We start from the raw sequence: 57,671 nt of genomic DNA, 5'->3' as shown, positions 1-57,671 counted from the left end.
TCGTCGACGACACCGTCCGCAAGGACGCCCTGGCCATGACCGGCCACGCCCGGAGCGCGGGGATCGACGTCATCGACACCACGCCGTCGGTCGCCCGGCAGATGCTGGCGGCGGGCATGTTCGCCGACGGCGACCGGCACCGGGTGAGCGTGCTCGCGCTCGGCGGCGAGGAGGTCGGGGACGACCTGTGGGACGAGCTGCGCGCCGTCCCGGGCCTGTCGCTCTACAACCTCTACGGCCCGGCCGAGTGCACCATCGACGCGATGCTCCACCACGACGACGGCGTCGTGCGGACCGCGATCGGCACCCCGGCCGACAACGCCCGGGTGTACGTGCTGGACGGTTTTCTGCGGCCGGTTCCGGCCGGGGTGGTGGGGGAGTTGTACATCGCCGGTGACGGGGTGGCGCGCGGGTATCTGGGGCGTCCGGGGTTGACGGGTGAGCGGTTCGTGGCCGATGTGTTCGGCCCGCCCGGGGCGCGGATGTATCGGACCGGGGATCTGGGTCGGCGTCGTGCCGATGGGTTGCTGGAGTACAGCGGGCGTTCGGACTTCCAGGTGAAGGTGCGTGGGCATCGGATCGAGCTGGGGGAGATCGAGGCGGTGCTGGCGGCGGACGCGTCGGTGGGTCAGGCGGTGGTGACGGTCGCCTCGGGTGCCGGTGGCGCGCAGTCCATCGTGGCCTACGTCTGCTCCACCCCCGGGGGCGTGGTCGACGGTGAGGCGTTGCGTGAGCGGGTGGGGCGGGTGTTGCCGGAGTACATGGTTCCGGCGGTGGTGATGGTGGTGGAGGCGTTCGCGCTGACGACCAACGGCAAGGTGGATCGGCGGGCGTTGCCGGCGCCGTCGTTCGGGGTGGGGGCTGCTTATCGGGCTCCCAGTACCGATCGTGAGCGCCTGTTGCACGAGATGTTCGCCGGGGTGCTGGGGCGCGACACGATCGGGGTCGACGACAGCTTCTTCGAGCTGGGTGGCGACTCGATCGTGTCGATGCAGCTGGCCGCCCGCGCTCATCGCGCGGGTCTGGCATTGACGCCCAAGGACGTCTTCGTCCACAAGACCATCGCCAGGCTGGCACGGGCGGTCCAGGAGACCGGCGAGCGGGACGGCGCCGCACCCGGCACGGCCACCGCACCCACCGTGCCCGCCGGGCCGCTGGTCGTGCTCGGCGACGACGACAGGGCCGAGCTCGTCACCGCGTACGGGCCCGGCGACACCGACGTCTGGCCGCTGACGCCGCTGCAGCAGGGCATGCACTTCCACGCGCTGCTGGCCGCCGACGGTGTCGACGTCTACACCACGCAGCGGCCCCTGAGGCTGGCCGGCTCGCTGTCACCGGCCGTGCTGCGCACCTCGTTCGACACCCTCATGGCCCGTCACCCCGCGCTGCGCGCCTGCTTCACGTCGCTCAGCTCGGGCCGTCCGGTCCAGGTCGTCCCCGGGGACGTGCGCGTGCCCTGGCAGGAGATCGACCTGTCCGCGCTGGACGAGGACGAGCGCGCGCGCCGGCTCGCCCGGCTGCTGGACGAGGACCGCGTCCGCCGCTTCGACCCGGCCACCCCGCCCCTGCTGCGGGTCACCCTGGTCCGGCTCGCCGACGACGACCACCTGCTGCTCGTGACGCACCACCACATGATCCTGGACGGCTGGTCGCTGCCGCTCGTCTTCCGCGACCTGTTCACCCTCTACGCCCGCGGCGGCGCCGACGACGGCCGCCCGCCCGTGCCCTTCACCGGCTTCCTCGACTGGCTCGGCCGCCAGGACGGCGAGGAGGCCGCCAAGGCGTGGGCCGGGACCCTGACCGGCCTGGACGAGCCGACCCTGGTCGCGCCGGACGCCGACGCCGCCACGGCCGTCATCCCGGAACTGGTCACGCGGCGCCTCGACACCACCTCGACCACGGCGCTCACCACCGCCGCCCGCGAGGCCGGCCTGACGCTCAACACCCTGATCCAGGGCGCCTGGGCGGTGGCGCTGGGCCAGCTGCTCGGCCGCGACGACGTCGTGTTCGGCGCGACGGTCGCCGGACGCCCGCCGGAGCTGCCCGGCGCGGAGGAGATCGTCGGCCTGCTGATGAACACCGTCGCGGTCCGGGTACGGCTCGATCCGGCACGGCCGCTGAACCGCATCCTGGCCGACGTCCAGGCCGAGCAGGCCGAGCTGAGCCCGTACCGCCACCTGGGCCTGGCCGAGGTGCAGCGCATCGCGGGCCTGGGCGAGCTGTTCGACACCGTCATCGGGTTCGAGAACACCCCGGTCGACGGCGAGGCGGTCCAGGAACAGGTCCCGGGCCTGCGGATCTCGGTGGACGGCGACCCCGCCCCGGGCGCCTCGCACTACCCGCTCAGCCTGGTCGTCGTGCCCGGCGAGTCGCTGAGCCTCGAACTCAGCTACCGGGGCGACGTGTTCACCGCCGAGGCGGCCGGCGCGCTGCTCGGCCGGGTGCACACGGTCCTCGACACCTTCGTGACGGCCCCGGCCACGCCGTTCGGCCGGATCGACCTGCTCACGCGGCAGGAGCGCGAACGGCTCCCCAAGGCCACCGGCCCGGTCCGCGACCTGCCCCGCACGACCTTCCCGGAGCTGTTCCGGGAGCGGGTGCTGGCCCGGCCCGACGCCGTCGCGATCCTCGACGGCCCGCTGAGGGTCCGCTACGACGACCTCGACGCGCAGGCCAACCGGCTGGCGCGGGCACTGGCGGCGCGCGGCGTCGGCCCGGAGAGCATCGTCGCCATCGCGATGCCGAAGTCGGCGCGCTCCATCCTCGCCGTCGTGGCCGTGCTCAAGGCGGGCGCCGCCTACCTGCCGCTGGACCTGGCCTACCCGATGGACCGGTTGCGCCACATCATCGGCGACGCGCGGCCCGACATCGTCCTCACCGTCACCGAGGCGGTGCCGACGCTGACCGAGGCGGGCGCCGGCCGGACGCTGTGCCTGGACGGCCCCGCCGCCGCCACCGGTGAAACCGACACCGGCGCGCTGCTCGGGGGAGCGGCGGACATCACCGCCGGCCTGTCCGACGCGGACCTGACCGACGAGGACCGGACGGCGCCGCTGCGGCCGGAGAACACCGCGTACCTGATCTACACCTCGGGATCCACCGGACGCCCCAAGGGGGTGCAGGTCTCCCACGTGGGCCTCGCCGCCCTGGTCGACCAGCAGCGCGACGCGCTCGCCCTGCGCGCGGACGAGCGGGTGCTGCTGTTCGCCTCCCCGAGCTTCGACGCCTCGGTGTGGGAGCTGGCCACCGCCCTGCTGACCGGGGCGACCGCGGTCACCGCGCCCGCCGACGAGCTGCTTCCCGGACCGGCCCTGGCCCGGACGGTGGCCCGGTACGGCGTGACCGCGCTGCTGCTCCCGCCGTCCTCGCTCGCCGTGATGCCCGACGGCGGCCTGCCGCCGGGCGTCACGCTCGTCGTGGGCGGCGAGGCGTGCCCGCCCGACCTGGTCGAACGCTGGTCGGCCGGGCGCCGCATGGTCAACGCCTACGGCCCGACCGAGACGACCGTCATCGCGACGATGAGCGGCCCGCTGTCGGGCCGGGTCAACCCGCCGCTGGGCGAGCCCGTGGTCAACGCCCGCGTGTACCTGCTGGACGGCGCGCTGCGCCCGGTGCCGCCGGGCGCGCCCGGCGAGCTCTACCTGGCCGGTGACGGTCTCGCGCGCGGCTACCTGCGCCGCGCCGCCCTCACCGGGGAGCGCTTCGTCGCCGACCCGTTCGGCCCGCCGGGCTCGCGGATGTACCGCTCCGGCGACGTCGCCCGCCGCACCCCGGACGGCACCCTGGAGTACCTGGGCCGGGCCGACCAGCAGGTCAAGGTGCGCGGCTTCCGGATCGAGCCCGGCGAGATCGAGGCCGTGCTGGCCGAGGACCCGGCGGTCGCGCAGGCCGTGGTGGTCGTCCGGGAGGACCAGCCCGGACGGCGGAGGCTGGTGGCGTACGCGGCCCCGGTGCCCGGCACCCGGCCCGACCCGGCGGCGCTGCGCGCCCGCGCCGCCGACGCGCTGCCCGACTACATGGTGCCGGCCGTCGTGGTCGTCCTCGACCGGCTGCCGGTGACGCCGAGCGGGAAGCTCGACCGGGGCGGCCTGCCCGCGCCCGACTTCACCGCGGGCACGACCGGCCGGGCGCCCCGCACCCCCCGCGAGGAACTGCTCTGCGGCCTGTTCGCCAGGGCCCTCGACGTGGAGCGGGTCGGCGTGGACGACAGCTTCTTCGACCTCGGCGGCGACTCGATCATCTCGATCAAGCTCGTCACCATGGCCCGCCAGGAGGGCCTGGACATCGCCCCGCGCGACGTGTTCACCCACAAGACCGTGGCCGCGCTCGCGGAGACGGTCAAGGACCTGGCCCCGGACCCGGTCGCGGAGGCGGCCGGCCACGACATCCCCCTGATCACCCTCGACCAGGACGAGCTCGCCGAGTTCGCCGAGGGCTGGGAGGCGCCGGTCTGAGCACCGGCCTCCCCCGCACGACCTTCGGACCAGCACGGCCGGGACCCTGCTCGGCCGGTCCGAAGGAGCACCACCACGCGGCCCGGCCGTACGGCGCGGGCCGCACAGGAACGAACGACGGACGACCCCAGCGGTCACGACCCCCGGTAAGGACACCGAATGCCGAACATCCCTCAGACACTTCCCGCGTCCCTCCGGGACGTGATCGACCCTGACCTTCCCGCTGCGCCCGGAGGCATGGACACGCCCCTGGAGTACCACCTGGACACCGGGGAGGTCGAGGAGCTGCGGGCCGCGGCCCACGCGCTCGGACAGGTCGGCGAGGCACCCGGCCTGCCGGGCTTCTACGACCGCGGCCTGCCGGCCGAGGAGCTGCTGCCCGCCGGGCTGCGCCGCTTCCTGCTCTCCTACCGCAGGAGCGAACGGGCCGCGGGCTGCCTGGTACACGGCTTCCCGGTGGACGACGCGCTGCTCGGCCCCACCCCGGACCACTGGCGCGAGGCCATCCGCGGCGACACGGCCAGGGACCAGGAGATCTGGCTGGCGCTGTGCGGGATGGCGCTGGGCGACCCGTTCGGCTGGGAGACCCTCCAGGAGGGCCGGATCATCCAGAACATCCTGCCGATCCAGGGCGAGGAGCAGCGGCAGAGCGGCTACGGCAGCGAGAGCCTGCTGGAGTTCCACACCGAGGACGGCTTCCACCCCAACCGCTGCGACTACCTGCTGCTGTTCGGGCTGCGCAACCCCGACCGGGTGCCGACCATCATCGCCTCCGTCCGCGACATCCGGCTGAGCGAGCACGACCGGAACGTCCTGGCGGAGGAGCGCTTCCACATCCTGCCGGACACCGAGCACATCCGGCAGCTGGAGGAGCACTTCCCCGGCCACCCCGCGCTGGAGAAGCTGTACCGCATGGTGCGCCGGCCCGTGCCGACCGCGGTGCTGTCCGGTGACCGGCTCAACCCCTACCTGCGCATCGACCGGCCGTTCATGGACGTGCGCTCCGGCGACACCGAGGCGGCCGCCGCCCTCGACCGGCTGATGGCCGAGCTGCAGCGCGTCCAGCAGGACATCGCGGTCGGCCCCGGCTCGCTGCTGATCGTGGACAACTACCGCGCGGTGCACGGCCGCAGGCCGTTCAGCGCCCGCTACGACGGCACCGACCGGTGGCTGAAGAAGCTCACCGTCAGCCGCAACCTGCGCCGCAACTTCAGTGGCTATGCCCTCAAGAGCCACCGCGTCATCGTCTGAACGCGGGTCCCCCCGGGAGACCCGCTCCCCGGAAGCCCTGTCCCCAGAAAGCGCTGTTCTCGGAAAGTCCCGTTCTCGGAAAGGCGGCATCGACCATGCGAACGGTCATCGTGTCCGGCGCGTCCAGCGGCATCGGGGCCGCCGTCGCCGAACGGTTCGCCCGCTCGGGCGACCACGTGGTCAACTTCGACGTGCGCCCGCCCGCGCCGGACACGACGGCCGGCACCCCGGCGGACGCCGGACGCGTCCCCTGGGTCGAGGTCGACGTCGCGGACTGGTCCGCCGTCCGCGACGCCGTCGACCGGGTCCAGGCCGAGCGCGGCAGGCTCGACGTCGTCATCGCCAACGCCGGGATCAGCATCCGGCACGGCATCCTCGACATCACCGAGGCCGAGGCGCGGCGGACCCTGGACGTCAACCTGATGGGGGTCTTCGCCCTCTGGCGGCACGCCACGCCGCACATGGTGAACCAGGGCGGGGGCGTGCTGCTGGCCACGTCGTCCGTCAACGGCATGCGCGGCTATCCGCTGTACGCGGACTACAACGCCAGCAAGGCGGGCGTGACCTCGCTCTGCCAGACCTTCGCCATCGAGCTGAGCCCGATCATCAGGACCGCCTGCGTCGCGCCGGGCGCCGTCCTGACCCCCATGCAGCGCGCCGAGTACACCGACGCCATGCTGGAGGAGGTCAACGAGCGCATCCCGTCGCGCCGGCACGCCTCCCCGGAGGAGATCGCGGAGGTCTTCCACTTCCTGGCCTCGCCCGGGGCGTCGTTCGTCTCGGGCCAGCAGTTCGTGGTGGACGGCGCCGAGACGGCCGGCGCGACCACCGCCTTCTTCCCCGGCCCGCCGAAGCACTGAGCCGCCCCGGCCCGGCCGGAACAGCCGTCCCCGGCCGGAGCCCGGGGCCGCTCACGCCCCCGGAACACCGGGCCGTCCCCGCTCCGCCGGAGCACCGGGCCGTCACTGGCCCGGTGCCCCGGCCGGGAACGGCCCCTTCCACCGTCAACCCCCGGAGCCCGAGGAAGCCGACCATGGTCACCCGCTCAGAGCTCACCCCGGCCACGCTCGACGAGGTGGATCTCACCGATCCCCGCCTGCACGCCCACCACGACCTCGGGTCGTTCTGGCGCCGCCTGCGCGCCGAGGCCCCGGTGCACTGGCACCCCGAGGCCGAAGGCCGTCCCGGATTCTGGGTGGTGACCGGCTACGACGACGTCGTGTCGGTGCTCAGCGACGCCGAGACCTTCTCCTCCGAGCGCGGCAACGTGCTCGACACCCTGCTGGCGGGCGGCGACTCCGCGGCCGGGCGCATGCTGGCCGTCACCGACGGCCGCCCGCACAAGGCGTTGCGCAGCGTCCTGCTCAAGCCCTTCTCGCCGCGGTCCCTGGAGGTCGTGATCGAGAGCGTGCGGCGCGGCACCCGGCGGCTGGTCGAGGAGGCCGTGGAGCGGGGCGAGGTGGACTTCGCCGCCGACGTCGCCGCGCACATCCCGCTCGCCGCGATCTGCGACCTGCTCGGGGTGCCGCCGTCCGACCGCGGGCACATCATCGAGCTCACCTCGTCCGCGCTGGGCTCGGAGGACGGCGTCCCCGACGAGGAGTCGACCTGGCTGTCGCGCAACGGCCTGCTGCTGTACTTCTCGGAGCTGGCGGCCTCGCGCCGCAGCAAGCCGTACGACGACGTGGTCAGCCTTCTGGTGACCAGGGAGGTCGACGGCCGCACGCTCACCCACGAGGAGATCATCTTCAACTGCTACAGCATCATCATGGGCGGTCACGAGACGACCCGGCTGTCGATGATCGGTGGTCTGCGGGCGCTCATGGAACGGCCCGACCAGTGGCGGGCGCTCACCTCCGGCGAGGTGGGCACGGCCCCGGCGGTCGAGGAGGTGCTGCGCTGGACCACCCCGGCCCTGCACAGCGGGCGGACCGCGACCCACGACACCTTCCTGGGCGACCAGTTCGTGGAGGAGGGCGAGATCGTCACGACCTGGATGGCCTCGGCCAACCGCGACGAGCGGGTCTTCGACGCCCCGGACGACTTCGTCCTGTCCCGCAGCCCGAACAAGCACCTGTCGTTCGCGCACGGGCCGCACTTCTGCCTGGGCGCGTTCCTGGCCCGCGCCGAGCTGACGGCCCTGCTGGAGAGCCTGTGCGAGCTGGTGTCGGTGGCCGAGCCGGCGGGCCCGCCGCGGTACGTCTACTCCAACTTCCTGAGCGGCATGTCGGCTCTCCCGGTCACCCTGACCGGGAGGTGACACCCGTCCCCGTCAGGCGCGGACGGGGACGGGGTCGAGGCCGGGGTCGGGGCCGGCGTCGGGGGACAGGGCCGGGGTCGGGGACGCGCGCCGGGCCGCTACCGCTCCGCCTTCTCCAGGGCCCCGATCTCCGTCAGGGCCCCGAGGACGGCCGCGAGGGTCGCCTCGGGATGCGTCTGCGGGAAGGCGTGGCCGCCGGGCAGCACTCGCATCCGGTGCGCGGACGAGGTGTAGCCCGCCCACGGCTCGACCTGGGGCACGGTGGCGACGTGGTCCTCGGCGCCCGCCAGGGTGAACAGCGGGCAGCTCACCGGGACCGGCCGCGGGATGCGGTAGCCCTCCGCGAGCGCCATGTCGCCGCGCACCGCGCGCAGCAGGTCCCGCAGGAAGTCCGGGAAGTCCAGCAGCTCGGGCGGCAGCCCGTCGCCGTTCTGCAGCCAGGCGACCAGCTGGGCGTCGTCACCGCCGGCGACCGGCTCCCGGTCCAGGGGCAGGTGCGGCGCGCGCGATCCCGAGGCCAGCAGGGCGCTCGGGGGCCGCAGCCCCAGCCGTTCGATCCGCAGCGTCAGCTCGTACGCCAGGACCGCGCCGAAGCTGTGCCCGAACAGGGCGTACGGCATGGTGAACTCGTCGCGCAGGCCGGTCAGGAGCGCCTCGACCAGCGGCTCCAGCGCGTCCGGCACGGGCTCGTCGATGCGCGAGCCGCGTCCGGGCAGGTCCACCGGCACCAGCTCGACCCCCTGGGGCAGGTACTGCCGCCAGGGACCGAAGGCGCCCGCGCTTCCCCCGGCCTGGGGAAAGCAGATCAGTCTCAGCCGGGGACGTCCGACGCCGAACCGGGCGCTCACCCAGCAGGTCCTCGACGTGCCCGACGCGACGGCGTCCGCTGTGCTCATGGCGACCAGCCTCACCGCTCCCACCCCGGCCACGACAGGCAACCCGGGCGGCAACTTGGGCGGTCACCCGCGGAAATCCGAGCGGCAGGTGATCGAAAATTGCCGTGCGCTTGCCGGGCCCGTTGCCTGGGACGGGTGCGCGGCCCTGCCTAACGTCGAGGCCATGACTCACACTCCTGCCGCCGTCGGCGCCGAAGTCGTCGCCCCCCTGGTGACCAACCTGGTCTCGCTCATCGCACCGCGCAAGGTCGATCAGGTCGAACCGGAGCATCGTCTCGTCGGTGACCTCGGCTTCCACTCCCTGGTGCTCGCGGAGCTGGGTTACAACCTGGAGGAGCTGTTCGGGCTCGAGACCCTGGGTCCCGAGGAGGCCATGAAGCTGGAGCGCGTCGGCGACGTGATCCGGCTGATCATCACCGAGGTGGGCGAGGGCCGGGGGACCTACCCCGACGCCGACACCGTCTCCTCCATCTTCGCCCGCTTCGGCGTCGACAGCCCCGCGCTGTGACCGGCCACGGATCCGAGCGCCCGGCGTACGAGCTGGTCGCGGAGCTGGAGCGGACGCTGGGGGACCCGGCCGCGGGCACCGGCCCGTTCAGCCACGCCGAGACCGTGGAGCACGAGGAGAGGGACGCCCTGCCCCCGGGAGCGGTGGACCTGCTGAGATCCTGGGAGTTCCCGCGGTACCTGGTGCCCGAGGAGTTCGGCGGCCGGCTGCGGAACCTGGAGCACCTGTTCCTGCTGACCCGTTCGTTGTCGCGCCGCAACCTGACCGTGGCGGTGATGTTCGGCTCGACGCTGCTGGCCATCAACCCGGTGTGGCTGTGGGGCGACGAGGAGCAGCGCGCGCGGGTCGCGCAGGGCATCATCGGGGGCGACCTCGCGTGCTTCGCGGTCTCCGAACCCGACCACGGCAGCGACCTGGGCACCAACGAGACCACGGCCGTGCCGGACGGCGACGGGTACCTGCTCACCGGCGAGAAGTGGCCCGTCGGCAACGCCACCCGGGGCCGCTTCGTCATCGTCTACGCGGCCGTCGAGGGCAGCGGCTCGTCGCTGCTGCTGGTCGACAAGGAGCACCTGACGCAGGGGACGTGGACCAACCGTCCCTTCGTGCGGACCGTGGGGCTGCGCGGGCACGACCTCAGCGGGATCACCTTCCAGGCCACCCGGGTGCCGGGCGACGTGATGCTCGGCCGCAGCGGCGCCGGCCTGGTCGAGATCCTCCAGGTGCTGCAGATAACGCGCACGGCCATCGGCGCGCTGTCCATCGGCACCATGGACTCCGCCCTGCGGATCGCCCTGCGCTACGCCCACGAGCGGCGGCTGTACGGCAAGGAGATCTACCACCTCCCCGTCGTACGGCGGCACCTGCTGAACGCGCACCTGGACCTGCTCATCGCCGAGTGCACGGCGCTGCCGGTGGCGCGCTCGCTCTCGGTCGTGCCGTCCCGGCTCAGCCTGTGGTCCTCCGTCGTCAAGTACCTCGTGCCGACGCTCGGCGAGGGGGTCATGGAGGAGATCGCCCGGGTCCTGGGAGCGCGCAGCTACCTGCGGGAGGGGGTGGCCTCGGGGATCTTCCAGAAGCTCCAGCGCGACCACGCGATCGCGAGCATCTTCGAGGGGACCACCCACGTCAACCTGCACAACATCGCCGTGCAGCTGCCCGCGGTGGCCCGGCTGGCCGCCCGCCCGCCGGCCGGTGGGCAGGAGGTGCTGCGGCAGTTGTTCGACCTCTCCGAGGAGGCGCCCGTGTGGCACCCCGCGGGCCGGTCGCTGCGGCTGACCAACGGCAGCGAGGACGAGATCACCCGGGGCTGGGACCCGGCCGCCGCCGAGGCCTGCGAGATCGCCGAGCGTGAGCTCCCGGCGTCGGAGGCCGACGCGCTCGTCAAGGTCATCGGGGAGTTCTCCGCCCGCCGGACGACCTTCTACGCGCGGCTCGCCGAGGACTACGTCGACGCGGCGTCGACCCGGGCGCAGGACCTGGCCGCGGAGCACTGCGTCCACCACGCCGCGGCGTCCTGCCTGTACACCTGGCTGTACTCCTTCGAGGGGGAACGCGCCTCGGAGGGCGGCACCGGCTGGCTGGTGCTGGTCCTGCAGCGGCTGCTGCAGCGGCTGGACCGGACGGTCGAGCTCGACGAGGGCCACCTGTCACGGCTGGAGACGCTCGTCCTGTCCGGCCTCGACGGCCCGGAGTACTTCTCGCTCCGTACCGTCAGGGCCGCGGCCGGGGCGGCGGGGGGGCTGAGCCGGGCGGGTGCCCGGTGCTCCGCCGTCGTTCCCGCCGCCCGCACGGCCGTCCCCGTCACCTCCACGGTCGTTCCGGTCTTCTCATCGTTCTCGTCGTTCTTGCCGGTCCCGTCGTCGTTCCGATCGCCTCGGGCGCCCCGCCCGGCGACGTCCCCCCGGACGTCGCCGTGTCAGATGGCGGGGCGCCAGGCGCCGTCCACGGCGAGGCAGTAGTCGTCGTTGCCCAGTGACCAGTCCGGGCCCGAGGTTCCGCGTCTCTCCAGCTGGGCGACGAAGTGCCGCACCACCGCGTAGATGCGGTACCTGTACTGCTGCCCGCGCCTGATCTGGATGAGCGAGGCCTCGGCGAGCTCGGCCAGGAGCTGGGCGACGCGCGACCGCTCCGAGCCGTTCGGCCGGGTGGCCAGCGCCTCCTCCAGCGAGAACGTGTCCGGCATCGCGACGAGCTCGTGGAGCAGCTCGCGGTGCGGGGGGCTGAGCAGGTCGTAGCTCCACCGCACACTGTCGGACAGCGTGCGGTGCCGGGACAGGTCGCTGGCGTCGGTCTTGCCGAGCAGATGGAAGAGCGTGTCCTCCTGGAGGAGAGAGGTGAGCGGCAGCGTCCTGAGCCGCCGTGCCGCGATCTCTATGGCCAGCGGCATGCCGTCGAGGAGCCGGCACAGCTTGGTGACGAGCGGCAGGTGGTTGCCCAGGTCCAGGGTCGGCAGGCTGGCCTGCGTGCGGCGCAGGAAGAGCTCCACCGCGGCCGCCATGGACCCGTTGTGGAAGTCGTGGTCGTCGACCGGGAGCGGCTCGACCTCCCAGGTCTCGGCCTCGCCGATGGTCAGCATGCGGCGCGAGGTGACCAGGATGTGCAGGCCCGGGTACTCGTCGAGCAGCCGTCGCGCGAGGTGCACCGTCTGGTGGGGGACGTGCTCGGCGCCGTCCAGGATCAGCAGCCGCCGCCCGGCCTGCGCCTCGCCGTCGAGCCAGGTGTCCGCGCCGATCATCTCCCGGACGAGGTACGTCAGCTCGTCCTGCGCGCGGGGTCCGAGCTGTTCGGACAGGCAGTGGTGCAGCTCCGCGGTGGCCACGCCCTCCAGGAAGAGCGGCCGCAGCCGGGCCGCCACCGTCAGGGCGAGGCGGGTCTTCCCCACGCCGCCCGGACCGGTCAGGACGGTGAGCCGGTTGCGCTGGGCGGCGGCCAGGATGTGCCCCATGTCGGCCTGCCGCCCCACCAGCGGATTGTGCGGAGGATGGGGCCCCCGCCAGGGTGGAAGTCCCGGCGCGTTCGACTGCTGCGGCTCGGAATGGGGCCGCAGCAGCCTCGGCCGGTCGTGATCCCAGGTGGACGGTTCCGCGAACGAGGCGGTTGCGGTGCCCAGTGCCTTGAGCAGCAGGGCCACGGAGCTGCGACGCGGATTGGTGTTGGTGCCGGTCTCCAGGTTGCGGATGGTCCGGACGCTCACCCCGGAGCGCTCGGCCAGTTCCTCCTGGGTCCAGCCGGCGATCTTCCGCTGGTTGAGCAGGAAGTCGCGCAGCTGGTGGATGTTCGCTCGGTCGAAAGGAAAGATGTAATCAGGAATCAACATATCGATGAATTGCCCCCGTTGGCGAACGACACGTGTTACCCATATGCGCACTTGCAACGGTCGCGAAAATTCGATTTCCGCATCTTTCGGTCAGAGAGGCTGACGGGTGCGCGTCGTTGCGGAACAGCGCTATGGTTCCTGGTGGACGGTGCATTAGGGCCTGACCCGTATGCACGAGGGTCAGACTATTCGAAGGTGACTTCTCGTGGGAGGTGACGGAGTTGGCAGGAACCTACGGTTGGCCGTTTGCTGCCGACCGTTATCGGAGTGTCATTACTTGATCACTCGACGCGTGTCAGGACGCCTTAATCCACGGCATGAATTTCCTTGGGTGTATTGACAGGGACGCGGCTTCCGTACCGAAGGCGTGACGATTGGGCCCGTCGAGCTGTGACGATCGCCCAAGCCGGTTGTGACGATCGCCCAGAAGTGCCGTGTCGAAAGCCGGGGAACCGCCCGGAGTGACGGGCCGATCACCGTCCATCACTGTCAGGAACCCCCTTTCGGGCCCCGGTCCGTTCTCCACGGAAATGCATCCGTCCCGGGTGCCCGAATGGCGGCGGGACATATCGGTGACCACCGCATTCGATCGGGCCGTTTATCCTCGGGTGTTCCCGACCCGCGTTTCGAAGACCATAATATTTTCGGTCATCGTATTTTCGGTCTGCCCGATATCGAGATGAAATGGTCTGCGTCCCCGGAGGCGCCCGCCTTTCACCGCGTGGTCGCCGGGAAGTGCCGGACCGGGCGCGCGCTCGCTCCGATATGCGGGGAGCGCTCGCTCCGATATGCGGGGAGACGCGGGAACGACAGCCTTCGCGTCCGGCCGGTGACGACGATCGCGAATGTAGCGGTCCAAAGAATTGCAAGCGGCCGGCGGTGGTGCTCGCCCGCCCTCGGGGGCCGTCTTCCCTGGGAGAACACCGTCGCCTCCGCCCGGGACGACGGCCCTCTTTGTTCTTGTCACGTTCCAGGACGGAAATCCGGGTGAAATGTTTAGATTTCAATCGTCACGCGGGCGTAAATACGAGCGCGCCTCAGCGCCACGGTCCGGTCACATAGCGACATGGGCACGACCCGCGCCTTTCCTGTGCCACCCCGGGCGGCGCCCCCGAAGGCAGGAAAGCGCCACCCCCGGTGCCGGTGGCGAGGCCCGCACGCCCTTCCGGGCGGCCGGGCGACGCCCGGGCAGGTCGTGACGGATTTCCGGGCCCCGCGCGGAGCGGACGAGTAAGGAAAGGCGCCCCGGATCGGGAACACCGGGCCATGAGGCATCGCGGAGTGGGCGCGGTACCGCGTGATGGAACGCGGATCACGGTTACGAATCGGACGAGTGCTTTACCGAAAAATGTGCGCTACTCTCCCGAAAGAGAAGGGGTAAGCGAGCGGTGTGCATTCGTCTTCGCCGAGGGGGCCGACTTTCCCGTGGTCGTCACGTGTCGTCCTCTCGGGGTCTTCGTGCCACGGCACCGCGAATGGAAGGGCCGGTCCGTACCGGCCACGGGGCGATGCGGGCAGGGGTCCTGGGAGATGTATCGGCTGTTCGGCGACCCGGGCGGAGGTCGTGGGCGGCGAGGCCACGCCGGGCCGTCGCGGCCGGTCAGGGCCGTCCGGCGAGGGACGGGGCGGCGGCTCGTGCGCCCGGCGGGACCGATGTCGTCCCAGGTCCAGGCCGGAGCGGGCCGGTCCGCCGTCACCGAGGCGATCCGGGCGGCCGCGCGGATCGCCCCTTTCCCGGTGAACGCGACCTTTCATTCCGGCAGGGAGAAACGACGCTCCCGGGCCGATTCCAGCGAGAAACCCGACCGGCGCGATATCGGAAGCCGGGCGGCACGGACAGGAAGATCTCCCGACAATGTGATCGCCATGTTCTTTTCCGGGGAATCCGAAGAGGAGTTCACGCGTCATCGGCCGCCCGATACGCGCGTGGAAACACGTCGATTCACCGCCCGGCACATCGGCGGGGACCCGCGAACCCGTGGAATACATGTCATCGGGAAACGCGCGTCCTCTGCCGGACGGCTTTCCGGTGAACGGCCGATGAAGCCCATGACGGCGTGACACGGCCCGCCGGCTCCGGCGTACGGAGAACATGGGGCTCGTCCCCGCCCGATCACGACGGACCGCCCGATCGCGCGGCAGGTCCGGGCCGGAGGGCGGCAGGTCCGGGCAGGAAGGTGACAGGCCGGGCGAGGGTGACGAAATTCCGGTACCGGCCGTGCCGGATCGGCGGCCGTCCGGCCGAGGGAGCGGTCCGCACACCGCGCCTTCACGGGCCTTCATGGGCCGTCACGGACCGGCTCGGCGTTCGGCCATGTGGTGTCGATCGACTGATTCATGATCAGGTGCGTGTCAGCGGTAGTAGGGGCACTGGAACAAACGGGGACGCAGAATGGTGGAAAAACCGACGTTGCAGCGATTAGGACTTGATGGCCCCACCGAGGCCGTGTACCGGGCGATGATCGACGATCGTCGCCGGCACATCGACGACCTGGTGGATCGTCTGGGGCTTCCGGAGGGCGAGATAAAGGCCGCTCTGGACCAGCTGGCGAAACTGGATCTGCTGCGCCCGCTCGGAGACGGCACCGGGCAGCTGGTGGATCCTCATCTCGGTCTCAAATCCCTGCTGCTCCAGCGCATCTCCAGGATCGAGGATCTGCTGGAGGAGTTCGAGGAGGACCGGTCCGCCGTCCTCACCCTGCTGAACCGGTACGACGACCTGAATCCCGGGGACGAGGCCGGTGACTACGCGATCGGCTCGGACGCCGTGCTGGACCGGCTGCGCGGGCTCGCGGACCGGGCCACCGTGGAGTGGGCAGCCTTCGTCCCGGGCGGCACCGGGTTCGCGAGCCTGCTGGCGCCCGCCTGGTCACTGGAGCAGCGGGTCCGCCGCCGTGGCGTCTCGACGCGCACCGTCTACACCGACAGCATCCGCAACGACGCCAAGATGTCCCGCCGGGACGCCGGGATGCCCGACCATCCGGCGTACGGGGAAGAGCTCGGCGACCGGGCCAGAACGGTGCCCTCGCTGCCCGTCCACATGGTCGTCATCGACCGGTCGGTGGCGGTGCTGCCCCTCGATCCGGACGAGCCCTGCAAGGGCGTCATACAGCTCTCGACGCCCGGCGCGCTCGCGGCCCTGTCGACGCTGTTCGAGAGCACCTGGGAGCGCGCGGTCCCGCTGGAGACGGACATCCCTCCCAACGAGCACGGTCTCACCCCGCAGGAGAGGGAGCTGCTCCGCCTGCTGTCCCACGGATTGACCGACGACGTCATCCGCAGGCGTCTCGGCGTCTCGCTGCGCACGGTGCGCAGGATGGTCGCGGACCTCTTCGTCAGCCTTGGGGCGGACAGCCGCTTCGCGGCGGGTTACCAGGCCGCCAAGCGGGGCTGGCTCTGACCCCACCCCCGCCCGCGCGTGCGACCGGGGCACTCCGCCCGCGCGTACCGCCCAGGTACTCCGCTCGCGCGTGCGGCCGGGGCGCTCGCCCGCGCCCCGGCCGTACGCGCGAAGGGCGGGGGGCGTGAAACCACAGGTGAGAAGGCGATCCTCCCGCGGATCCGATACCGGGCCCGCGCCTCGTGGGGCACGGGACGCACCGGCGCCATCCACCGTTCGGTGGATCTCCGGGTCATCAGCATTCGCCGACGAGCATGGCCGGCAGGTCGATTCGCCCGGAACGCGGTCACACCATGCTTGAGCCATGGCAGTCATCGAGGTCACGGACCTCCGCAAGCGGTACGCGGACCTGACGGTCCTGGACGGGGTGTCGTTCTCCGTGGAGGAGGGCGAGATCTTCGGCCTCCTGGGCCCGAACGGGACCGGCAAGACCACCACGGTGGAGTGCGTGGAGGGACTGCGGCGGCCCGACAGCGGGTCGATCAGGGTCCTCGGGCTCGACCCGGTCGGCGACGCGCGCAGGGTGCACGAGCAGATCGGGGTGCAGCTCCAGCAGACCCAGCTGCCGGAGAACCTCAAGGTCTGGGAGGCGCTCGACCTGTACGCCTCCTTCTACGCGGCCCCGCGCGACTGGCGGGAGCTGCTGGAGGAGTGGGGGCTGGCCGACAAGCGGAACGCCCGGTTCGGGAAGCTGTCCGGCGGCCAGAGGCAGCGGCTGTTCATCGCGCTGGCCCTGGTGGGCAACCCGCGGGTGGCCTTCCTGGACGAGCTGACCACGGGCCTGGACCCGACGGCCCGCCGCGCCACCTGGGAACTGATCAAGCGGGTCCGCGCCGGCGGCGTGACGGTGGTGCTGGTCAGCCACTTCATGGACGAGGTGGAGGAACTGTGCGACCGCGTCGCCGTCCTCGACCGCGGCAGGGTCGTGGCGGTCGACACCCCGGCCGGGCTGGCCGAGGGCGAGCACCGGATGCGGTTCACGCTGGTGGCCGGGGACCTGACCGGCCTGGAGAACCTGCCCGGGGTCACCGGGGTCTCCACCGAGGGCGACCGGGTGGTCGTCACGGGGACGGGCGAGTTCGCCACCGTGGTCACCGCCCACCTGGCCCGCCACCACATCCTGGTCGGCGACCTCCGCATCGACAAGCGCACCCTGGAAGACGCCTTCACCGCCCTGACCGGCCGAACCCTCGACTGAAGGAATCCGATCATGATGAAGCTCGCCGTCGTCGAGACCAAGCTGCTGACGCGGGAACCCGGGGCGCTGTTCTCCCTGCTCATCCCGCTGTTCATCCTGGTGGTGTTCGGAAGCTCGATCCAGCCGGGCGACACCGTACTGCTGCCCATGGCGCTGGCCATCGCCGTGGGACTCGTGGCCCTGTACCTGGTGCCCACCACCCTGGCCACCTACCGCGAACGGGGCATCCTGCGCAGGCTGTCCGTCACGCCGGTGAAACCCGGAAGCCTGCTGGTGGTGCAGCTGCTCCTGCAGCTCGTCCTCGCGGTGACCGCCTGCGGGCTGCTGATGGTCGTCGCCGGCACCGTCCTGAAGGCCCACCTGCCCACCGGGGTGCTGTCCGGCCTGCTGGTGTTCGGCCTCGGCACGGCGAGCATGTTCGCGATCGGGCTGCTCATCGCGGCGCTGGCGCCCAACGGCCGGTCCGCCAACGGGTTCGGCGTCCTGCTGTACTTCCCGATGGCCTACCTCGCCGGGCTCATGCAGCCCCCCGGCCAGATGCCCGCCATCGTGGCGCGCATCGGGGAGTACACCCCCCTGGGCGCCTTCCGGCAGAGCCTGGCGGACGTCTGGGCGGGGAACGCCCCGAGCCCCGTGCTGCTGGGTGTGATGGCCCTCTACGCCCTGGTCGTCGGTGCCGCGGCCGCCGTGTTCTTCCGCTGGGAGTGACGAATGACCGGCCGGCTCGACCGATGGGAACGGCTGCTGGAACGCCAGATGGCGGCCGTTCCGTACGTCCTCCTGCTGGTCTCCGCGGTGCTCTCGCTGCTCACCGGCGGCGACCCGTGGATCACGACGGTCCTTGTGGCCGTCGCGATCGCCTGGATGTGGCTGGTACCGCGCGGCGCGGTCTACGTGGCCGGGCTGGTGGTCCTGATCGGCCTGCTGTGCACGCAGGAGGTGTGGTTCGCGACGTTCTTCGCCTTCATCGGTTACCTCCACTCCTGGCAGTACCTGAAGGGGAGGTGGCGGCCGGTCGGGGTGACCGCCACGGCGGCGATCAGCGTCGCGGCCTACAACGGGGGCCCGCCCGAGCCCACCCCGTCCGGGATCCTCACGTACCTGTTCTTCACCGCGGCCATCGTCGCGGCGGTGAGCCTGTTCAGCTTCGTCGGAGAGATCACGAACGAGCGGAGCAGCGAGCGCGAGCGCATGGTGGCGCGGCTGGAGGAGGCCATGCGGGAGAACGCCGGCCTCCAGGCCCAGCTCCTGTTCCAGGCCCGCGAGGCGGGCGTGCTCGACGAACGGCAGCGCATGGCGGCCGAGATCCACGACACCCTCGCGCAGGGCCTGACCGGCATCATCACCCAGCTGCAGGCGGCCCGGCAGGCCGAGGACCCGCACCGTCACCTGGACAACGCGGTCCGGCTGGCCCGTGAGAGCCTCGCCGAGGCCCGGCGCTCGGTGCACGCGGTGGGTCCCGGGCAGCTGGAGGCGGCGCCGCTGCCCGAGGCGCTGCGGGACGTCGTGACCCGGTGGGGCGAGCTCAACGGGACGCGCGCCGACGTCACCGTCACCGGTACGGTCCGTCCCATGCACCCGGAGGTCGAGGAGACGCTGCTGCGCACGGCGCAGGAGGCCCTGGCCAACGCCGCCACGCACGCCGGCGCGTCCCGCGTCGGCCTGACCCTGTCGTACATGGAGGATGTGATCACCCTGGACGTCCGCGACGACGGCGCCGGGTTCGACCCCGGGCGCGTCCGTGACGGCGGAGGCTTCGGCCTCACCTCGATGCGCAGGCGGGTGAGCCGCCTGGCGGGCACGTTGGAGATCGAGTCCGAGCCCGGCGCGGGCACCGCGATCTCCGCGAGCGTCCCGGCGGTGGCCCGTGACTGAGACCCCCATCCGGCTGCTCATCGCCGACGACCACCCCATCGTCCGCGACGGCATCCGCGGCATGTTCGCCGGAGACCCGGCCTTCGAGGTGCTCGGCGAGGCCGGCGACGGCGCGCAGGCCGTCGAACTCGCGCGGGCGCTGAACCCGGACGTGATCCTCATGGACCTGCGCATGCCGGGAACGGACGGCGTCACGGCCATCAAGGAGCTCGCCCGGCTGGGCAGCACGGCCCGCGTCCTGGTCCTGACCACCTACGACACCGACCGGGACGTCCTGCCCGCCATCGAGGCAGGCGCCACCGGCTACCTCCTCAAGGACACCGGCCGCGACGAGCTCGTCCGTGCCGTGCGCACGGCCGCGCGGGGCGAGGCCGTCCTCTCCCCGTCGGTCGCCACCCGCCTCCTCGGCCAGGTCCGCACCCCCGCCGACCCTCTGAGCGCCCGGGAACTGGAGGTCCTCCGGCTCATCGCCGACGGCGCCACCAACCGCGAGGCGGCCGTGCGCCTGTTCATCAGCGAGGCCACGGTCAAGAGCCACGTGCTGCACATCTACGCCAAGCTCGGCGTCAACGACCGCGCGGCCGCCGTCGCCGTGGCCTTCCGCCGCGGCCTGCTCACCCTGGACAACGGCTGACCGGCCGTCCGCTCGCGCCGGGGCCGGGGGAGCGTCCGGTGATCCGTTCCACCAGGCCGGGCACGTCCACCGGCTCCGTCGTGTCCACCCGGTGCACCGGACCCAGCCCCAGGGGCCCGGCCGTCCTGGCCCATTCCCGCCACTGCGCGTCGTCGACGTGCGCGTCGTGGTGGACGGCATGGCGGTCGGCGATCCGTTCCGTGTACCGACGCCGGGCGACGGACAGGGGGACCTCGCACCACACCTCGTGGACGTCCCCGGCGCCCGCCCGGTCCAGCCCGGAGATCACCACCGGCCGCAGACCGGCCGGCCAGGGGCTCTCCAGGACCGCGCCCCGGCCCGCGTCCGACAGCAGGGTCCACAGGCTCTCCGCGGCCGCGGCCCCCAGGATCCGGCTCCACTGCCGCGAGCCGTACCCCTGGGGAGGGGTGGCGCCGATGACGTCGGCGAGGGTCTCCTTGATGCCGTCCTTGCTGAAGAGCGGCAACCCGAGCTCCCGGGCCAGCTCCCTGGCCAGGGTCGTCTTCCCGGAGCCCGGAAGGCCGTTGACGAGTACGACCAGCACGGCACGATGCTAGATCACACGCGCGCCGCTTCGCACGGTGTCGCCGCGAGGGGGCGACGACGGGTTCGGTGCCTGCTGGTCCTGTCAGGGATCGTCCACCGAGATCGGAGCGCCTACGGGACGGGGCCGTCGGTGAGAGGACCGGCACGCCGTTCGAAGACGGCGCGATCGACCCCGGTGTCGGTCACGGAGGCGTCTGGGTCCCCCATGCCGAGGACTCCGTCGATCCAGGCTTCATGGGCCCCGTCGTGCCGGGTGGCGGACCAATGGCCATGAGTTCACCGATCGAGAGGCCGACACCTCCGATCATGACGGCCAGGCCGAATACGCCGAAGAGCGTTCCCACGTCGGCCGTGATCTCTCCGATGAACGCGTAACCGAAGCCGAACAGCACGATCAGGAAACCGAGCAGAAGTAACGCGCCCGAAGGGCGTCTCAAACTTCCACGGGAGCGCCGCGTGTCTCGCCCGGGCGTTGTGATCCATAGGACATGGTGAGCCGATCTTAATGGATTTCGGTTGGACCCGCGCAGGCGGCGTTCGGCCCGCAGCAGTCGCGCGAGATGCCGAGCGAGCTCACGGGAGAGGTCGAGCGTGACACGGTGGGAAATCACGTGGAGCCTTCCGGTCGATCAGGGCTCTTGTGGTGAGACCTCTTCTGCCGGAGGCTCCGCACCCGTTTCCGGCCGTCGACGTTCTCTCCCGACAAGCCCGGAATTTCACCGTCCATGCCTCGGAAATCCCGGCTGTCGGAACTATTCCGCTGAGATCATCTCATTGAATGGCTGAAACTTTCAGTGTCGTTGACGGTATTCGACGCCGACCGTATCGTTCGTTCATTGCTTATGCGCGCGTCTTTCGTCGCGCGCACTTCCTGACAGGAGGGTCCCATGACAGAACGGCGCGTCCGTCGGCGACGGCGTCTGATCATGTGGCTGGTGGCCGCCTTGTTCGGCGCGTTCGCCGTCGTCACACCCGCCGACGCCGCCACCACCTGCACGCTGACGTTCCGAGCCAACTACTGGGGGACCGTCGGCGGGCAGTACAGGTGGCAGGTCGACGCGCAGCTGACCAACACCGGCACGACACCGTCGACCACCTGGGAGGCGGTCATCGACTTTCCCTCCTCGGCGGGTGCGGTCGTTCACATGTTCTGGAACGTGAAGAGGTTCTCGACGAACGTGTGGAGGCCGGCGTCGTGGAATGGCGCCATCCAGCCGAACCAGTACGCGAACTTCGGGTTCGAGGTCCGCATGCCCATGACGACCACCTCGCCGCCTCTTCCCACCTCCAGTCAGTGCACCATCACCTATTGATGAAACGGGCGAGTCCGTGGGGCCCGCCCGTTCGCCGGATTTCAATGTGTCACGGGATCATGAATTTCTCGTATTCTCCGACGACGTCCGCCTGGGCCATGAGCATGGCGTAGCAGTCGCCCGCGTAGGTCGGATCGGCGCTCACGTATTCGCCGTCGGCGAGAAACTTGACGGTGTCAACGAGGTGATCTCAGCGAAACAGTTCCGACGGCCGGGATTCCCGAGGCATGAACGGTGGAATTCCGGGCTTGCCGGGAGAGGCCGTCGAGGGCCGGAAACAGGTGTGAGGCCTCGCTCTGCCTGCCTGGCAGGCCGCTCCACGACCGAGCGCGACCTCCGGACGTCGCACCACATCTCGAAAGAACCGCACCGAGCACGGGGAGAGCATTTCCGGTGCGCCTCGCCACGGCGGCCGGTCCTGCCTCGGATCACGGCACGGTTTGCTGATGCTGATCAGCGGTCGTTTCCGGGTGGAACTACCGGGACGCGGCGTGGTGCTGGCCGACCAGGGTGATTACGTCGTATGGGGACACGGTGTCGATCACTCCTGGTACGCCGAAGAGGAGTCGGTGGTGCTCACCGTCCGATGGCCGTCCGTTCCGGGATACGCGGTTCCCGGCGCGGGCCCGGACGCCGGAACCGGCTCAGACGGGGACGGTGACGGGGACGGCGGTGACGAGGGTGAGCCCGTGGGGCAGGGCCGCGGTGGAGGAGACGGCGAAGCCCGCCTCGCGCAGCAGGACGGCGTACTCGGTGGCGGTGCGCTCGTGACCGCGGGGGAACAGGCTCATCATCCGGAGGTTGAAGCCGTGCAGCAGGGCGTTGCCGGTGGCGGCCGCCCACGGCGGGTCGGGTGGCAGCGCGTCCACGCACACCAGCCGGGCCCGGCCGCCGGCGTCGCTCATCGCCGCGCGAACGCCGCGCAGCAGGCGCAGGGCGTCGGCGTCGCCCCAGTTGTGCAGGACGCTGCCGAGCAGGTAGACCTCGTGTCCGGCCGGGAGGTCGGTGAAGAAGTCCCCGGCGATGAGCTCGCACCGGTCCGCGACGCCGTGCCCGGCCAGGTACGCGCGGGCCTGGGGGACGACCACGTCGCGCTCCAGCAGCACCCCGCGGCAGGTGGCGCGGCGCGTCAGGACGGCGGCCAGGAGAGTGCCGCGGCCACCCCCGACGTCGACGACGACGCTCCCGTCGGGCACGTTCTCCGGGGTGGCCCAGGCGCCGAGCCGTTCGGCGATCGGGGCGCTGCGGTGGGTCATGAACCGGTCGAACAGGTGCTGGGCGCCGGGATCGTCCGCCAGGTAGTCGTACCCGGACCGGTAGGGGGGCGGCAGGGACGGCCTGCCGGTACGCACGGCCGCGGACAGGTTCCACATCGCCTCCCACCACACCGGGTCGCCGCCCATCAGCACCGCCGTCCGCATCGAGTCGGGCCGGTCGTCGCGCAGGGTACGGCCCGCCTCGGTGAGCGCGTAGCGTCCATCCGGCAGGAGGCCGACCACGCCCAGCCCGGCCAGGGTGCGCGCGATCCCCTCGATGTCGCCGACGGGGGCGTCGAGGCGTCCGGCCAGGTCGGGCGGGCTCAGCGGGCCGTCGGACAGGTGCTCGGCCCAGCCCTGCCGCGCGGCGGCCAGAAGGGCACCGAAGTCGCCCAAGGCGTTCAGCATGCTGAGGACGTGCCGGTGCGCGTCCGCCGTCTCTCCGCCCGCCGCCGATGACGGTGACAGTGGCGACGTCGAGGACGGCGGGGACGGCGGCGCGGGCACGGCCGGTGCGCGGGAGGCGGCGCCGCCGGGCAGGGTCCGCAGCATCCGCCCGTGGGCGGGGTCCCCGTGGCGCCGTACGGCCGACCGCGGGGAGTCCGGGTGGTCGTGGACGAGTGCCTCTCCCGCGGGCAGCAGGTACCACTCGCCCGCCTCGACCGCCACCAGGCCGGCCGGCGCCATGGCCCGCAACAGCCAGGTCAGCGAGTCCGGGTCGGCGCCACACCACGCGGCCAGCCGCTCGACGCCCATGCGCTCGCCGGACAGGGCACGGGCGACGTCCAGGTCGACGAAGGCCAGCAGCCCGCACGCCAGCCAGTAGCGGCCGATGACGGACTGGATCACCTCGCGCGGGTGGCCGCCGGGAGCGATGGTCACGACCCCTCCGCCCGCGTCGGCAGTATCGAGTCCACGTCGACCGTGACGCCCTCGCCGAGGTAGCCCTCGTGGGAGCGCATCAGGTCGGCGACGCGCTGCAGGCGCTTCGCGTCGAGCGTGGTCGGGAAGGTTCCCAGCGTGATGACGCCGGCGACGGCGGGCGGGATCCTGGTGTAGGTCGGGATGATGTCGGTGACGGCCTTGCGGTCGGTGGCGGCGAGCCGTTGCGCGCGGCCGATGGCGCGCTGGAAGGCCGCGACGGTACGGGGGTTCCTGGCCGCGTACGCCTTGGTGATCCCCCATCCCGCCACGGGGAGGCCCGCGGTCGGGCCGTCGGCCGGAGCCATGTCCTGGACGATCCGGGCGCCCGTCGTGGTCCCCTGGGTGATGAACGGCTCAGTGAGCCAGGCGGCGTCGACGATCCCCTGCCGGAGCTTGTCGATCATCTCCGGCAGGGGGAACTCCAGGAGTTTCACGTCGCTCTCGCCCAGGCCGTGGGCGGCCAGCGCCGCGGCGATCGTCAGCGATCCGATGCTCCTGCGGCTCGCGACCCCGATGGTCCTGCCTTTCAGATCCGCCATCGTCCTGACCGGCGAGTCCTTCGACGTCATGACGACGAAGGTCCTGGGGGCGGCCTGGTAGGCGTCGGCGATCACCGTGAAGCTCGCGCCTCTGCTGACGGCCTGAAACACGCTGACGTAGTTGACCAGTGCGACGTCCAATGCGCCGCCCTCCAGAGCGGGAAACGCGTGGGGAGCGCTCTGGACGGGTTCGATCGCGACGGTGAGTCCTTCGTCGGCGAAGTAGCCGCGGGCTTTGGCCAGATAGAGCGGCGCCGAGTCCGGAACCGCTATGGCCCCCACCTTTATGGAGGATTTCTCCAGGCCCCGACCCGGCGGTGGAGAGGCTTCACGGGTGCATCCGATCACCATCGTCAGAAGGCATGCCAATGCGGCGATCGACCGAATGGGAGAACGCAAGGACCACTCCGGGGATGGGAAACGGATGTAAAGGCCGGCTGTGGAGGACCGCCGCTTCGCGAGGGGCGCGGGGCCGGTGCGGGCGGATCCCCGGGCCGGACCGTGCGACGGCCGGCCCGGCCCGGAAGCGCGCTCGCCGGCAGGCGAGGGTCGTCCCTGTCACCCCGCGATGTCCGCGGTCCCGCGCGGCGGCGGCCGGCCCGGGGACCACGGGCACGCCTCCGTGGCGGGCACCCTTTCCGGAGGGTCCGTGAAGAACGGGCATCGCGCGATTCCTCTCCGGTGACGCGGACCGCGGACATCGTGACTTGACAGGCTTGTCATTGAACAACCCGCCATCGGGGATGACCAGGTCTTACCGTTCAGGAAATGCCGGTCGTCACCCGGGGATCGGCCTTTTCGCGGCCTTCAGGCGGACGTTCGGCAATTCCCCGGTCGCGATCCACGAGCGTACGCATGATGACGCGGTACTTCGTTACGCTCGGAAACAGTGGACCGGCCGGGAGGGTGAATGCGCGAGGGCGAGGACGAGAAGTGGTCTTTCAGGCGCGCACGACAGGACGTTCACCTCACCCAGGAAGGATTGGCGGAGAAGCTCTCGGACCTGGCCGAGGCGATGCGGAGGGACGGCAGGCTGTCGCGTGACGTACGGTTCAGCGCCCGGCAGATCCGCCGCTGGGAGAGCGCGGACCCGCCCTATCCCCGCCCGGCGCATCGCACGGTCCTGCAGGAGTACTTCAACAGGACCCCCGGACAGCTGGGGTTCGCCTCGCCCGTACCGTCGCCGGACAGGACGGCCGCGGTGCCCGCGCCGCCGACGCCGCCGGCGGGACGGCACGACCTGCGGGCGGGTGCCCTTCCCGGCGGCGAGGCCGTCGCGGCCGCGGCGACGGGCACCGGCGGCGGTCCCGGCCCGCTGCCGTGGACGGTTCCGGCCCTGTCGCGCGGTCCCCGCGGCTCGAAGGTCGGGATCGACGAGGTGGAGCTGCTGAAGGCCACCGCCCGCGACCACGACGCGATCGACCAGCGCCTGGGCGGTGAGGTCGTGTGGCGCAGTGCCCACGCGCACCTGGGCCTGGTACGCCACCTGTGCGAGCAGGGAAGCTACAGCGACGCGATCGGCGAGGAACTGACCCTCGTCGCCGGGCGGCTGACCACGTCGCTGGGCTGGTACGGCTACGACGCCGACCGGCAGGCCGAGGCGCGCATCTGCCTGTCGGAAGGGCTGAACGCCGCGATGCTCCGCGGTGACGCCGCCCTGGCGACGCGCACCCTGACGATCCTGGCCCGGCAGGCGATCGATCTCGGCGCACCCAGGGAGGCGGTGCGCTTCGCCCGCTCGGCCCACCAGCGGGCCCTCGCCTGGCGGTCGCGTCCGCGCGCGAAGGCGCCGCCCCGGGTGATGGCGCTGGTCGCCATCAGGGAGGCGCACGGGCATGCCGCCACCGGTGACGGACCGGCGTTCGAGAGCGCGGTCACGCGGGCGTGGACGGCCTTCGCCCGAGGCACCACCGACGACGACCCCTCCTGGGTCGCCTTCCTCAACGAGGCCGAGCTGACCTGCCTGGAGGGCATGGCCAGGGCCGACGCCCGGCAGCACGACCGCGCCGTGAGGCTGCTGGAGCGGGCCGGGCGGATCCAGAGCGCACGGTTCGCCCGCAACCGGGGCATGTCCCTGGTGCGCCTGGCCGATGCCACGCTGGCGTGCGGGCGGGTGGACCACGCCGTCGCCGCCGGTCAGGAGACGCTGAACCTGGTCGATCTGGGCCTGAGCTCCGCACGCGTCCTGCGGCGTCTCACCTCGCTGGCCCGCGACCTGGCCCCGTACGCGGACAGCGTTCCCGTACGGGACCTGCGGGCACGGCTGGCCGGGCTCACGGCCTGAACGGTGGTCCTGGACGCCTCGGTATCCGACCGTACATCGTTATGTCATGACATAAGGACGTTCTATTGATTTATCGTAAATCCCTAGTTACGTTCTTGTCCGACATCATCCCCCCACACGAGGAGGCGCAATGCGTCCCCTGTCCAGGATCTCCCTGGCGTCCCTGGCGTTCTCGCTGGTAGGAGTGCTGGCATTGCCGGCGTCGGGGCAGGTCGTCCCCGTCGTCAACCCGGAGCTGGAGACCCCCGCCCTGTTCGACGACGCCGCGGGCGGCAACGCCAACGGCGACGATCCGGCCATCTGGCTTCACCCCTCCGACTCGGACGAGAGCGTGGTGATCACCACGGCCAAGGAGGGCGGGCTCTACGTCTACGACCTCGACGGCGCTCAGATCCAGCACGTCGCGGCCCCGGCGGCGCCGGGACCCGACGACGAGGCGGGACGGTTCAACAACGTCGACGTCACCTACGGCTTCGGCGGACGGGACCTCGCGGTCGTCTCCGACCGCGGCCGGGACCATGTGCGGCTCTACTCGATCGGCCACGACGGTCACCTCACCGACGTGACCGACCCGGCGGCGCCGTTCGTCTTCAACACCACCCAGGAGCAGGTCAACGACGCCGAGACGGCCTACGGCCTGACCACCTGGAAGGACTCCAGCGGCACCTACGCGCTGGTCAGCCGCCGGCACAAGACCTCGATCGCCCTGGTCAAGCTCCTGGCCAAGCCGGGGGGCAAGGTCGGCTACCAGGTCGTCAGGACGCTGACCCTGCCCGCGTCCTTCACCCTGCCGAACGGGCAGAGCTGGGCCCCCTGCATGGAGCCCGACGAGCTGGCGCAGGTCGAGGGCATGGTCGTGGACCAGCAGGCCGACGTGCTCTACGCGGCCCAGGAGGACGTCGGCATCTGGCGGATGCGGGCCGACCTCACCGGTACACCCGTGCTCATGGACAAGGTCCGCGGCTACGGCGTGCCCGGCACGTACGACCCGGAGACCGAGGAGTGCACGCCCGGCGCCGACCCCGGTTACGGCGGCACGCGCCTGACGGCCGACGCCGAGGGCCTCACGATCTACTACCGGGACGACCGCAAGGGTTACCTGATGGCCTCCAGCCAGGGTGACAACACCTTCGCCGTCTACCGCAAGGAGGGCTCGAACGCCTTCCTCGGCCGGTTCGCCGTCGGGCCGCACGACGGTGTCGACGGCGTCGAGCACAGCGACGGCTCGACCGTGCTGAACGTCCCGCTGGGCGACTTCGACGAGGGGCTGTTCATCGCGCACGACGGCGCCAACACTCCCGCCGTTCCCGACCGGGAGAACACCAACTTCAAGTTCGTCGGCTGGGGTGACATCGCGGACGAGCTCGACCTGGACGTGGACACCGACGGCTGGAACCCCCGCGACTGAGAACGAGGAGGGCCCCTCGGCGTCCCGGGTGGATCCGAGGGGCCGGTCGCGACATGTGATCGGCCCATCGATCGGGCCGTGAGCGATCCGATCGGACGCCCGGCCGGGATTCCCCGGCCGGGCGTCCCGCGTGGGCGGCCGCCGGGTCCGGCGGCGACGGTACGGGCCGCGATCCGGCCGGGCGGCGACGCCGGACCAAGATGCCGGACCGCGGCGCCGGACCGCGATGCCGGACCGCGATGCCGGACCGCGATGCCGGACGACGACGCCGGACCGCGGCGTTCACGACAAAGCCGGCGCCGCCCGGGGAGGAATCCGGGCGGCGCCGGCCGTGTCGCGTCCGTTCGCCGGTTCAGCCGTGGTTGACGCGCCAGAAGTCGGAGACGGTCTGACGGTTCTGCAGGTCGCCGAGCAGCCCCTTGGGGTCGGTATGGAAGAGCTGTCCCTGCCAGTCGGTCAGCCCGGGAGGGACGACCAGCGGCTTGACCGTGCCGTTGCCGGAGACGCCGCCCTCGCCGATCTCGTGCTTGACGCCCTCCTCGGTCATGATGAAGCGGACGTACAGTTTGGCCGCGTTGGGGTGCTTGCTCTTTGCGGCGATCGCCACGTACTTGGGGTAGCTGAAGCCGGTGAACGGCGCCATCCCCTCGCACGTCGCCTGGGTGTAGCCCTTGTCCTCGTTGTTGCGGAACTTCGAGATCGACATGAACCCGATCTTCTTGTCGGTGGCGTTCGGCGCACCCACCGCGCCGGAGATGTCCTCGTCGGACCCGGTGAGCACCGGCTTGTTGACCGAGATCCGCTTGATCCACTCGTAGGCGGCGCTCTTCTCCTCGGTCTCCAGCGGCTTGCCGTACTTCGCCTTGTAGGCCTGTTCCAGCGCCTGGTTGCCGTGCGCGTCCAGCTGGGTGAAGAACGACAGGACGGTCGGCTTGCCCAGCGGGTCCTGCATCACCAGCTTGCCGGACCATTCCGGCTCGGTCAGGTCCCACACGTTCTTCACCGGGCATCCACCGGGCGAGAGTTTCGTGTTGTAGGCGAAGACCGTGGCCTTCGACAGCGCCAGCAGCGGGTTCTGGTTCTCGGCCGCGATCTGCTCCTTCAGGTCGGCGGGCACCCAGGTCCGCGCCACCCCCTGCGGGATCAGCTGGCCCACCAGCACCCCGCCGTCCTCGTACATCGCCGCGTCGATCGTGACGTTGTCCGCGGCGTGCTCCCTGAGCATCTTCTCGGCGGTCTGCGGGGTGTCGGACTTCACCCCCTCCATCGCGATGCCGTACTTGGCGGTGAACGCCTTGGCCACCTCCTCGATGTCGCCGCTGGAGTCGTAGACCAGCACGCTGCCCTCCTTCCTGGCCGCCGCCACCAGCGCGTCCAGATCGAGGCTCGCGTCGATCGAGGCCGAGGGGAGGGGGGCGGCCGCGCCGGCCTCCGGCCGGGCACCGGCACCGGCACCGGCACCGGTGGAGGGTGCGCACGCGGCGGCGGCCAGCGCCAGCAGTGCCGCAGGGATGATCTTCCGGGTACGCCTCACGGTGGCGTCACTCCTTCTGGCTCTCATGGATCGTGCGCGCCGGCCAGGGCCCCGATCCCGGCGCTGCAGTCCGCCAACGATGTACGTCACGTGAATGCTTTGTCAAGACATACTTACTTGTTTGCGCGGTCGCTGCGTCTCCGCCGCCGGTGTGTGGCCGAAGGTGGCCGATCGATGGTCAGGACATCCTGATGCCTATTACTGTCTGATGGTGACTGTGACGAAATTGGACATCGACCTTGATCGTTCGAGCCCCGTGCCCCTCTACTTCCAGGTGGCCGAACGGATCGCCGGGGCCATCCAGGCCGGCGAGCTGCCGCCGGGGACCCGGCTCGACAACGAGATCCAGCTCGCCGACCGGCTCGGGCTCTCGCGTCCCACCGTCCGCCAGGCCATCCAGTACCTCGTGGACAAGGGCCTGCTGGTCCGCAAGCGCGGCGTGGGCACCCAGGTCGTGCACGGCCAGGTCAAGCGGGCGGTCGAGCTCACCAGCCTGTACGACGACCTTCGCAGGGCGGGGCAGCGGCCACAGACCCGGGTGCTGTCCATCGACACGGTTCCGGCCGAGGAGGACGTCGCCGTCGCCCTGGGGGTGGCGCCGGGCATGGCGGTGCTCCGGCTGGAGCGGCTGAGGTACGCCTCGGGGGAACCGCTGGCCCTGCTGCACAACTGGCTGCCGCTGGAGCTGGCGCCCCTGACGGTCGAGGCGCTCCAGGAGCGGGGGCTGTACGAGCTGCTGCGCTCGGCCGGCATCCGCATGCGGGTCGCCAACCAGCGGATCGGCGCCCGCTCCGCCACCCCGGCCGAGTCCCGGCTGCTGGAGGAGCGCCGCGGCTGCCCCCTGCTGACGATGGTCCGTACGACCTACGACGACCAGGGCAGGGCCGTGGAGCACGGCTCGCACGTCTACCGCGCCTCCCACTACTCCCTTGAGGTCACCCTCGTGGAACGGTGACCGCCTTCCCGCCACCCCGATCTGAAGGGTGGATATATCGTCAGTATGTCAGGACAAAGTCTTGACTGTTCACCACCCGTTCATCTAGAAATGGAGGCCCCCGGACAAGGAGTCGTCATGCGTGTGGGCTTGCTGGGCCTCGGACGTATAGGTCTGTTCCATGCCACCACCCTCTCCACCCTCGCCGACGAGCTGGTCGTCTCCGACGCCGACCGGAGCAGGGCCGAGAAGGTCGCGGAACGGATCGGAGCGCGCGTCGGAGACCCCTTCGACGCGGACGCGGTGGTGATCGCGACCCCGACGTCCACGCACGCGGAGCTGCTGATCCGGGCGTGCGAGCTGAGGGTGCCGGTGTTCTGCGAGAAACCGGCGGCGCCCGGGGTGGCGGAGACCCTGCGGGTCGCCGACGCCGTCGCGCGGACCGGCACCGTCGCGCACATCGGCTTCCAGCGGCGCTTCGACGCCGGATATGCGGCCGCGCGCGCGGCGCTGCGCGACGGCGAGCTGGGCACGCTGCACCGGGTCCACATGCTGACCGGTGACCCGTGCCCTCCCGCTCCCGACTACATCCCGCTGTCGGGCGGCATCTACCGCGACTGCCACATCCACGACTTCGACATCCTGCGCTGGGTCACCGGCCGCGAGGTGGACACCGTCTACGCGATCGGAGCCAACCGGGGCGAGGCGTTCTTCGCCGAGGCCGGGGACGTCGACACCAGCGCCGCGCTCCTGACCATGGACGACGGCACGCTCGTCACCCTGCAGGGCTCCCGCTACAACGGCGCCGGGTACGACGTACGGATGGAGCTGGCCGGCACCCGCGCCACCTGGGCGGTCGGGCTCGGCGACCGGACCCCGCTGCGCTCGGCCGAGGGCTTCGGGCCGGACGGCAAGCCGTGGCCGGACTTCCAGGCCAGGTTCGAGGACGCGTACGTCGCGGAGATGAGCGCGTTCCTGGCCGCGGCCCGGGGCGAGCGCGAGAGCCCCTGTACGGTCGCCGACGCCCTGGCCGCCCTGCACATCGCCGAGGCGGCGGAGCTGTCCCGCCACGAAGGCCGCCCGGTCCGCCTGCCGGAGGTGACCGCGTGAGGATCGCCGCCGCCCCGATCTCCTGGGGCGTGTGCGAGGTGCCCGGCTGGGGACACCAGCTCGACCCGGAGAGGGTGCTGGGGGAGATGGCGGAGCTGGGCCTGACCGCCACCGAGCTGGGTCCCGACGGCTTCCTGCCCCCGGATCCCGCGCGCCGCGCCGCTCTGCTCGGCCGGTACGGCCTGCGCGCCGTCGGCGGCTTCGTCCCCGTGGTCCTGCACGACCCCGCCCACGACCCGCTGCCGGGCCTGCGGGACGCGCTGACCTCCTTCGACGAGGAGACGGTGGTCGTCCTGGCCGCCGCCACCGGCGTGGACGGGTACGACGCGCGTCCCCTCCTGGACGCGCAGGGCTGGCGGACCCTGCTCGGCAACCTGGCCGAGATCCGGCGCCGGACGGCCCACCTGACCGTCCTGCACCCGCACGTCGGGACCATGGTCGAGACCGGGGACGAGGTGAACCGGGTCCTCGACGGCTGTGACATCCCGCTCTGCCTGGACACCGGTCACCTGCTCATCGGCGGCACCGACCCCGCCGAGCTGGTCTCGCGGGCAGCCGGGCGGATCGCGCACGTCCACCTCAAGGACGTCGACGCCACCCTCGCCGAGCGGGTCCGGGCGGGCGGGCCGACCTACACCGAGGCGGTACGGGCGGGCGTCTACCGCCCGCTCGGCATCGGGGACGTGGACGTGGCGGGGCTGGTCACGGCACTGGACGCCGCCGGGTACTCCGGCTGGTACGTCATGGAGCAGGACGTCGTCCTCGACTCCGAGCCCCCCGCGGGCGAGGGCCCGCTCGGTGACGTCCGCGCGAGCCTGGCCTTCCTCGAGAGCATCGGGAGCCTCCCGTGACCGGCGGACCGCCAGAGGTGCTGACCATCGGACGGGTCGGTGTGGACGTCTACCCGCTGCAGGTCGGGGTCTCGCTGCGGGAGGTGGAGACCTTCGGCAAGTACCTGGGCGGCAGCGCGACCAACGTGGCCGTGGCCGCGGCCCGGCTGGGCCGCTCCAGCGCGGTGATCACCCGGACCGGGGCCGACCCGTTCGGCGCGTTCGTGCACGACGCGCTGCGTTCCTACGGGGTGGACGACCGCTACGTCACCGCGGTGCCGGGCCTGCCGACACCGGTGACGTTCTGCGAGATCAGGCCTCCGGAGGACTTCCCGCTGTACTTCTACCGCTGGCCCAAGGCGCCGGACCTGGAGATCGCGCCCGAGGAGCTGGACCTGCCCGCGATCGCGCGGACGCGGCTGTTGTGGGCGACGGCGACGGGACTGTCGGCCGAGCCCTCGCGCGGCGCGCACCTGGCGGCCTGGCGGGCCCGGGGACGGGCGCCGCACACGGTGCTGGACCTGGACTACCGGCCGATGTTCTGGCCGGACGCCGAGACGGCGCGTGAGCAGGTGCGCGCGGCGCTCGGGCAGGTCACCGTGGCGCTGGGCAACCTGGACGAGGTCGAGGTGGCCACCGGCACGCGCGATCCGTACGCGGCGGGCGAGGCGCTGCTGAAGGCCGGGGTCGGGCTGGCGATCGTCAAGCAGGGCTCGGCCGGGGTGCTGGGCATGACCGCCACCGAGACGGTCGAGGTACCGGCGCTGGACGTCGAGGTGGTCAACGGGCTGGGGGCGGGCGACGCCTTCGGCGGGGCGCTCTGCCACGGGCTGCTGGCGGGCTGGCCGCTGGAGCGCACGCTGCGGTTCGCCAACGCGGCCGGCGCGATCGTGGCGGGACGGCTGGCCTGCGCCCCCGCGATGCCCACGACCGGCGAGGTCGAGGGCGTCCTGTCGGGTGAGTCTCTGAGGGAAGGCACCGCGCATGCGTGAGGAGGACTACCGGCGGCTGCTCGACGACCGGGCCTGGCATCCGGAGCGGGTGGCCGAGGCGGCCGCCGCCCGCAGGCGCAGGCCGCTCCCGGCGGGCCGCGACCAACTGCTGATCATCGCCGCCGATCACCCGGCCCGGGGCGCGCTCGGCGTCGGGAGCCGCCCGATGGCCATGGAGAGCCGGGCCGGTCTGCTGGACCGGCTCATGACCGCCCTGTCCAGGCCGGGCGTGGACGGCCTGCTGGCCACCCCCGACATCGTCGAGGACCTGCTGCTGCTCGGCGCGCTGGACGACAAGATCGTGATCGGTTCGATGAACCGCGGTGGCGTGCAGGGCGCGGTGTTCGAGTTCGACGACCGGTTCACCGCCTACGACGCCGAGTCGATCGCGGCGATGCGCTTCGACGGCGGCAAGATGCTGTGCAGGATCGCGCTGGAGGACGCCGCGACCGCCGCCACGCTGGAGAGCTGCGCACGCGCCGTCACCACGCTGGCCGGGCACGGCCTGATCGCGATGATCGAACCGTTCTGGTCCCGGCACGTCGGCGGTGCGGTCACGCACGACCTGTCGGCGGAGGCGATGATCCACGCGATCAGCGTCGGCCAGAGCCTCGGCGCGACCTCCGCCCGCACCTGGCTGAAGATCCCGGTGATCGAGGACATGGAACGGGTGATGGCCGCCACCACCCTGCCGACCCTGCTGCTCGGCGGCGATCCCGCCCAGGCCTCCGACCGGGTCTTCGCCTCATGGCGCAAGGCGCTGCGACTGCCCGGTGTCCGGGGCCTCGTGGTGGGCCGCGCGCTGCTCTACCCGTCCGACGACGACGTGGCGGCGGCCGTGGACACCGCCGTGAGCCTGCTGGAGGTGTCATGACGCACATCCCCCACGGCGCCGCCGCCTCACCGCCGTGGTCGGTGGCGATCACTCCCGAGTCGGCCGGCTGGACCTACGCGGGGCTGAGGGTCGTGGACCTGCCGGCCGGGACGCTGGAGTTCACCACCGGCGGTGAGGAGATGCTGGTCCTGCCGCTGGCGGGCTCGTGCGTGGTCGAGTGCGACGGCGTACGGCTCACGCTGCACGGCCGGACCTCGGTCTTCGAGGCGGTCACCGACTTCGCCTACCTGCCCGTCGAGGCGACGGTGCGGATCATCGGCGAGGGCCGCCTCGCCCTCCCCTCGGCCCGCGCCTCCCGGCGTCTCCCCGTCCGGTACGGCCCGGCCGACCGGGTCCCGGTGGAGGTGCGCGGCGCCGGCCAGGCCAGCCGCCAGGTCAACAACTTCTGCGCCCCGGACACCTTCGACTGCGACCGGCTCGTCGCGGTCGAGGTGCTCACCCCCGGGGGCAACTGGTCGTCCTATCCGCCGCACAAGCACGACACCGCCACCGACACCGAGGCCGTGCTGGAGGAGATCTACTACTACGAGGGCGGCCCCGGCTACCAGCGGGTCTACGGCAGCCACGACACCCTGGCCGAGGTGGGCGGCGGCGACGTGGTGCTCGTCCCGCACGGTTACCACGGTCCGTCGATGGCCGCCCCCGGCTACGACCTGTACTACCTCAACGTGCTGGCCGGACCCGCCGAGCAACGCTCCATGGCCTTCTGCGACGACCCCCGGCACGCCTGGATCCGCTCCTCCTGGACCGGCCGGCCGGTCGACCCCAGGCTCCCCGCGACCAGGGCCGGCCGAGCGCGGAGCACATCTTCCGGAGGTACCCCATGAGACTCACCACGGCTCAGGCGCTCCTGCGGTTCCTGGCCAACCAGTGGTCGGAGCGCGACGGCGTCGAGCAGCGGCTGATCGCCGGCTGTCTCGGCATCTTCGGTCACGGCAACGTGGCCGGGATCGGCCAGGCCCTGGCCGAGCAGGGCGCGGGCACGCGGGACGCGCTGCCGTACTATCCGGCCCGCAACGAACAGGCCATGGTGCACACCGCGGTCGGCTACGCCCGCACCCGCGCGCGGCTGTCGGCCCTCGCCTGCACCACCTCCATCGGCCCCGGCGCCACCAACCTGGTCACCGGCGCGGCTCTGGCCACGATCAACAGGTTGCCGGTGCTGCTGCTGCCCGGCGACGTCTTCGCCACCCGGGTGGCGAGCCCGGTGCTGCAGGAGCTGGAGGACCCACGGTCCTACGACGTGAGCGTCAACGACTGCCTGCGCCCGGTCAGCCGGTTCTTCGACCGGATCAACCGGCCCGAGCAGCTGCCCTCGGCGCTGCTGGCCGCGATGCGGGTGCTGACCGACCCGGCCGAGACCGGCGCGGTCACCCTGGCGCTCCCCCAGGACGTGCAGGCCGAGGCCTGCGACTGGCCCGAGGAACTGTTCGCCCGGCGGGTGTGGCACGTGGCCCGCCCGGTGCCCGAGCCCGCCGCCCTGGCCAGGTCGCTGGAGCTGATCCGCTCCTCGCGCAGGCCACTGATCGTGGCCGGTGGCGGCGTGAAGTACAGCCGGGCCTGGCAGGAGCTGACGCGCTTCGCCGGCGACCACGGGGTGCCGGTGGCCGAGACCCAGGCGGGCAAGGGCGCCGTGCCGTACGACCACCCGGCCGCGGTCGGCGCGATCGGCCACACCGGCACCGCCGCCGCCAACACCCTGGCCGCCGAGGCCGACCTGGTGATCGGGATCGGCACCCGCTACAGCGACTTCACCACCGCCTCGCGCACCCTGTTCGGCTCGTCCGGCGGAGGGGTCCGGTTCCTCAACGTCAACGTGACGGCCTTCGACGCGGCCAAGCACTCCGGCGAGATGCTCGTCGCCGACGCCCGCGAGGCGCTACGGGCGCTGACGCCGGGAGACTGGCGGGCCGACCCCGGATGGACGAGCAGGGCGGCGGCCCTGGCCACCGGCTGGCAGGCCGAGATCGACCGGGCCTACGGGCGGGCGGAGCTCACCCAGCCGGTCGTGCTGGGCGTCCTCAACGACGTCGCCGCGGGCGGCGTGGTGGTCAACGCGGCCGGGTCCATGCCGGGCGACCTGCACCGGCTGTGGCGGGCCGCCGACCCCGAGCAGTACCACGTGGAGTACGGCTACTCCTGCATGGGCTACGAGATCGCCGGAGGGCTCGGGGTGAAGCTCGCCGCCCCGCAGCGCGAGGTGTTCGTGCTGGTCGGCGACGGCTCCTACCTGATGATGGCGCAGGAGATCGTCACCGCCGTGCAGGAGGACGCCAAACTGGTGATCGTCCTGGTGGACAACCGCGGCTTCGCCTCGATCGGCGACCTCAGCGAATCGGTGGGAGCGTTCCGGCTGGGTACCTCCCACCGCGGGCGCGGCGAGTCCGGCCGGCTCGACGGGGCCTGGCTCCCGGTGGACCTGGCCGCCAACGCGGCCAGCCTCGGTGCGGACGTGCTGACGGCGGACGACCCCGCGTCGCTGCGGGCCGCGCTGGCCAAGGCGGTGGCGTCCGCGCGCACCACGGTCGTGTACGTCGAGACCGTCCCCGGGGCCGGGCCCGGCGCCCAGGCGTGGTGGGACGTGCCCGTGGCCGAGGTGTCGCAGCGGGACGAGGTCAGGGCGGCACGTGAGCGCTACGACGAGGCCAGGCACGGCCGGCGGTCCTACCTCTGATGGAGTGGACCCTGGCGTTCGCCGTGGTGGCCGTCCTCTTCGTGCTGATCAGCGGGGCCAACGACGGGGCCACGCTCATCGGTCTCGGGCTCAGGTTCCCCTCCTCACCGGGGTGGGCGATGGCCGCGCTCCTCGCGGTGGTGATCTTCACCGGGCCGTACGTGCTGGGGATCGCGGTCGCGCGGACCTTCACCGAACGGCTGACGGGGCTCGGCACGAGGGATGGCGCGACGGTGTTCCTGGCGGGAGTGCTGATCGCGGTGGCCGTGGTCGCGGTGCTGAGCGGCAGGGGACTGCCGACCAGCCTGACGCTCGCGGTGATCGGCGGCATCACCGGCGCGGGGCTCGGCGCCGGCCTCCCGGTGTCCTGGCCCGCGCTGGGCGCCGTCCTGGCGATCGGTGCCGGCGCGCCCCTGGTCGGCCTGCTCCTGGGCTACCTGCTGGGGGCCCTGTCGCGCCGGGTGCCGTCCTACCGGCGGATGCCCCGGCTGGTGTTCGCCGCGCACCTGCTGGCCTACACGGCCCAGTGCGTGGCCTACGCGGTGAACGACGGCCAGAAGATGATCGCGGTGGTGAGCGTCGCGGTCGGCGTGGGCCGCCACGGGCCGGGCGGGGTCGGGCCGGTAGAGGTCCCGCCGGCGTGGATGGCGGCCCTCGCGGCGCTCTTCCTCGTCGGCGCCCTGACCAGCCTGACCAGGGTCGGGGAGCGGCTGGGCCGCGGCCTGGTCATCACCCGGCCGCTGCACATCGTCTCGGCCGAGACGGCGGCCACCGGCGCCGTCCTCGGCAGTTCGGCCCTGGGAAGCCCGGTGAGCATGACCCAGTCCATCACGGCGGGAGTGGTCGGCGTGGCGGCCAGCGAGGGAGCACGGAGGGTGCGATGGCAGAGCGTGATGAACATGGGCACGGCGTGGCTGATCACGCTTCCGTCGTCGATGGCGCTGGGCGGCGTGGCCGGGCTCACGCTGAGGCTGCTGTGAGCGGCGACGGTCGCGCCCGGCGGTTCGTCCGGGCCTGGGACGACCTGCGAGGCCGGTCGGGACGGCAGGTCGTCGGCCTGCTCAGCGCCCAGGTGACCGTCGCGCGGACGGGGGCCGTCCTGGCCCGTTCGACCGCGTCCGGCGCGATCGGGCGGTCGGCGGCCCGTACCCGGATGGCCGAGGTGGAGCACGAGGGCGACGCGGCGCGGGCGGAGCTCGTCCGGATCCTGCGCCGGGTGCTGGCCACCCCCATCGACAGGGAGGACCTGTTCCGTCTCTCCCGCTCGGTCGACGACGTGCTGGACCACCTGCGCGACTACGTGCGCGAGACCGACATGTTCGGGCCGCGCGAGCTCACGTTCGCGGTCGAGCCGCTGCAGGCGGTGATCGACGGTCTCGACGAGCTGGAGAACGCCATCTCCAGGGTGATCGACGACCCAGGCTCGGTCACCGAGGCCGTCCTGGCCACGCGCAAGTCCTGCAGCCGGGTCCGCCAGCTCTACCAGACCCGGCTCACCGACCTGTTCGCCGGACCGCTGGAGATGGACACCCTGCGCCGCCGCGAGCTGCTGTCGCGGCTCGACGCGGTGGGCCGGCGACTGGGCGAGGCCGCCGACGCGCTCGCCGACGCGATGCTCAAACGAAGCCACTGAGGGGGCGGCGAGCCGTCGACCACTCCACCGAAGCCACTTGAAAGCGGACGGGCCGCGCGCACCGCGGTGGTCCTCGTGAAACCCCCCGAAGGAAGTCCCATGGCTGTTCTCACCAAGGCGAAGACACCGCCGCCGCCCCCGTCGAGGTGGCGCAGGCTGGTGTACCGGCTCCGCGTGCTGCGCCACGACCCGACCGCCGCGCTCGGGCTGATCCTCGCGATCCTGCTGGCCTACCTCGTCGTGGCGCCGCTGATCGCGGTGGTGTCGGACGCCTTCCGCCTGCAGTACGGCGACGAGGTGCACGCCGGGCAACGGCCGGGCGAATGGACCGGCTACTACCTGTGGAGGGTGTTCCGCTCCACCATCAGCGGCCTGCTGTTCTGGGAGCCGCTGCTCAACACGCTGGTCATCGCGGTGGGCACCACGCTGTTCGCGCTGGTCGTCGGGGGCGGCATGACGTGGCTGGTGACCCGGACCAACGTGCCCGGACGCAGATGGCTCGCGGGTGCTCTGGTGGTCCCCTACATGCTGCCCTCGTGGACCTTCTCCCTGGCCTGGCTGTCGCTGTTCAAGAACGAGCGCGCCGCCGGGCAGGTCGGGTTCCTGCAGGCCCAGGGCATCCGCACACCCGACTGGCTCGCCTACGGCGCGGTGCCGATCATCATCACCCTGGGCCTGCACTACTACCCGTTCGTCCTGCTGCTGGTCGGGAACGCGCTGCGCCGCATCGACGCGCAGCTGGAGGACTCCGCGCGGATCCTGGGCGCCCCCCAGCGGACCGTCATCCGGCGGATCGTGATCCCGCTGATGCTGCCCGCGCTCTCCTCGGCCGTGCTGCTGGTGGTCGGCCGGGTGCTCGGCACGTTCGGCACGCCGTACGTCCTCGGCCTGCCCGCCGACTACCGGGTGCTGTCCACCGGGCTGTTCCAGTCGATCCGCGACCGCAGCACCGGCGTGGCCTCCGTGCTCGCCACAGTGATCGTCGTCATCGGGGTCCTGATCGTCCTCACCGACACCCGGCTGATGCGCGAGCACCGCCGGTTCGTCACGGTGGGCGGCAAGGGCGCGATGGAGCGGCTGGGCGACCTGCGCCGCTGGCGCTGGCCCGCCTTCGCGCTCGGCCTGGTGGTCTTCGGGGTGAGCGTCGTCATCCCGGTGGCCACACTGCTGCTGTCCACGCTCACCCGGACGCCGCTGGACCTGTCGACCTTCACCTTCGACTACTGGTTCGCCGAGCGGCTGCCCGGAGCGGTGGGATTCCCGCACGGCGTCTTCCGCGGCTCCGAGCTGTGGGAGGCGGCCTGGAACTCGCTGCGCATCGTCGGCCTGGCCTCGGTGATCTGCGCGGTCATCGGCCTGCTGGTCGGGTACGTCGTGGTGCGCGGGATGGCGCCGCGCGTCGCCGGCTTCCTGCGCCAGGTCTCCTTCCTGCCCTACCTCATCCCCGGCATCGCGTTCGCGGCCGCCTCGCTCTCGCTGTTCGCCGTCGCCAGGGGACCCGTCCCCGCGCTGTACGGGACGACGTTCCTGCTGATCCTGGTGATGGCCGTGACGCACCTGCCGTACAGCTCGCGCTCGGGCATCGCGGCGATGATGCAGCTCGGCCGCGAGCCGGAGGAGGCCGCGCAGATCGCCGGCGCCTCCTGGTGGCAGCGGATGCGGAGGATCATCTTCCCGATCCAGAAGGGCGCCCTCGTCACCGGGATCGTGCTGCCGTTCATCTCCGGGCTCAAGGAGCTCAGCATCGTCATCATGCTGACCACCACCGGGACACAGCTGCTCACGACGCTCTCGATCGGCCTCGTGGACTACGGATACACCCAGCTCGCCAACGCGGTCGTGCTCGTGATCGCCCTGATCTCCTTCACCATGACCTACCTGACCCAGCGGCTGACCAAGAGCAGCCTGGCGTCCGGCCTAGGAGGATAGATGCCGAACATCACCCTGCGCGCAGTCGCCAAGAGTTACGGCGGCGGCGAGTACGCCGTGAAGAACCTCGACCTGACCGTGCCCGACGGCGCGTTCATGTGCCTGCTCGGCCCCTCCGGCTGCGGCAAGACCACCACGCTGCGGATGATCGCCGGCCTCGAACAACCCACCGCGGGCACCATCGCCGTCGGGGACCGGATCCTCGACTCCGTCGCGCAGGGACTCTACGTCCCGCCGGAGAAACGCGGCATGGGGCTGGTCTTCCAGAACTACGCGCTCTGGCCGCACCTGTCCGTGCGCGAGAACGTCGAGTTCGGCCTGCGCATGCGCAAGGTGCCCGCCGCCGAGCGGCGGGCCAGGGCCGAGGCCGCGCTGACGATGGTGCACGTCGACGCCGCGATGGACCGCTACCCCTCCCAGCTGTCTGGCGGCCAGCAGCAGCGCGTCGCGCTGGCCAGGATGCTGGCGGTCAACCCCACGGTGCTGCTGCTCGACGAGCCGCTCTCCAACCTCGACGCCCGGCTCCGGCTGGAGATGCGCGCCGAGCTCAAGCGCATCCACGAGGAGTCCGGGGCGACGATCGTCTTCGTCACCCACGACCAGCTGGAGGCCCTCACGATGGCCACCGACGTCGCGGTCATGAACGAGGGCGAGCTGCAGCAGCTCGCCGCGCCGATGGAGATGTACGCCAGGCCCGCCAACCGGTTCGTCGCCGAGTTCGTCGGCAGCCCGCCGATGGCGATCGTCGACATCGGCCCCTCCCCGGGCGGCCTGGCCGGTTCGCTGCTGCGCTTCGTCGAGTCCCGGCCGGGAGGGTGTGCCCCCGCCGGCGTCGGCATCCGGCCGGAGGCGCTGCGCTTCGGTGCCCCGCCCGGCTCCGTCTGGAGCGAGGAGGCCCTGGTCGAGGCCATCCTGCCGGCCGGCTCCTCCTGGACCGTACGGCTGCGCGTCCGCGACACCGAGCTGTACGCGCTCTCCTACATCCCGGTCGAGGCCGCCCCCGGTGACGTGCTGACCTGCTGGACCGAGCAGATGCACCTGTTCGGCGAGGACGGCGCCCGGATGTCCACCTGGGACCGGGCGGAGGTCGGCGCGTGATCCGGCCCAAGGCACTGCTCCTGGACTTCGGCGGAGTGATCGTGGAGACCGTCAAGCGCCCGTCGTGGGCCGCCGAGCTCGCCGAACAGGTGCACGCACTCCTGGGCGGGGCCGGTTTCCACAACCTCACCGTGGACGACGTCGAGACCGACATCCGGGCGGGCGCGCGCGCCGACGGGTACTGGAAGGACTCCACCTCACGGCAGTTCGCGCCCAAGGAGATGACGCACCGCGGATTCTGGGCCGACTTCGTCGCGGGCGACTGGCCCGAGCAGGCCCGCGCGCTGGTGGTCGCCGAGGCGACGCCGCTGTGCAGGCGGATGGGCGAGCTGCGCAGCGACCGCAAGATCCGGCCGGGCACGGAGGAGCTGCTCACCGCCTGCCGGTCGCACGGCGTCGTCCCCGCGGTCGTCAGCAACGCCCTGTGCGGAACCGTTCATCGTGACCACATGGCCTTCAGCGGTCTCGACCGCCAGGTGGCGGTGCAGGTCTACAGCGACGAGGTCGGCGTCCGCAAACCCAACCCGGAGATGATCTGGATCGCCTGCCGGGCGCTGGGGGTCGACCCCGGACAGGTCTGGTACGTCGGCGACAACTACGACCGGGACGTGGTCTGCGGCGCCAGGGCCCGGGTGGGAGCCACGATCCTGATGCGCTCCCGCAGCACCGAAGAAATCCCGTACAGCGTGCGGCAGAGCCCTCAGGCGATCGTCGAGGACCCGCGCGGCCTGCTGGATCTCCTGGAGGAGACATGGACCTGAACACCTCACGTGAACTGGCCGCCATCGCGGTGGAGGCGGCCAGATCGGTCGGCGACCGGCTGAGGAAGGCCTTCCGGTCCCGGCCCGCCGTACAGACCAAACGCGACTTCCACGACCCGGTCACCGAGCACGACAAGGCGGCGGAGGAGGGCATCCGCGAGGTCCTGGCCCGGCGCTGCCCCGACAGCGTCGTGGTGGGGGAGGAGGGCGGCAGCCGGGGGGAGGGCGCCATCAGCTGGTACGTCGACCCCATCGACGGCACCGCGAACTTCGCCGCCGGCCTGCCGTTCTTCTGCACCTCCATCGGGGCGGTCGTGGACGGCGCGGTGGTGGCGGGCGTCGTCTACGACCCCGTCCGCGACGACGAGTTCACCGCCTCGCTCGGCGGAGCCTTCTGCAACGGCGAGCCGATCCACAGCTCCGGCGCGCGCACCGACCGGGAGGCGGTGCTGCTGTCGAGCTACCCCAGCCCTCGGGACCTGGTGAGGGAGGGGGAGCCGGCGCTGCACCGCTTCGCGCGGATGACCCATGCCTTCGCCACCGTCCGCCGCCCGGGAAGCGCGGCGTTGAAGCTGGCGCACGTCGCCGCCGGATGGTCCGACGTCGCGTACGGCACGTATGTCAACGCCTGGGACGTCGCGGCCGGATCCCTGCTGGTGGAGCGGGCCGGAGGACGCTACATCCCGCTGTCCGGCAGCGTCCTCGCCCCCGGTGGCTACCTCGCCTGCGTGGGCGGGTTCGACCTCGACGGCTCCGTGATGGCCGAGGTCCTCACCCGGGGAAGGCAGGCGTGATCCGCTGGATCGTCACCGACCTGGACGGCACCCTGGTCGGACGCGACCTGGCCATGGTGCCCGCGAGCAGGGACGCGCTGCGCCGGTTCCGCGCCGCCGGCGGAGAGGTCGTCATCGCCACCGGGCGCATGGAACGGTCGGCCCGCCCCTACTACGACGAACTGGGCCTGGCCGGGGAGGCCATCCTCTACAACGGTGCCCGGACCGTGAACCTGGCCACGGGAGCCGTGCCGCGCTCCCTTCACCTGCCGGTGGACGCCTGGAAGACGTTGCTCGGCCTGTTCGGAGAACTCCCGGAGGGCGTCCACCCGGTGGCGTTCTCCGGCGGGGAGGCGCTGGCCGTGGACGACGTGCCCGAACTACGGACCTACGCCCGGCGGGACGGGATCACGCTGCGGGACCCGGGTGGCTGGGCGGCACTGCCGCCCGGTGAGATCACCAAGTGCATGCTGATCGGGGACCGGCTCCCCGACCTGGACATCCCGGGAACGGCCACGGTCCGGTCCGAGGCCACCTACCTGGAAGTGCTGCCCGAACGGGCGTCCAAGGGTGCCGCGCTCCGCGAGCTGGCCGCGGCCCGGGGAGTGCCGCTGCAACACGTCGCGGCCATCGGAGACAACCCCAACGACCTCGACATGATCACGACGGCCGGAGTGGGGATCGCGGTCGGTGACGGCCACCCGGACGTCCGGGCGGCCGCCGATGTCGTGGTGGGGGCCTGTGCGGACGGAGCCGTCGCCGACGCGGTGGAGCTCGCCTTCCGATCCAACGCATGGTCCTGAACCCGTCTACCCGCCCAATGGGCGGAAGGAGCCGAGAACCGTGAAAGACATCAGACACTGGATCAACGGAGCTCTCGCGGACGGTGACGGCCGGACCGCGGACATCTTCGACCCGGCGACGGGGCAGGTCGCCGGGTCGGTCCAGCTGGCCTCGGTGGCCGAGGTCGACGCGGCGGTGGCCGCGGCCGTGGCCGCCTGGCCCGCCTGGCGGGACGCCTCGCTGGTCAGGCGCGCGCAGGTGCTGTTCCGCTTCCGCGAGCTCGTGCACGCCAACCGCGACGAGCTGGCCCGGCTCGTCTCCGCCGAGCACGGCAAGGTCCACTCCGACGCGCTGGGCGAGGTCGCCCGGGGCCTGGAGGTCGTGGAGTTCGCCTGCGGTATCCCGCACCTGCTCAAGGGCGGCTTCTCCGAGGGGGTCTCCACCCGGGTCGACTCCTACTCGATCCGCCAGCCGCTGGGCGTCGTGGCCGGGATCACCCCGTTCAACTTCCCGGCCATGGTGCCGATGTGGATGTTCCCGATCGCGATCGCCGCGGGCAACGCCTTCATCCTCAAACCGTCGGAGAAGGACCCCTCGGCGTCGCTGCTGATGGCCGCGCTGTGGAAGGAGGCCGGGCTGCCCGACGGCGTGTTCAACGTCGTTCAGGGCGACAAGGTCGCGGTGGACCGGCTGCTGGAGCACCCCGACGTGGCGGCGCTCTCGTTCGTCGGCTCCACCCCCATCGCCCGCTACGTCTACGAGACCGGTACCCGGCACGGCAAGCGCGTCCAGGCGCTGGGCGGCGCCAAGAACCACATGCTGGTCCTGCCCGACGCCGATCTCGACCTGGTCGCCGACGCCGCGGTGTCGGCGGGCTTCGGTTCGGCGGGCGAGCGCTGCATGGCGATCTCCGTGGTGCTGGCCGTCGACCCGGTCGGGGACGATCTGGTCGACCGGATCGTCTCGCGGGTCGGCGAGCTGACCGTCGGCCCCGGCGACGACCCGGCCTCCCAGATGGGGCCCCTGATCACCGGCGCCCACCGCGACAAGGTCCTCTCCTACCTCGACCTGGGCGTCTGCGAGGGTGCCAAGCTCGTCGTGGACGGCCGCCGCACCGCCGTGCTGGGAGGCGCCACCGCCCAGGAGACGCCCGGCTTCTGGCTCGGCCCCACGGTGCTGGACCACGTTGCGGCCGGCTCGCGGGTGCACACCGAGGAGATCTTCGGCCCGGTCCTGGCGATCGTCCGCGTCTCCTCCTACGAGGAAGGGCTGGCGCTGATCAACGGCGGCGAGTTCGGCAACGGCACCGCGGTCTTCACCAACGACGGCGGCGCGGCCCGGCGTTTTCAGAACGAGGTGGAGGTCGGCATGATCGGCATCAACGTGCCGATCCCGGTCCCGATGGCCTTCTACAGCTTCGGCGGCTGGAAGTCCTCCCTGTTCGGCGACACCCACATGCACGGCACCGAGGGCGTGCACTTCTACACCCGCGGCAAGGTCGTCACCTCCCGCTGGCTCGACCCCAGCCACGGCGGCGTCAACCTCGGCTTCCCCGTCAACGGATAGACCGGCGGGACGGTCGCGGCCGAGACCGGACTGACAGATCCTTACAGCGTGGGCATCGGAGGAAGGGGAGCGGCGGTGCCGGAATCCGTCCTCCGTGACAGACCGGTCGCCGGGAAGGACCGTCTCGACGTCCGATGTGAGTGTCCCGGCGGTGCGCTCGTGGCCCCGAAAGATCGGGTCTCGGCACGACGAGGCGTCTTGACGTCAAGATAATATATCTTGGCGTCAAGATACCTGACGGGAGCCGTGATGATTCATCATGTCCAATTGGCGTGTCCCCCCGGAAGCGAACCCGTCCTGCGGGCCTTCTACGAGGGGGTGCTCGGCCTGGTCGAGATCCCCAAGCCGCCCGCCCTCTCCTCGCGGGGCGGGTGCTGGTTCTGCGGTCACGACGGCATCGAGCTGCACCTGGGCGTCGAGGCCGCCTTCCGTCCGGCTCGCAAGGCGCACCCCGGCCTGCTGGTCCACGACATCGACCGGTGGGCCCGGCGCCTGGACGAGGCCGGACACCCGGTCGTCTTCGACGACGACTTCCCGGGGATGCGCCGCTTCCACACCGAGGATCCCCACGGCAACCGGCTGGAGTTCCTCGAACCGATCGACGCCGCCCCCGCCGGAGGCGAACGGTGAAGGACGCGGAGCCCGCGCGGCCGTCGCGCGGTGAAACCCGTCACTTCACCCCGGTGAGAACCCGTTCGTCGCCCAGGGACTCCTCGGACCTCTTGTTCCGGGTCAGGTACACGTAGGCCAGCGCGCCGAGGAACAGGGCGATCGACGTCCACTGGTTCAGCCGCATCCCGAGGATCTCGTTGGCCGGGTCGACGCGCATGCCCTCGATCCAGAACCGGCCCGCGGTGTAGCCCGCTACGTACAGGGCGAAGAGCCGGCCGTGCCGCAGCGCGAAACGGCCGCCGATCCAGATCAGTGCCAGCGCCAGCGCCAGGCTCCACAGCGACTCGTACAGGAACGTGGGGTGATAGGTGGCGACGCCCGGCACGGTCCCGGGACGGCCCGGGTCGATCTCCAGCCCCCAGGGCAGGTCGGTCGGGCCGCCGAACAGTTCCTGGTTGAAGTAGTTGCACCACCGGCCGATGGCCTGGCCGATGGCGACGGCCGGGGCCACGGCGTCGGCGACCGCGCTCACCGCGATGCCCCGGCGGCGGCAGCCGATCCACACGCCCACCGCGCCCAGGGCGATGGCGCCCCAGATGCTCAGACCGCGCCAGCCCGGTCCGGAGTCGCTCCAGATCAGGATCGCGTCGATCGGCCGGTGGGGGGCGCCGGGCCCGAAGTACAGCTGCCAGTCGGTGATGACGTGGTACAGCCGCGCGCCCACGAGGCCGAACGGAATTCCCCACGTCGCCAGGTCCAGCATGGTCCCCGGTGCCCCACCGCGATTCCGCCAGCGGCGATCGGCGACGGCGACGGCCACCACGACCCCGAGCATGATGCAGATGGTGTAACCACGGATGGGCAGAGGCCCCAGATACCAGACCCCTTCGGAGGGGCTGGGAATGCCGGCGAGCACCATGGCAGGCAATCTAGTGCAGCCCGCCGCGATCACACATCCCACCGAAGTCCATATTTCGTACGCCTTCACCTCGCCGGCCGTTCCGAAGACCACGGTGCGCGCAGATCATGAGGAGGCGCCTGGAATCCGGACCCGGAATCCCGCTTGCCGGGACATGGGGGGCGGGAGACACTGCGGCATGCGTCCCTACGAGCAGGACGACGAGCTCAGGCGGATCGTCGACGAGCTGGGCGCCCGCGTCCACACGGGGTCGCGCGACGGTGGTCTCGACGCCGGACCTCTCGTCGAGCTGGCCTGCCTGGTGGAGGAGCAGGGCGTGTCCACCGCTGTCACGCGGGAGCTCCTCGAACGTCCCGCCGCCGAGCTGACGGCCGCCGACCTGGCCCGGCTGGGTGAGGCCCTTCTCGGCGACGTCGGCTTCGAGCCGTCCTTCGCGCTGGATCCGGGCCTGCCGGCGCCGCTGGAGGAGGCGCTGAGGATCGTGGAACGCGACGTGCGCGCCGCCGGGATCACCGGGAAGCTTCGGATGATCCTTCCCGACTGGGACGGCGTGGGCCTGGCATGGGTCGAGTTCCGGGGCGTCTGCCAGGGAAACGGCCTCGGATCCCGGAACGGTGGGCTCTGGGCCGTGGCCGACGCCACCCAGGAGGTGGTCATGGAGGTCCTCTGGAGGACGTGGCCGGTCTGCCCGGTGCACGACCGGGGCCTGCGCGCCGAACCGGGGGACGGGACCGCCGTGTGGCGCTGCACGGGCGGCGGGACGCACACCGTCGCGCCGGTGGGCGAACTACCGCCCGGACGCCGTCAGCGATCCGCCGGTCCGCGGGCCCGGCCCGGCTCCTGAGGGAAGCCGCCGGGGGAGATCAGGCCGGTCTCGTAGGCGACCACCACGGCCTGGACACGGTCGCGCAGGCCGAGCTTGGACAGGATGCGCGCGACGTGGGTCTTCACCGTGGCCATGCTGAGGGTCAGCCGGTCGGCGAGCTCGGCGTTGCTCAGGCCGGTGGCGAGCAGGCGCAGCACGTCCACCTCCCGGGGCGTCAGCCGGGACAGGTCACGGTGCAGGTCCGGCCGCACGGTGTCGTGGCGGGCGAACCGTTCGACCAGGCGGCGGGTGATGGTGGGCGCGAGCAGGGCGTCGCCGGAGCGCACCAGGCGTACCGCGGCCACCAGGTGCTCGGGGGTGACGTCCTTGAGCAGGAACCCGCTCGCCCCCGCGGCGAGCGCGGCGTACACGTAGTGGTCGAGGTCGTAGGTGGTCAGGATCAGCACGCGGGTGTCCTCGGCGCCGTCCGCGAGGATCCGCCGGGTGGCTTCGAGGCCGTCCATCCTCGGCATCCGGATGTCCATGAGCACGACGTCGGGCCTGGTACGGCGGACCGCGGCGACGGCCTCCTCCCCGTCGGCGGCCTCGGCCGTCACGTCGATGCCGTCGGCGGCGAGGATCATGCGGAATCCCGTGCGTACCAGTGCCTGGTCGTCGGCGATGACGGCGCGCAACCGCTCGGTCATGCCGCCCTCCACGGGATACGGGCCCCGATCCGGAATCCGCCCCCGGCCGTCGGCCCCGCGTCCAGGGTGCCGCCGTAGACGGCGAGCCGCTCGCGCAGCCCGATCAGCCCCCTGCCGCCGCCGGTCCGCGGTCCGGCGCTCGGTGTCCCGCCGGTGTCGGTCACCTCGATCTCCAGCCGGTCGCCGTCATGACCGATCGTCACGAACGCGGCGGCCCCGGCCGCGTGCTTGATCGTGTTGGTGAGGGCCTCCTGCACGACGCGGTAGGCGGCGAGGTCGATCCCGGGAGGAAGCGGCCCGATCGGCGACACCTCGACGCTCACCGGCACTCCGGCGGCGCGGACCCGTTCCACCAGGGCGTCGAGCCGGTCGAGCCCGGGCTGGGGTTCGAGCCCGTCGGAGAGCCCGTCGGAGAACTCGTCCGAGGGCCCGTCGAGGCGCTCGCCGCCCGGCCCGGCGAGCAGGCCCATGACGTTGCGCAGTTCGGCCATGGCGGCCCGGCCACCGGACTCGATCGCGAGCAGGGCCTGTTTCGACTGCTCCGGCTCCATGTCCATGACCTTGCGGGCCGCGCCGGCCTGGATCACCATCACGCTGACATTGTGGGTCACCACGTCGTGGAGCTCGGCGGCGATCCGGGAGCGCTCCTCCGCGACGGCCCTGCGCGTGGCGTCCTGCTGCTCCCGTTCCAGCTCGGCGAGCCGATGCCGGCCGGCCCCCAGCTGCCGCCGCCAGGAACGGACGAAGCCCCCGAAGACGCCGACGCTCAGCAGGACGACGAACGGCGCCATCCAGTCCGGCAGCCCGGGCGCGACGTTCCGGAAGGCGCCCCCGGCGAGCCCGGCCGCGAGCACCAGACCCCCCATCGCCAGGAACCGGTTACGGCCGTGGACGACGGCACCGTACGCGGCGACGGCGCAGGTCAGAACGGTGATCCAGGTCGCGACCCGGTACGTGGCCAGCGCCGCGGCCAGCACCACCCAGAAGGTGACGAGCGGGTACCGGCGCCGTACCGCCAGCGGCAACGCTGTCAGCGCCACGAGGAACACGGGCAGGACGTGGGATAGGAGCCAGGCGGGCACCGTGCCGGACGGATCACCGGAGGACGGGGACGAACCGTCGGACGGGACGCCAGGACGCGGTGGGCGGCCGGGCGCGGGATCCGGGATCGACGGCATGTCGGTCATCGACGGCAGGTCGGGCATCGACGGCATGTCGGGCAGCGAGGGGAGGTCGGCCATCGGCGGCAGGGAGGAGGCGGTGGGCCGGAGCCGCAGGTACTCGATCACCTCTGGCTGGTCCGCGGCGGGGCCGGTCACCGGATATCTCACCGACACGGTCACCGCGACGGCCGTCAGGACGAGCGCGACCACCACGTCCGCGGTGAGGGCTCCGCGAGACGGTCCCGGGCGGCCACCGTCACCACCCGGCCCCGGTGTGTCCCGGACGCCGCGCCGGTCCGGACGGTCCTCGTCCGGCCGGTCGTCCGGGTTCAGCAGGCGCCGCCACCACGCCGGTCGCTCATCGGTCTCCACCGGCACATTGTCACGCCTGCCCGCCTGTCCCACATCGGCCGTCGTGACGGGGCCCGTGTCTCGGGGAGTACATCGCGGGGATGACCCGGCGGCCCCTGGTTCCCAGGAGGTACGCGATCTCGGCAGGACGGCCGACGCGCGCCGGCGGGGGCGGTGCCTAGTTTCGTTCCCACCGTCACGTCGCTCCGGGACCACGACCTCACCGAAGGCACGCGGCGCTGTTCACGACCACCTTTCGGACCCCATCAGGAGGACGCAGCGTGACCGCTGTCCTGGAAGCCCGGGCACTCGGCAAGAAGTACGGCAGGCGCTGGGCGCTGAGCGAGTGCACCATCGACATCCCGGCGGGTCGCGTCGTCGGGCTGGTGGGTCCCAACGGGGCCGGCAAGACCACGCTGCTGAAGCTCGCGAGCGGCCAGCTGGAGCCGACGGCGGGCGGTATCACCGTGCTCGGTGGCTGGCCGGGGAGCACGTCCGCGCAGCTGGCGCGGGTCGGTTTCGTCGCCCAGGACACCCCCCTCTACCCGGCACTGACCGTGGCCGAGCACCTGCGGCTGGGGGCCCGGCTCAACCCCGGCTGGGACGAGGTCATGGCGCGGGACCGGATCGCGCGGCTCGGCCTGGTTCCCGCTCATCGGGCGGGCCGGTTGTCGGGCGGTCAGCGTGCCCAGCTCGCCCTCACCCTCGGCGTGGCCAAGCGGCCCGAGCTGCTGATCCTGGACGAGCCCGTCGCCTCGCTCGACCCGCTGGCCCGCCGCGAGTTCATGCGGGAGCTGATGGAGGCCGTCGTCGAACACCGGCTCAGCGTCGTGCTCTCCTCCCACCTGATCTCCGACCTGGAAAAGGTCTGCGACTTCCTGATCGTCCTCGCCGGTTCCCACGTCCGGGTGGCCGGGGAGGTCGACCGGTTGCTGGCCGGCCACCACCGGCTCACCGGCCCGCGCCGCGACCCCGACCGCCTTCCCGCGGGCCGGCACGTGATCTCCGCGCGTCACACCGACCGGCAGAGCACGTACGTGGTCCGTACCGATTCCCCGATCCACGACCCCGCCTGGACGGTCACCCCGCTCGGCCTGGAGGACCTCGTCCTGGCCTACATGGACGAGCGGCCCACAAAGAACCGGCCGGTCGCCACGGAGGTGCGGCGATGATCTGGCTGACCTGGCGCCAGTTCCGCGGCTCGGCCGCGATGACGGCCGCCGTCCTCGTGGTGCTCGCCACGACCTTGGCCCTGACCGGCCCGGGCCTGGCCTCCGGCTACGCCGCCGGGATCGCCGACTGCATTCCGGACGACACCTGCCCGGACTTCTTCGACCGGTTCTTCGGCGAGTACGACATCCCCTTCCTCGCCCTCACGCTCGTCGTGCTGGTCCTGCCGGCGCTGATCGGGCTCTTCTGGGGGGCGCCGCTGATCACCCGTGAGCTGGAGGCGGGCACGCACCTGCTGGTGTGGAACCAGAGCGTCACCCGCGGCCGCTGGCTGGCGGTCAAGCTCGGGCTCATCGGCCTGACCGCCGTGCTCGCCGCCGGTGCGTGCGGTCTGCTGGTGACCTGGTGGTCCGGTCCGCTGGACAGGTCGGCCGTGCCGGAGCTGGCGATGATGGCCCCCCTGGTGTTCGGCGCGCGCGGCATCGCCCCGATGGGGTACGCGGCCTTCGCCTTCGTCCTGGGCGTGACCGTGGGCATGCTGGTGCGCCGCACGCTGCCGGCCATGGCCCTGACCCTGGCCGTCTTCGTCGCGATCCAGCTCGCCGTGCCGCTGCTGGTCCGCCCCCACCTGATGCCCCCGGTCACCGGCACCTTCGAGATCAACCGGGAGAACATGGACGGCCTCGGCGCGCCGGAAGGCGGATCCCTGCAGATCTTCCTGAGGACGTCGGCCGTTCCCGGCCACGCGGGCGCCTGGGTGCTGTCCAGCAGGCTGGTCGATCCGTCCGGACGGACGATCTCCGGCGGGGACGGGAGCTCGGGACCGTCGTCGACGATCGTGCGGGCCGTCCCGGTCTCCACGACGTCGGGCCCCTGTTCACCGCAGGGACTCCCCGCGGGGGGATGCGTGGCCGAGATCAACCGGCTCGGCTACCGGCAGCGGGCGAGCTACCAGCCGCTGGAGCGCTTCTGGCCCTTCCAGTGGATCGAGACCGGGATCTACGCCCTGCTCGCCCTCGGCCTCGCGTGGTCGTCCTTCTGGTGGATCCGGAGACGCCCGTCATGACCCTCATCAGGATCGCGGCCTGCGGGCTCGCCCTCCTCCTGGTGGCGGCCTGCACCACGCCGGAGCCGCCGCGCGTCCAGGCGGGCACGGTGGCCGGTACGGCCTGCACGCCGCCCACGGGTCCCGTCGAGGCGGAGACGGCCACCACGATCGACGTCGTCGAGCAGGCCTACCTCTGCATCCTCGGCAGGTACCACGGCGGCGCGACGCTGGACGCCCGCTCGCTGCTGACCACCGGATTCGCGGCCCTGACACGGGAGCTCGACCGCAGCGGACGCGAGGTGCCCGAGGCGGTCATGCCCGCGCTGACCGGTGACCGCGGAACCGACTGGGCCGCCTTCGAGACCGCCTACCGGAAGATCGCCGACCGGGTGCCCGACCTGCGCGACAGGCTGGCCGCCGTCACCCTGCGGGCGCTGGTGGCCGCCCTCGGCGACGGCCACGCCCGCTGGACGCGCCAGGACGGACGGCCGCCCGGCCACTACGACGGCGACGGCTACGGCCTGGGTCTGCAGACCAACGTCACCGGCCCGCGGGCGGACACCGGCCCCGGCAGCGCCGTGGCCCCGCTGTTCGTCACCGGAGTGCTCGGCGGCGCGGCGCGGGCCGCCGGGCTGCGTCCCGGCGACGTCATCGAATCGATCAACGACTCCGCACCCTTCGCCGACGACAGGGCCGGCCCGGCCATCGCCGCCCTCCATCCCGAGTACCCGGAGGCGCGGCCGGTCCGGCTGCGGCTGCTGCGGCAGGCCACCGGCCGCCGCTGGTCCGTCACGCTCAGGCCCGGCCTCTTCCCGCAGGACCCGGCCGACCTGCGGGTGGTGCGATCGGAACTGCTGGACGGCGATGACGGCGATGACGGCGACGGCGGCGGCATCGCCTACGTGCGGATGACCGGGTTCACCCCCGACTCCGCGAACCGGGCCCTGCGGGCGATCGCCAGGCTGCGCACCGGCCGGACACTGTCCGGCCTCGTGCTGGACCTGCGCGGCAACGGCGGCGGCAGCCCCCTGGAGGCGACCCGGCTGCTGAGCGCGTTCGTCCACGGCAGGAACACCGCCTACCGGTGCACCGCCGACGGCACCTGCCGGGCCACGCCGACCGACGACACCGTCGAGCTGCTCGGTCTGCCGTCGGTGGTGCTCGTCGACCGCGGCTGCGCCTCGGCGTGCGAGCACTTCAGCTCCGCGGTCAAGGACCTGCGCATCGCCCCGCTGGTCGGCACCAGGACCGCCGGAGTGATCTCCGGCCCGGTAGGGACGTACCTGCTCGGTGACAACACCTTCCTGCACCTGCCCACCGGGTACCACCTCGGGCCGAACCGCGAGGTGATCGACCGGATCGGCGTGCCGCCCGACCACCACGTGCCGCTGACCCCCAAGGACGCGGCCGCCGGACGCGACCCCGCACTGGCCAAGGCCCTGACCCTGCTGCGCACGTGAGGGACCCCACCATGAGAAGACTCCTGACCCTCGCCGCCGGGCTGGCCGTCCTGGCCGCGTCCGCCTGCTCCGCGCCCGCGGCGCCCAGGTCCGACGCGCTGCGGGCCGAACCGCCCGGCCCCGTGACCCTGCCCGCCCCCACCGGCCCTCATCCGGTCGGCACCACCGCCCTGCACCTGACCGACACCTCCCGCCCCGACCCCTGGAACCCCGACGCGGACGCCAGGGAGCTCAAGGTCACCCTGTGGTACCCGACCCGGCAGCGTCACGGGCGGCGCACGCCCTACATGACGGCCAGGGAGGCGGAACTCCTCCTGAAGGGCTCCGGGACCTCGGCCGTGCCGTCCGGCACGCTGAGCAGGACCCGGACCAACGCCGTCGAGGACGCCGCCCCCTCCGGACGCGGGCTGCCGCTGGTGGTGCTCTCCCCGGGCTTCACCAAGCCGGTGAGCACCCTCACCTCCCTGGCCGAGGACCTGGCCGGCCGCGGGTACGTCGTGGCCGGGATCGACCACACCCACGAGAGCCACGCCACCACCCTGTCCGACGGCCGGGTCGCCGAATGCCTCGCCTGCGACAGCAGCACCGACCCCGGCTTCGGCGCCGGGCTGGTCCGGGGCCGGGCCGCCGACGTCTCCTTCGTCCTCGACCGGCTGACCTCCACCCCGAGGCATTCCGGCCTGATCGACCGGAAAAGGATCGCGATGGCGGGCCAGTCGATCGGCGGGGCCGCGACCGTGGCGGCCATGGTCGAAGACCCGCGCATACGCGCCGGGATCAATATGGACGGCACCACCTACGCCCGCATCCCCAAGGGGGGCCTCTCCCGGCCGTTCATGTTCCTGGGGTCGCGCGAACACGTCCCGGGCGGTCGCGACACCTCCTGGGACCGCGACTGGAGGCTGCTGACCGGGTGGAAGCGCTGGCTCGTGCTGTCGGGCGCCGAACACCAGTCCTTCACCGACATCCCCCTGCTGGCGGGCGTCCTGGGCCTCGAACCCCTCCCCGGCATGCTGCCCGCGGCCCGTGGCTCGGAGCTCACCCGCACCTACGTGGCGGCCTTTTTCGACCGGCACCTGAGATCACGGCGACAGCCCCTCCTGGGCGGGCCGTCGTCACGCCATCCCGAGGCCGGTTTCTGCCCGGCGACCTGCGGCCGGTCCTGAACCTCCGCGCTTCCCGGCACGCGGGGCACGGATGCCGGGCCTCAGGCCCGTGGCCGCGGCCACGGAGACCCCGGGCATGCGCGCCGTCCCCCCGTACCGCACCGATCCCCTGAGGACGGGTCGCCGGACGGCCCCGGGCGGCCGGCCGGACGTCGAGGGGAGCCCATCAAGAGTGGAGTCACTCAATATCTTTAATTGTTCAGGTTTATGGGGGTATATTGGAGCCATGACCGCATCCCAGCCCCCGACCATCGCCGAGGAGCTGCGAGGTGCCGGCCTACGGGTGACTGCGGCCCGTGTCGCGCTACTCGAAACCGTCCGAAACGGTGACCATCTCGGTGTCGAGGCGCTCACCTCCGGAGTTCGTGATCGTATCGGCCAGGTGTCCCTCCAGGCCGTGTACGAAGGCCTCCACGCGCTCACCACCGCGGGGCTCGTCCGTCGTATAGAACCGCCGGGCAGTCCGGCCCTCTTCGAGGGGCGGGTCGGCGACAACCACCACCACATCGTGTGCCGATCGTGCGGTGTCGTCGCCGACGTCGACTGCGCGGTCGGCGAGGCGCCCTGCCTGACCGCGTCCGACGATCACGGTTTCGCGATCGACGAGGCCGAGATCATTTACTGGGGCGTGTGCCTCACCTGTTCCACCGCCAGCTGATCCGGAAGGATTTTCATGACCGAGAACCACGACGCGACCGGCTTCGACCCGAAGAGCGGGGGTGAAGGGGGCGGCTGCCCGGTCGCGCACGACTCCGTGACCGCGCACGGCAGCGAGAGCGAGAACCCGGCCATCGACTCGCCGACCCCGAAGACCGGCGGTCGGCCGCACACGAACCGGGACTGGTGGCCCAACCAGCTCGACCTGTCGATCCTGCGCTCGCACTCCTCCAAGACCACCCCGCTGGCGGAGGACTTCGACTACGCCAAGGAGCTCGAGAAGCTCGACGTCGAGGCCCTCAAGCGGGACATCACCGAGGTGCTCACCACCTCGCAGGACTGGTGGCCGGCCGACTTCGGCCACTACGGCGGCCTGATGATCCGGATGAGCTGGCACGCCGCGGGCACCTACCGCATCCACGACGGCCGCGGCGGGGCCGGTGACGGCTCCCAGCGTTTCGCCCCGCTCAACAGCTGGCCCGACAACGCCAACCTCGACAAGGCCCGGCGGCTGCTGTGGCCGGTCAAGCAGAAGTACGGCCAGAAGATCTCCTGGGCCGACCTGCTCGTGCTCGCCGGCAACGTCGCCCTGGAGTCCATGGGGTTCAAGACCTTCGGCTTCGGTTTCGGCCGCGAGGACATCTGGGAGCCGGAGGAGATCATCTGGGGTCCGGAGGACGCCTGGCTGGGTGACGAGCGCTACGTCGCCGACAACGAGATGGCGCCGGACGTCGGCGCGGCCGAGATGGGCCTCATCTACGTCAACCCGGAGGGGCCCCGCGGCAGCGCGGACCCGCTCGCGGCGGCGTACTTCATCCGCGAGACCTTCAAGCGGATGGCCATGAACGACGAGGAGACCGTCGCCCTCATCGCCGGCGGCCACACGTTCGGCAAGACCCACGGCGCCGGGCCCGCGGACGGCCACGTCGGACCCGAGCCCGAGGCCGCGCCGCTGGAGACGCAGGGGCTGGGCTGGCTGAGCACCTACGGCACCGGCAAGGGCAAGGACACGATCACCAGCGGTCTCGAGGTGACGTGGACCGACCGGCCCACGCAGTGGAGCAACCGCTTCTTCGAGATCCTCTTCGGCCACGAGTGGGAGCTCACCACGAGCCCCGCCGGCGCGAAGCAGTGGGTCGCGAAGGACGCCGAGGCGATCATCCCCGACGCCCACGACCCGTCGAAGAAGCACAGGCCGACGATGCTCACGACCGACCTGTCGCTGCGCGTCGACCCGGCGTACGAGAAGATCTCCCGTCGCTTCCTGGAGAACCCCGACGAGTTCGCGCTGGCCTTCGCCAAGGCCTGGTACAAGCTGCTGCACCGCGACATGGGTCCGGTCAGCCGCTTCCACGGACCGTGGGTCCCCGAGCCCCAGCTGTGGCAGGACCCGGTGCCGGCCGTCGACCACGAGCTGGTGGGTGACGACGACATCGCCGCCCTGAAGGCCAAGGTCCTGGAGTCCGGTCTCACGACCGCCCAGCTGGTCTCCACCGCCTGGGCCTCCGCCGCGAGCTTCCGGTCCACCGACAAGCGCGGCGGCGCCAACGGCGCCAGGATCCGCCTGGAGCCGCAGCGGAACTGGGAGGTCAACCAGCCCGAGCAGCTCGGGAAGGTCCTGGACGTCCTCGAGGGCATCCAGCGCGAGTTCAACGAGGCCGGCGGGGCGAAGATCTCGCTCGCCGACCTGATCGTGCTGGCCGGCTCGGCCGCCGTCGAGAAGGCGGCGCGCGACGCCGGCGTGACGGTGACGGTGCCGTTCCGCCCGGGCCGCACCGACGCCACCCAGGAGCAGACCGACGTCGAGTCCTTCCAGGTCCTCGAGCCCCGCGCCGACGGGTTCCGCAACTACCTGGCCGACGGCGTGAAGATCCAGCCGGAGACGCTGCTCGTCGACCGTGCCTACATGCTCAACCTGACCCCGCCCCAGATGACCGTCCTGCTGGGCGGCCTGCGCTCCCTCGGGGCCAACGTCGGCGGCAGCCGGCACGGCGTCCTCACCGACCGGCCCGGCG

At 71.9% G+C, this 57,671-nt stretch carries 48 protein-coding genes (2 of these 48 cut by a window edge); 38 read left to right on the top strand and 10 right to left on the bottom strand.

Annotation, left to right across the window (positions count from 1 at the left end; translation table 11 throughout):
• From ABD832_RS26390 to ABD832_RS26375, 4 genes are all read left to right on the top strand, one after another.
• Positions 1–4,454, top strand: the 3' portion of a protein-coding gene (locus ABD832_RS26390; RefSeq protein ID WP_344900031.1) for an amino acid adenylation domain-containing protein. 2,068 nt of this gene lie to the left of the window's left edge; only the last 4,454 of its 6,522 coding nucleotides appear in the window; its start codon lies beyond the left edge, outside the window; its stop codon occupies positions 4,452–4,454.
• A 237-nt stretch (positions 4,455–4,691) separates the two neighbouring features.
• Complete coding sequence (gene gntD / locus ABD832_RS26385) at positions 4,692–5,705, top strand: guanitoxin biosynthesis L-enduracididine beta-hydroxylase GntD (RefSeq protein WP_344900029.1); 1,014 nt, start codon at positions 4,692–4,694, stop codon at positions 5,703–5,705.
• Between the two features lie 95 nt (positions 5,706–5,800).
• On the top strand, positions 5,801–6,565 hold the full coding sequence (locus tag ABD832_RS26380; RefSeq protein WP_344900027.1) for an SDR family NAD(P)-dependent oxidoreductase: 765 nt from the start codon (positions 5,801–5,803) through the stop codon (positions 6,563–6,565).
• Between the two features lie 173 nt (positions 6,566–6,738).
• Entirely contained in the window at positions 6,739–7,965 is a 1,227-nt protein-coding gene (locus ABD832_RS26375; RefSeq protein ID WP_344900025.1) for a cytochrome P450, read from the top strand.
• Between the two features lie 98 nt (positions 7,966–8,063).
• Here the strand turns inward: ABD832_RS26375 and ABD832_RS26370 are convergent, their stop codons facing one another.
• A complete protein-coding gene (locus tag ABD832_RS26370; RefSeq protein WP_344900023.1) occupies positions 8,064–8,861 on the bottom strand; it encodes a thioesterase II family protein in 798 nt (265 codons plus the stop codon).
• A gap of 163 nt (positions 8,862–9,024) precedes the next feature.
• Between ABD832_RS26370 and ABD832_RS26365 the strand changes: the two genes are divergently transcribed.
• Both ABD832_RS26365 and ABD832_RS26360 read left to right on the top strand, forming a co-directional pair.
• Positions 9,025–9,369: a phosphopantetheine-binding protein gene (locus ABD832_RS26365; RefSeq protein ID WP_344900021.1), complete on the top strand. Its 345-nt coding sequence runs from the start codon at positions 9,025–9,027 to the stop codon at positions 9,367–9,369.
• Positions 9,366–11,330, top strand: a complete 1,965-nt coding sequence (locus ABD832_RS26360) for an acyl-CoA dehydrogenase family protein (protein ID WP_344900019.1) — start codon at positions 9,366–9,368, stop codon at positions 11,328–11,330. Before ABD832_RS26365 ends, ABD832_RS26360 begins: the two co-directional genes overlap by 4 nt.
• Here ABD832_RS26360 and ABD832_RS26355 read toward each other — a convergent pair.
• A complete protein-coding gene (locus tag ABD832_RS26355) occupies positions 11,288–12,688 on the bottom strand; it encodes an ATP-binding protein (RefSeq protein WP_344900017.1) in 1,401 nt (466 codons plus the stop codon). The genes ABD832_RS26360 and ABD832_RS26355 overlap by 43 nt on opposite strands.
• A 1,653-nt stretch (positions 12,689–14,341) precedes the next feature.
• Here ABD832_RS26355 and ABD832_RS26350 point away from each other — a divergent pair.
• The 6 genes from ABD832_RS26350 to ABD832_RS26325 all read left to right on the top strand — a co-directional run bounded on the left by ABD832_RS26350 (position 14,342) and on the right by ABD832_RS26325 (position 19,795).
• On the top strand, positions 14,342–14,749 hold the full coding sequence (locus tag ABD832_RS26350; protein ID WP_344900015.1) for a hypothetical protein: 408 nt from the start codon (positions 14,342–14,344) through the stop codon (positions 14,747–14,749).
• A 397-nt stretch (positions 14,750–15,146) separates the two neighbouring features.
• Positions 15,147–16,088 (top strand): helix-turn-helix transcriptional regulator, encoded by a 942-nt coding sequence (locus ABD832_RS26345; protein ID WP_344900013.1) that lies wholly within the window; start codon positions 15,147–15,149, stop codon positions 16,086–16,088.
• A gap of 304 nt (positions 16,089–16,392) precedes the next feature.
• Entirely contained in the window at positions 16,393–17,286 is an 894-nt protein-coding gene (locus ABD832_RS26340) for an ABC transporter ATP-binding protein (RefSeq protein ID WP_344900011.1), read from the top strand.
• Positions 17,287–17,298: 12 nt separating this feature from the next.
• Entirely contained in the window at positions 17,299–17,994 is a 696-nt protein-coding gene (locus ABD832_RS26335) for an ABC transporter permease (protein ID WP_344900009.1), read from the top strand.
• Between the two features lie 3 nt (positions 17,995–17,997).
• Positions 17,998–19,161: a sensor histidine kinase gene (locus ABD832_RS26330; RefSeq protein WP_344900007.1), complete on the top strand. Its 1,164-nt coding sequence runs from the start codon at positions 17,998–18,000 to the stop codon at positions 19,159–19,161.
• On the top strand, positions 19,154–19,795 hold the full coding sequence (locus ABD832_RS26325) for a response regulator (RefSeq protein WP_344900005.1): 642 nt from the start codon (positions 19,154–19,156) through the stop codon (positions 19,793–19,795). The genes ABD832_RS26330 and ABD832_RS26325 overlap by 8 nt, the downstream gene beginning before the upstream one ends.
• On the opposite strand, the gene ABD832_RS26320 is transcribed toward ABD832_RS26325, so the two are convergent.
• Entirely contained in the window at positions 19,776–20,360 is a 585-nt protein-coding gene (locus ABD832_RS26320) for a P-loop nucleotide/nucleoside kinase family protein (RefSeq protein ID WP_344900003.1), read from the bottom strand. The two genes, ABD832_RS26325 and ABD832_RS26320, sit on opposite strands and share 20 nt — an antisense overlap.
• Positions 20,361–20,544: 184 nt before the next feature.
• Positions 20,545–20,754, bottom strand: a complete 210-nt coding sequence (locus ABD832_RS26315; protein WP_344900001.1) for a hypothetical protein — start codon at positions 20,752–20,754, stop codon at positions 20,545–20,547.
• 495 nt (positions 20,755–21,249) lie between these two features.
• Between ABD832_RS26315 and ABD832_RS26310 the strand changes: the two genes are divergently transcribed.
• Complete coding sequence (locus ABD832_RS26310) at positions 21,250–21,675, top strand: cellulose binding domain-containing protein (protein ID WP_344899999.1); 426 nt, start codon at positions 21,250–21,252, stop codon at positions 21,673–21,675.
• Positions 21,676–22,319: 644 nt separating this feature from the next.
• Here ABD832_RS26310 and ABD832_RS26300 read toward each other — a convergent pair.
• Positions 22,320–23,813: a methyltransferase gene (locus ABD832_RS26300; RefSeq protein WP_344899997.1), complete on the bottom strand. Its 1,494-nt coding sequence runs from the start codon at positions 23,811–23,813 to the stop codon at positions 22,320–22,322.
• Entirely contained in the window at positions 23,810–24,745 is a 936-nt protein-coding gene (locus tag ABD832_RS26295) for an ABC transporter substrate-binding protein (protein WP_344899995.1), read from the bottom strand. Before ABD832_RS26295 ends, ABD832_RS26300 begins: the two co-directional genes overlap by 4 nt.
• A gap of 559 nt (positions 24,746–25,304) precedes the next feature.
• On the opposite strand from ABD832_RS26295, the gene ABD832_RS26290 reads away from it, so the two are divergent.
• Entirely contained in the window at positions 25,305–26,678 is a 1,374-nt protein-coding gene (locus ABD832_RS26290) for an NsdA family TPR-like regulatory protein (RefSeq protein ID WP_413224264.1), read from the top strand.
• A gap of 130 nt (positions 26,679–26,808) precedes the next feature.
• Positions 26,809–28,086 carry a phytase gene (locus tag ABD832_RS26285; protein ID WP_344899991.1) on the top strand — a complete coding sequence of 426 codons (1,278 nt, stop codon included), beginning with the start codon at positions 26,809–26,811 and terminating at the stop codon, positions 28,084–28,086.
• 352 nt (positions 28,087–28,438) lie between these two features.
• Here the strand turns inward: ABD832_RS26285 and ABD832_RS26280 are convergent, their stop codons facing one another.
• Positions 28,439–29,620 (bottom strand): ABC transporter substrate-binding protein, encoded by a 1,182-nt coding sequence (locus tag ABD832_RS26280; protein WP_344899989.1) that lies wholly within the window; start codon positions 29,618–29,620, stop codon positions 28,439–28,441.
• A 208-nt stretch (positions 29,621–29,828) separates the two neighbouring features.
• Between ABD832_RS26280 and ABD832_RS26275 the strand changes: the two genes are divergently transcribed.
• The 16 genes from ABD832_RS26275 (at position 29,829) to ABD832_RS26200 (ending at position 46,228) form a co-directional block, all read left to right on the top strand.
• Positions 29,829–30,575 (top strand): GntR family transcriptional regulator, encoded by a 747-nt coding sequence (locus ABD832_RS26275; RefSeq protein ID WP_344899987.1) that lies wholly within the window; start codon positions 29,829–29,831, stop codon positions 30,573–30,575.
• Positions 30,576–30,692: 117 nt separating this feature from the next.
• Positions 30,693–31,664 carry a Gfo/Idh/MocA family protein gene (locus ABD832_RS26270; RefSeq protein WP_344899985.1) on the top strand — a complete coding sequence of 324 codons (972 nt, stop codon included), beginning with the start codon at positions 30,693–30,695 and terminating at the stop codon, positions 31,662–31,664.
• Complete coding sequence (locus tag ABD832_RS26265) at positions 31,661–32,515, top strand: TIM barrel protein (RefSeq protein ID WP_344899983.1); 855 nt, start codon at positions 31,661–31,663, stop codon at positions 32,513–32,515. The genes ABD832_RS26270 and ABD832_RS26265 overlap by 4 nt, the downstream gene beginning before the upstream one ends.
• Complete coding sequence (gene iolC / locus ABD832_RS26260; RefSeq protein ID WP_344899981.1) at positions 32,512–33,486, top strand: 5-dehydro-2-deoxygluconokinase; 975 nt, start codon at positions 32,512–32,514, stop codon at positions 33,484–33,486. The genes ABD832_RS26265 and iolC overlap by 4 nt, the downstream gene beginning before the upstream one ends.
• The gene (locus ABD832_RS26255; RefSeq protein WP_344899979.1) at positions 33,479–34,360 is read left to right on the top strand and encodes a Cgl0159 family (beta/alpha)8-fold protein; all 882 of its coding nucleotides are present in this window, start codon (positions 33,479–33,481) and stop codon (positions 34,358–34,360) included. Before iolC ends, ABD832_RS26255 begins: the two co-directional genes overlap by 8 nt.
• On the top strand, positions 34,357–35,208 hold the full coding sequence (gene iolB / locus ABD832_RS26250) for a 5-deoxy-glucuronate isomerase (protein ID WP_344899977.1): 852 nt from the start codon (positions 34,357–34,359) through the stop codon (positions 35,206–35,208). Before ABD832_RS26255 ends, iolB begins: the two co-directional genes overlap by 4 nt.
• Entirely contained in the window at positions 35,205–37,055 is a 1,851-nt protein-coding gene (gene iolD / locus ABD832_RS26245) for a 3D-(3,5/4)-trihydroxycyclohexane-1,2-dione acylhydrolase (decyclizing) (protein ID WP_344899975.1), read from the top strand. The genes iolB and iolD overlap by 4 nt, the downstream gene beginning before the upstream one ends.
• The gene (locus tag ABD832_RS26240; RefSeq protein WP_344899973.1) at positions 37,055–38,035 is read left to right on the top strand and encodes an inorganic phosphate transporter; all 981 of its coding nucleotides are present in this window, start codon (positions 37,055–37,057) and stop codon (positions 38,033–38,035) included. Before iolD ends, ABD832_RS26240 begins: the two co-directional genes overlap by 1 nt.
• Positions 38,032–38,688 carry a DUF47 domain-containing protein gene (locus ABD832_RS26235; RefSeq protein WP_344899971.1) on the top strand — a complete coding sequence of 219 codons (657 nt, stop codon included), beginning with the start codon at positions 38,032–38,034 and terminating at the stop codon, positions 38,686–38,688. The genes ABD832_RS26240 and ABD832_RS26235 overlap by 4 nt, the downstream gene beginning before the upstream one ends.
• Before the next feature lie 99 nt (positions 38,689–38,787).
• Complete coding sequence (locus tag ABD832_RS26230) at positions 38,788–40,617, top strand: ABC transporter permease (protein ID WP_344899969.1); 1,830 nt, start codon at positions 38,788–38,790, stop codon at positions 40,615–40,617.
• Positions 40,618–41,715, top strand: coding sequence for an ABC transporter ATP-binding protein (locus tag ABD832_RS26225; protein WP_344899967.1), 1,098 nt, complete (start codon positions 40,618–40,620; stop codon positions 41,713–41,715). It begins immediately after the preceding gene.
• The gene (locus ABD832_RS26220; RefSeq protein ID WP_344899965.1) at positions 41,712–42,476 is read left to right on the top strand and encodes an HAD family hydrolase; all 765 of its coding nucleotides are present in this window, start codon (positions 41,712–41,714) and stop codon (positions 42,474–42,476) included. The genes ABD832_RS26225 and ABD832_RS26220 overlap by 4 nt, the downstream gene beginning before the upstream one ends.
• Positions 42,467–43,270 carry an inositol monophosphatase family protein gene (locus ABD832_RS26215; RefSeq protein ID WP_344899963.1) on the top strand — a complete coding sequence of 268 codons (804 nt, stop codon included), beginning with the start codon at positions 42,467–42,469 and terminating at the stop codon, positions 43,268–43,270. The genes ABD832_RS26220 and ABD832_RS26215 overlap by 10 nt, the downstream gene beginning before the upstream one ends.
• Complete coding sequence (locus ABD832_RS26210; RefSeq protein WP_344899961.1) at positions 43,267–44,052, top strand: HAD-IIB family hydrolase; 786 nt, start codon at positions 43,267–43,269, stop codon at positions 44,050–44,052. Before ABD832_RS26215 ends, ABD832_RS26210 begins: the two co-directional genes overlap by 4 nt.
• Positions 44,053–44,092: 40 nt before the next feature.
• On the top strand, positions 44,093–45,598 hold the full coding sequence (locus ABD832_RS26205; protein WP_344899959.1) for a CoA-acylating methylmalonate-semialdehyde dehydrogenase: 1,506 nt from the start codon (positions 44,093–44,095) through the stop codon (positions 45,596–45,598).
• 267 nt (positions 45,599–45,865) lie between these two features.
• The gene (locus tag ABD832_RS26200) at positions 45,866–46,228 is read left to right on the top strand and encodes a VOC family protein (protein WP_344899957.1); all 363 of its coding nucleotides are present in this window, start codon (positions 45,866–45,868) and stop codon (positions 46,226–46,228) included.
• Between the two features lie 40 nt (positions 46,229–46,268).
• Here the strand turns inward: ABD832_RS26200 and lgt are convergent, their stop codons facing one another.
• Entirely contained in the window at positions 46,269–47,129 is an 861-nt protein-coding gene (gene lgt, locus ABD832_RS26195) for a prolipoprotein diacylglyceryl transferase (protein ID WP_344899955.1), read from the bottom strand.
• A gap of 178 nt (positions 47,130–47,307) precedes the next feature.
• Here lgt and ABD832_RS26190 point away from each other — a divergent pair, with 178 nt between their 5' ends.
• Positions 47,308–47,973, top strand: a complete 666-nt coding sequence (locus tag ABD832_RS26190) for a hypothetical protein (protein ID WP_344899953.1) — start codon at positions 47,308–47,310, stop codon at positions 47,971–47,973.
• Here the strand turns inward: ABD832_RS26190 and ABD832_RS26185 are convergent.
• Both ABD832_RS26185 and ABD832_RS26180 read right to left on the bottom strand, forming a co-directional pair.
• Positions 47,934–48,641, bottom strand: a complete 708-nt coding sequence (locus tag ABD832_RS26185; protein ID WP_344899951.1) for a response regulator — start codon at positions 48,639–48,641, stop codon at positions 47,934–47,936. The two genes, ABD832_RS26190 and ABD832_RS26185, sit on opposite strands and share 40 nt — an antisense overlap.
• Positions 48,638–50,176, bottom strand: a complete 1,539-nt coding sequence (locus ABD832_RS26180; protein ID WP_344899949.1) for a sensor histidine kinase — start codon at positions 50,174–50,176, stop codon at positions 48,638–48,640. The genes ABD832_RS26185 and ABD832_RS26180 overlap by 4 nt, the downstream gene beginning before the upstream one ends.
• A gap of 260 nt (positions 50,177–50,436) precedes the next feature.
• Between ABD832_RS26180 and ABD832_RS26175 the strand changes: the two genes are divergently transcribed.
• The 6 genes from ABD832_RS26175 to katG all read left to right on the top strand — a co-directional run.
• Positions 50,437–51,327 carry an ABC transporter ATP-binding protein gene (locus ABD832_RS26175; RefSeq protein WP_344899947.1) on the top strand — a complete coding sequence of 297 codons (891 nt, stop codon included), beginning with the start codon at positions 50,437–50,439 and terminating at the stop codon, positions 51,325–51,327.
• Entirely contained in the window at positions 51,324–52,391 is a 1,068-nt protein-coding gene (locus ABD832_RS26170) for an ABC-2 transporter permease (RefSeq protein WP_344899945.1), read from the top strand. Before ABD832_RS26175 ends, ABD832_RS26170 begins: the two co-directional genes overlap by 4 nt.
• Positions 52,388–53,833 carry a S41 family peptidase gene (locus ABD832_RS26165; protein ID WP_344899943.1) on the top strand — a complete coding sequence of 482 codons (1,446 nt, stop codon included), beginning with the start codon at positions 52,388–52,390 and terminating at the stop codon, positions 53,831–53,833. Before ABD832_RS26170 ends, ABD832_RS26165 begins: the two co-directional genes overlap by 4 nt.
• 11 nt (positions 53,834–53,844) lie before the next feature.
• Positions 53,845–54,999 (top strand): alpha/beta hydrolase family protein, encoded by a 1,155-nt coding sequence (locus ABD832_RS26160; RefSeq protein WP_344899941.1) that lies wholly within the window; start codon positions 53,845–53,847, stop codon positions 54,997–54,999.
• Between the two features lie 226 nt (positions 55,000–55,225).
• The gene (locus ABD832_RS26155) at positions 55,226–55,657 is read left to right on the top strand and encodes a Fur family transcriptional regulator (protein WP_344899939.1); all 432 of its coding nucleotides are present in this window, start codon (positions 55,226–55,228) and stop codon (positions 55,655–55,657) included.
• Between the two features lie 15 nt (positions 55,658–55,672).
• On the top strand, positions 55,673–57,671 hold the 5' portion of the coding sequence (katG, locus tag ABD832_RS26150; protein WP_344899937.1) for a catalase/peroxidase HPI. It continues 272 nt past the right edge of the window; only the first 1,999 of its 2,271 coding nucleotides appear in the window; the start codon lies at positions 55,673–55,675; the stop codon falls past the right edge of the window.

Origin of the sequence: Streptosporangium longisporum (assembly GCF_039534895.1) — a bacterium.
In the GTDB taxonomy this organism is placed as follows: domain Bacteria; phylum Actinomycetota; class Actinomycetes; order Streptosporangiales; family Streptosporangiaceae; genus Streptosporangium; species Streptosporangium longisporum.
The sequence above is the reverse complement of the archived record's forward strand: the minus strand, read 5'-3'. Positions and strand labels throughout refer to the sequence as shown.

Coding starts and splice junctions, on each gene's coding strand:
- iolB (WP_344899977.1), top strand. CDS start 34,357: ATGACGCACATCCCCCACGGCGCCGCCGCCTCACCGCCGTGGTCGGTG.
- ABD832_RS26215 (WP_344899963.1), top strand. CDS start 42,467: ATGGACCTGAACACCTCACGTGAACTGGCCGCCATCGCGGTGGAGGCG.
- ABD832_RS26380 (WP_344900027.1), top strand. CDS start 5,801: ATGCGAACGGTCATCGTGTCCGGCGCGTCCAGCGGCATCGGGGCCGCC.
- ABD832_RS26340 (WP_344900011.1), top strand. CDS start 16,393: ATGGCAGTCATCGAGGTCACGGACCTCCGCAAGCGGTACGCGGACCTG.
- ABD832_RS26185 (WP_344899951.1), bottom strand. CDS start 48,641: ATGACCGAGCGGTTGCGCGCCGTCATCGCCGACGACCAGGCACTGGTA.
- ABD832_RS26355 (WP_344900017.1), bottom strand. CDS start 12,688: ATGTTGATTCCTGATTACATCTTTCCTTTCGACCGAGCGAACATCCAC.
- ABD832_RS26275 (WP_344899987.1), top strand. CDS start 29,829: ATGGTGACTGTGACGAAATTGGACATCGACCTTGATCGTTCGAGCCCC.
- ABD832_RS26365 (WP_344900021.1), top strand. CDS start 9,025: ATGACTCACACTCCTGCCGCCGTCGGCGCCGAAGTCGTCGCCCCCCTG.
- ABD832_RS26240 (WP_344899973.1), top strand. CDS start 37,055: ATGGAGTGGACCCTGGCGTTCGCCGTGGTGGCCGTCCTCTTCGTGCTG.
- ABD832_RS26290 (WP_413224264.1), top strand. CDS start 25,305: ATGCGCGAGGGCGAGGACGAGAAGTGGTCTTTCAGGCGCGCACGACAG.
- ABD832_RS26285 (WP_344899991.1), top strand. CDS start 26,809: ATGCGTCCCCTGTCCAGGATCTCCCTGGCGTCCCTGGCGTTCTCGCTG.
- ABD832_RS26165 (WP_344899943.1), top strand. CDS start 52,388: ATGACCCTCATCAGGATCGCGGCCTGCGGGCTCGCCCTCCTCCTGGTG.
- ABD832_RS26345 (WP_344900013.1), top strand. CDS start 15,147: ATGATCGACGATCGTCGCCGGCACATCGACGACCTGGTGGATCGTCTG.
- ABD832_RS26255 (WP_344899979.1), top strand. CDS start 33,479: ATGCGTGAGGAGGACTACCGGCGGCTGCTCGACGACCGGGCCTGGCAT.
- ABD832_RS26155 (WP_344899939.1), top strand. CDS start 55,226: ATGACCGCATCCCAGCCCCCGACCATCGCCGAGGAGCTGCGAGGTGCC.
- ABD832_RS26190 (WP_344899953.1), top strand. CDS start 47,308: ATGCGTCCCTACGAGCAGGACGACGAGCTCAGGCGGATCGTCGACGAG.
- ABD832_RS26160 (WP_344899941.1), top strand. CDS start 53,845: ATGAGAAGACTCCTGACCCTCGCCGCCGGGCTGGCCGTCCTGGCCGCG.
- ABD832_RS26170 (WP_344899945.1), top strand. CDS start 51,324: ATGATCTGGCTGACCTGGCGCCAGTTCCGCGGCTCGGCCGCGATGACG.
- ABD832_RS26295 (WP_344899995.1), bottom strand. CDS start 24,745: ATGGTGATCGGATGCACCCGTGAAGCCTCTCCACCGCCGGGTCGGGGC.
- ABD832_RS26350 (WP_344900015.1), top strand. CDS start 14,342: ATGTCGTCCCAGGTCCAGGCCGGAGCGGGCCGGTCCGCCGTCACCGAG.
- ABD832_RS26225 (WP_344899967.1), top strand. CDS start 40,618: ATGCCGAACATCACCCTGCGCGCAGTCGCCAAGAGTTACGGCGGCGGC.
- lgt (WP_344899955.1), bottom strand. CDS start 47,129: ATGGTGCTCGCCGGCATTCCCAGCCCCTCCGAAGGGGTCTGGTATCTG.
- ABD832_RS26370 (WP_344900023.1), bottom strand. CDS start 8,861: ATGAGCACAGCGGACGCCGTCGCGTCGGGCACGTCGAGGACCTGCTGG.
- ABD832_RS26230 (WP_344899969.1), top strand. CDS start 38,788: ATGGCTGTTCTCACCAAGGCGAAGACACCGCCGCCGCCCCCGTCGAGG.
- ABD832_RS26375 (WP_344900025.1), top strand. CDS start 6,739: ATGGTCACCCGCTCAGAGCTCACCCCGGCCACGCTCGACGAGGTGGAT.
- ABD832_RS26330 (WP_344900007.1), top strand. CDS start 17,998: ATGACCGGCCGGCTCGACCGATGGGAACGGCTGCTGGAACGCCAGATG.
- iolD (WP_344899975.1), top strand. CDS start 35,205: ATGAGACTCACCACGGCTCAGGCGCTCCTGCGGTTCCTGGCCAACCAG.
- ABD832_RS26270 (WP_344899985.1), top strand. CDS start 30,693: ATGCGTGTGGGCTTGCTGGGCCTCGGACGTATAGGTCTGTTCCATGCC.
- gntD (WP_344900029.1), top strand. CDS start 4,692: ATGGACACGCCCCTGGAGTACCACCTGGACACCGGGGAGGTCGAGGAG.
- ABD832_RS26335 (WP_344900009.1), top strand. CDS start 17,299: ATGATGAAGCTCGCCGTCGTCGAGACCAAGCTGCTGACGCGGGAACCC.
- ABD832_RS26310 (WP_344899999.1), top strand. CDS start 21,250: ATGACAGAACGGCGCGTCCGTCGGCGACGGCGTCTGATCATGTGGCTG.